Source organism: Nocardioides sp. (assembly GCF_044226765.1).
Lineage (GTDB): Bacteria > Actinomycetota > Actinomycetes > Propionibacteriales > Nocardioidaceae > Nocardioides.
On sequence record NZ_JBGAGJ010000001.1, the window covers coordinates 454924 to 512013 of the forward strand.

Genomic DNA, 57090 nt, shown 5'->3' on the forward strand with positions numbered 1-57090 from the left:
GTTACGGCGTCACCTCGAGCACCCTGCTGCTCGCCGCCGGGCTCGGTCCGGCCGCGGCCTCCGCCGCGATCCACGTCTCCGAGATCGGGACCTCGCTGGTGTCCGGCGCCGCCCACCAGGCGCTGGGCAACGTCGACTGGCGCACCGTGGGCATCCTCGCGGCACCCGGGTTCGTCGGCGCGTTCGTCGGGGCGACACTGCTGGCGAACGCCGACACCGGCACCGCCCGCATCGTCGTCGCGGTGATCCTCCTGGTGCTCGGGGCCTACGTGACGTGGCGGTTCCTCGTCCCGCAGCGGCTGCACTTCGAGGGCCGCATCTCCGCGCGCCTCCTGGCACCGCTCGGGCTGGTCGCCGGCCTCGTGGACGCGGTCGGTGGCGGTGGGTGGGGACCGGTCGGCACGACGACGATGCTCTCGTCGGGCCGGCTCGAGCCGCGCAAGGTGGTCGGGTCGGTCAACGCCGCGGAGTTCGTCGTCGCCGTCGGCGCCTCGCTCGGGTTCCTCCTCGCCCTCGGGACGCAGGGCGTGAGCTGGGCCTTCGCCGCCGCCCTGCTGGTCGGTGGGGTCCTCGCGGCTCCGGTGGCGGCCGTCGTGGTGCGCTACCTCCCGGCCCGCGTCCTCGGCGTGACCGCCGGCGGCCTGATCGTCCTCACCAACCTCACCACCCTCGCCGAGGTCGCGGGCGTCGAGCCGGTGACGACCGGTCTGCTCGCGGCGGTCACGGTGACGATGTGGGTGCTCTGGGTGTCCTGGGCCGTCAAGCTCGACCAGGCCGAGCGGTCGGGAGGAGGGCACCGGCCCGGCGACCTCGTCGCCGCCCGGCTGGACTGAGGGCCGCGCGCAGGAGCACAAGATCGACTGAACAAGTCGAGACATCTGACACACTGGACCCATGCGTGTCTCCGCCAAGTCCGACTACGCGCTGCGTGCCCTCATCGAGATGACCACGCGGGCCGACGGTCGCGCGGTGAGTGCGGAGGAGCTCGGTCGGCTCCAGGAGATCCCCCACGGGTTCCTCCAGGCGATCCTGGCCGACCTGCGCCGGGCCGGCATCGTGATGTCGCAGCGCGGTCAGTCCGGAGGCTGGCGGATGGGTCGTCCCGCCGACCAGGTGTCGGTCGCAGACGTGATCCGGGCGGTCGACGGGCCGCTGGTGTCGGTCTACGGCCTGCGCCCCGAGGCGGTCTCCTACAACGACACCGCCGACGTGCTCCAGCACGTGTGGATCGCCGCCCGGCGCTCGCTGCGCGACGTCTTCGAGAGCGTCTCGATCCAGCAGCTGGCCGACGGCCAGCTCCCCGAGGCCGTCACCTCCCGGACGGCGGACGAGGACGCCTGGCAGCCGCACTGACCGTGCTGCCCTGGGCCTGTCCGGGGCCGCCCCTAGTGCACCCGGTAGCCAGCGGAGTACTGGTGGTGTGGGTGGCTGGCGTCCGTGCAGTGCATGGACACGTCGCGCGTCCCGCGCATCGAGAAGGTGCACGTGTAGCTGTGGCGCCGGTGATGCGCCAGGTTCTCGATCAGGAGGTGCCTGGCGTGGTCGCACGAGATGGCGTGGGCACTGAGGCTGTAGACGTGGTAGCTCCCGACGTTGCCCGGTGCCGGGCACCCGGAGCGGGGGTACGGTGCGGCGGCGGGCGCCGACCAGACGCCGGTCGGTGCGACGAGTGTCGCGGCCGCGGCCGCCGCCACCAGGCCGAGGATGCGAGCTCTCATCGGTCCTCCTGGCGCTGCGACGCGGGACTCCGCCGAGGCTAACCGGCAACGGGTGCGACCGTCGCCGTGGTCTCGACCAGCAGGCCGGCGGTCACGCGGTCGGGCGCACCGCGATCGCGAGCTTGCCCACCACCCTGCCGCCGTCGAGCTCGGTCATCGCGACGCGAGACTCCTCGAGCGGGTGCACCGCGTGCACGGGTGGGCGAAGCACGCCGTCGGTGACCGCCTGCGCGAGCCGCGCCAGGTCGGCGGGCGCCTTCTCCCGGGCCGTCAGCATCACGAAGCGCTGTCGCGCGAGCAGCATCCGCAACGCCCAGCGCATCGGCCGGCCCAGGCCACCGGTCCAGTCGCCGCCGGTCTCGGCGCCGACGAAGACGATGGTGCCGCGCGGTGCGAGGACGCGGCGCAGGCGCCGCAGGTCGGTGCCGCCGGCGATGTCGACGACGACGTCGTACTGCTCGTCGCCCTCGGTGGGGTCCGTGGTCGCGTAGTCGAGGACCCGGGCCGCACCCCAACTCCGTACGGCGTCGGCCTTGGCCGCGCTGCACACGCCGGTCACAACGGCGCCGCGGGCCACGGCCAGCTGGACGACGTAGGAGCCCACGCCTCCCGAGGCGCCCGTGACGAGCACGCGGTCACCGGCACCGACGCGGGCGGCGTCGAGGGCGTGGAGGGCGGTCAGTCCCGAGATCGCCAGCACGGCGGCGGCTGTCGGCTCGGCGCCGGCGGGCTGCCGGCCGAGCTTGGCCTCGGCGGCCACGGCGTACTCCGCGAGCGAGCCCTGCGCCGAGCCGAAGACGAGGTCGCCGGGTCCGAACCGGGTGACGCCCTCGCCGACCCGGACGACCCGTCCGGCCACGTCGCGGCCCACGACGTAGTCGCCGCGCGGTCCGCGCCACCCGAGGAACAGCCGGACCAGCTGGGGGGTCCCGGTCATCAGGTGCCAGGTGCCCCGGTCGATGCCGGCGGCGTGGACCTCGAGCAGGACCTCGCCGCGGCCGGGCGAGGGGACGTCGATCCGCTCGTCGACGAGGACCTCGGGGCCGCCGTACCCGCGCTGGACGACCGCGTGCATCGTCGTCGGGAGGGTGTCGGTCGGGCGGGTCTCGGTGTGCTGGGTGGGTCGGGTCATCGGGGGCTCCTGGCCGGTGGGGACGTTAACGTACTTAGTACGATACTAAGTACGGTACTGCTAGGGTCGTCCCGTGTCCAGCCCCGGCCGCGCCCCGCGCAACTCCCTGACCCGGGACCGGGTGGTGCGGCAGGCGCTGGCCCTCGCCGACCGCGACGGCATCGCGGTGCTGACGATCCGGGCGCTGGCGGCCGAGTGCGGCGTGAAGCCCATGGCGATCTACCACCACATCGCCAGCAAGGAGGCGATCCTCGACGCGATCGTCGACGCGGTCTTCGAGGAGATCTACCTGCCACGGGCCGATCGTCCGTGGCGCGAGGAGCTCGCCCACCGCTCGCGGTCGATGCGCGAGGCCCTCGGCCGGCACCCCTGGGCGCAGTCGTTGATGGAGGCCAGGCGCAACCCCGGTCCCGCGAACCTCCAGGGCCACGAGGCGTGCCTGGAGGTGCTACGCACCCACGGTTTCTCCCTCCCCGCCACCGCGCACGCCTACGCGGTGCTCGACGCCTTCGTCTACGGGTTCTCCTTGCAGGAGGCGATGCTCGGCCAGATCGACCTCGAGAGCTCTGCCCCGGAGCTGATCGAGAGCATGGACTTGGCGCGCTACCCGCGCTTGATGGAGTTCGCGACCCAGCACGTGCTCGCGGAGGACTACTCGTTCGCCAGCTCGTTCGAGGTGGGGCTGGACCTGGTGCTCGACGCGCTGGAGCGGGTCCGGTCGGCGTACGGCGGTCCCGACGCGCCCGAGTAGAACGTGTTCTACCATGCCCGCATGATCACGTCCGACGCCATCACGTGGCACGCACCGAACGACCCGCACCCGGCCCGGGCGGCCTCGCAGCGCTCCTACTCGGCGGTCGCGAAGGGCGACCTCGCGGAGTGGCTGACCGTGTACGCCGAGGACGCGGTGCTCGAGGACCCGGTCGGCCCGTCCATGTTCGACCCGGAGGGACGCGGGCACCGCGGGCACGAGGGACTCACCGCGTTCTGGCACGCCGCGATCGAGCCGATCGCGTCGTTCGCCTTCGAGATCACCGAGTCGTTCGCGAACCCCGGGAGCAACACCTGTGCGAACCTCGGCCGGATCCGCACCACCCTGCCCGACGGGAGCCACACCACCACCGACCTGATCATGGTCTACGTCGTGCACGACGACGGCCGGGTCGCCTCGATGAAGGCCTACTGGGAGCCGGAGCGCACGATGGCGAGCTTCACCCCGGCCTGAGTCCCGGTTCAGTCGCGCACGTGCTCGGCGGCCCACTCGACCAGCGGGCGCAGGGCGCGCCAGTCGGCCCGGATCAGCTCGAGCACCGCGGGGGTGTGGATCACCGGCTCGAAGCCCAGCGACCGGCCCACCGTCAGTGACCGGTGGCGCAGCAGCTCGATCCGCGGGTGCGCGGCGTCGTACCCCCGTGGCGCGGTCTTGAGCCGGTCGCCCCCGACCTCGAACCCGGCCGCTTCCAGGGCGGAGAGGATGCCCTCCAGCTCGGGCCCGACGCGGTCGTGGGCGACCGCCTCGCGGTACGCCGCCAGCCGGGGGCCGCTCGCGTCGTAGAACCCGCCCCCGGTGCGGACGCCGCGCGGCGACAGCTCGACGTACCAGCCGGTGGCCTCGCCGGCCCGGACGAAGCCGCCCTGGTGGGTTTTGTAGGGCGTCTTGTCCGCGGCGAACCGCACGTCGCGGTAGGGACGGAAGATCTTCATCGGGCCGAACTCGGGCTCGAGCGCGGCGGCCAGCGCCTGGAACGGCGCCTTCACCGACTCCGCGTAGACCTGCTTGTGCGCCTCCCAGAACGACTTGGTGTTGTCGACCTCGAGATCGTCGTAGAAGTCGAGCGCGGCGACGGGGAAGCCGCCGAAGGGCTGCTGGGCGGAGGCGGGCACGGCGGCCACGTTAGCCACCGCGTCCCGGCTCACGACAGGGCGGCGGTCACCTGCTCGTCGCCGGCCTCGGCCATCGCCGTCACCGTGATGGCGTCACCGCCACAGCGGGGGGCGGTCAGGAACGCGTGCCCGCCCGGCGAGCGGTAGGCGACCGACAGTCCGTCGGCGGCGGACCACCGCATCAGGGCGGCGGGGTCGCCGTCGCGCTGGGGGTCGCGGACGAACCAGGCAGCGCCCGCGCACCACACCAGCGTGCCCGACGTCCCGGGGCCGAGGTCGGCGTCCTGGCCGCCGGCGCTGGCGTGGAAGTGGGCCTCGGCGACGCGGTGCTCGTCGGTGACCACCGACCACACGGCGCCGTCGTCGGTGCGCACGCCGTCCCAGGCGTGGCAGTCGGGCACGCCCGGGAAGGGTGTTGCGCTCGCGCCGTCGAGGGCGAGCAGCGTCCGGCACGACGGGTGTCCGGAGTCGAACCCCTGGACCGAGTCGCCGCCCGGGCCGACGTGCGCGCCGCTGAAGCCGTGCCGCTTCGCCGCGCACCAACCGACGGTCGAGGTGCGCGCGGCCAGGTCGACCGTGGCGACACAGTAGGCGCCCTTGCTGACGGTCGCGTGCAGGAGGTGACCCGCGCCGAGTGCCCAGGTGCCGCCGTTGGTGGTCGGTACGTCGGAGGAGCCGTCGATCGCGAAGCCCTTGCCCGTCGCGAGGTCGGTGACCTGGGCGATGCTGGGCTGCTGCTCGGTGCGGTCCTGCAGCACCACGACGGCCCAGTCGCGGTCCAGGAGCGCGTCGCTGACCCGGAAGCCGGCCCGGCCGCCGCCCGAGGAGCCGTTCGGTCCGTCCAGGGACCAGCCGGCGCCGTTGCCACGCACCCGCAGCGTCCAGCCGCCGCCGGTGGTGACGGTGTCCCGGACCGGCCCGGGGACCGGCTGCCAGTCCAGCGGTCCGCCGCCACCGGTCGTGGTCGGTGGCGACGAGACCGGTGTGCTGGCCGACGTGGCCGGCGTCGTCGACGGGCTGCTCGGGCCGGCGCTCGCGGTGTCCGTGGGAGCCGGCGTCGAGCCGGGGTCGCTGCCGCCGCAGCCGGTCAGCGTGAGAGCGAGGACCGCGACGGCGTACCGGATCCGCATCACACGCCGACGTTGTGGGCGTAGTGGGCGAGGTTGGCCCGGTAGCTGCTGTAGGCGTCGCGCCACTGGACCCGGGCGATGTAGGGCTCGGAGGGGTCGAAGCGCTGCTGGTTCCAGGGCTCGAAGTAGCTGATCTGGTTGGGCTTGCGGCCGCGCTTGGCGTAGCCACGCCCGACCTGGTAGTGCCCGGACGCGTCGTCGTCGAGGTAGGGGTAGAAGCGCTTGAGCAGGATCGGGTGGAGGACCACCGGCGCCCGGTAGTCGGCGATGTGGCGCTCCATGAGGACCATCCACTGGCCGTAGGTGTACTTGCCGACGTCGAGCACGACGTAGGGACCGGCGCGGGTGGGGCCGTCCCAGCCGGTCGCCCGGTTGACGACGCGGACCATGTCGTTGATCGAGGTGCCGCTCGTGGTCGTGCCGAGGACGTCGGCCCAGTGCTGCTGGCTGCGCGGCTTGTGGTGCCAGCCCCAGGCGATCATCTGCATGGACGTGGGCCCGCACCAGTAGGTCATGGTCTGCTCGGCGACATCCTTGGGGTCCAGGATCGTCGACCGCGACGGGTAGCGCGAGCCGTCGGCAGAGGGCGGCGCCTTGGTGGTCGGTGCGGAGGCCGTCGCGGACGGATGCCGGGTGGGGGACCTCGTCGGGCTCGGCGAGCGGGTCGGGCTGGGCGTGCGGGTGGGCACGGCGGTGTTGGGCACGCGGGCCGGGACGGCGGTGGTCGAGGCGCGCGCCTCGGGGTGGCGCTCGAGGAAGCCGGCGGGCAGCGGCACGCCCTCGATCTCGTGGCGCAGCAGCCAGACCTTGGCGATCGAGCGGGCGGCGGCGGTGAGCTCGGCGCGGTCGGCGGCGGCCCGCTCGGTGGGGCTCATCGCGGCGCGGCGCAGCAGGGCGGCGTGGGCGTCGAGGTCACCGGTGTTGATCGTGCCGGCGGTCCGGCGCGCGACCGCGACCCGGGCGGCAGTGGCGGCCCGGGCCGCCACCTCCTCCGGAGAGTCCTCGGTCCAGCCCGTGCCGAGGCAGTAGCGCTGGCCCTCGAACTCCGCGCAGCGCACGAGTGAGGCGGCGAGCTGGTCCGGCGCCGTACGGGCGCTGACCCGGCCGACGGCGCGGTCGGCAGCCACCACGCGGTCGATCTCGGCGCGGGCGGCCGCGGTGACGGGCGAGAACCCCGCGGTGCGGGCCGGACGCAGCCGGCTGGCCTCGTGGTCGCCGGACGGCTCCAGCCCACCGTGCTCCCCACCCCCTCGTGGGACCAGCGGGGTGAGGGCGAGCAGCAGCACCAGGGCGCCGAGGACGATGAGCAGCGTGCGGCGAGACATGGGTGGTCGACCTCGAGACAAGCGGGGAAGGGGTCACCCCACTGTCACCTCTGGTCACTTGAATCGTCAAGCGACACTCCCGTCACAGGTGTGGTGGGGCGGTGCTGGTCACCTCCGTCGCAGCTTCATCAGGGGATGCAGGTCAACCTGCACTTCCCATGGTGGGCAGGCCGTGGGGCGTGCAGGTTCGACAACAGACCATGATGAAGCTGCGCCAGGTGGGCGAGCGGATGACAAGGCTCGAACTCGCGACATCGACGGTGGGCAGAGCGTCGCGCTCGCGACACGTGCGAAGGCCCGCCGCGGGGGCGGGCCTTCGTGTGGAGCGGATGACGAGGCTCGAACTCGCGACATCGACCTTGGGAAGGTCGCGCTCTACCAACTGAGCTACATCCGCAGGACGCGGGCGATACTAGTCGATCGGTGCCAGGGCCGGGCGCTTCGGGTCGACCAGGTCGCCGGACGAGCGGCCGGTGAGCCGGCGGTGCACCCAGGGCACGAGGAACTCACGGGTCCAGCGGGCGTTCTCGGCGACCTTCTCCCGGCGGGTGAGCACGGGGATCGGGGCCAGCGGCGGTGGGGTGAGGTCATGCGCGACGCCGAGGGCGTCGAGCACCCGCATCGCCATCATCGTGTGGCCGGCGGTGTTGAGGTGCATCCGGTCGGTGTCCATGACGACGGGCAGCTCGACGTCGCGCATCCGCCACATGTCGACCAGGGTCGCGTCGTGCCGGTCCGCGATCTCGCGGGCCCACTCGTTGAAGAGAGCGAACCGCCCGCGCATCCCGGCGAACACCCCGGAGGTACCCGGGTCGAAGAGCGTGAACAGCACGACCCGCGCGCCGCTGGCGGTCAGCTGGCCGATCGCCTGGTCGTAGCGCGACGCGAGCGCGTCGAGGTCCACCTTCGGCCGCAGCACGTCGTTGCCGCCGCCGTGGATGGTGACGAGGTCGGGCCGGAGGGCGAGTCCGGGGGCCAGCTGCTCGTCGAGGATCGCGGGCAGCTTGCGCCCGCGGATCGCCAGGTTGGCGTACCGGAAGTCCGGGTCCAGGGTGGCCAGGTGCTCGGCGACCCGGTCCGCCCAGCCGCGCAGCCCGTTGGGCCGGGTGGGGTCGGGGTCCCCGACGCCCTCGGTGAAGGAGTCGCCCAGGGCGACGTACCGCCTGAAGGTCACGCTCCATCGTCCCGCACGGCCCCCGGCGGCCACCGGTAGGGTGCCACCGTGCTGCTCTCAGACCGCGACATCGTCGCTGAGATCGACGCCGGCCGGATCGCGATGGAGCCGTACGACGCCGGCATGCTCCAGCCCTCGTCGATCGACGTCCGGCTGGATCGCTACTTCCGGGTCTTCGAGAACCACAAGTACCCGCACATCGACCCGGCGGCCGACCAGTCCGACCTGACCCGGGTGGTCGAGCCCGACGGCGACGACCCGTTCATCCTGCACCCCGGGGAGTTCGTGCTCGGGTCCACCTACGAGGTGGTGACCCTCCCCGACGACATCGCCGCCCGGGTGGAGGGCAAGTCGTCGCTGGGCCGCCTCGGGCTGCTCACCCACGCGACCGCGGGCTTCGTGGACCCCGGGTTCAGCGGCCACGTCACCCTGGAGCTGGCCAACGTCGCCACGCTGCCCATCAAGCTCTACCCGGGGATGAAGATCGGGCAGTTCTGCTTCTTCCGGCTGTCCTCGCCCTCGGAGCACCCGTACGGCTCGGCGAAGTACGGCTCGCGCTACCAGGGCCAGCGGGGTCCGACGCCGTCGCGGTCGTTCCAGAACTTCCACCGCACCAGCATCTGAGCCCGGTCGGTACGTCGCTCAGCCGTCGATCCGGTCGGCGAAGCGGCGCAGCCGCTGCGCCAGCAGGTGTCGGTGGGCGGTGGCCGGGATCTTGGGCGCGCCGGCGCGCGCGATGCGCTCGGCGAGCTGCTGGCGGTTGGCCTCGGCCTCGAGGGTGAGGTTCATCTGGTCCATGACGTGCTCCTCCTGCGGGTGGGTGTACTGGGTGTGCTGGGGGCGGGCCGCTCAGACCTCGGTGAGGACGACGTCGCCGCTGACGACCTTCGCCCGCAGCTCCAGGTGGTCGGCCCCGTCCTCGGGCCGGCCCGCGGACTGCAGGTCGGACCGGATCCGACCCGAGACCGTGGAGATGTCGGTCCACACCGGGAGACCGGCCGGTACGCCGACCCGCACGTCGCCCGAGGCGCCCTTGGCCGTGAGCCGGCCGCGCCGGGCGGTGTGGACGACGAGGTCGCCGCTGCCCGTGCTCATGGTGAGGTCGGTCTCGGCCTCGCCGACCTTGACGTCGCCCGAACCGGTCTTGACGACCACCTGGCCCCGGGTGTGGCCCAGCGCGATCTCGCCCGATCCGGTGGAGACGACCAGCGAGGCGGCGGCGTCGGTGACGTCGACGTCACCGGAGCCGCTCTTGACGCGCGCGTCGGCGCGCACCTCGCCCAGGCGGATGTCGCCGGACCCGGTCTCGACCAGCAGGGGGCCGGCGGCGACGGCCAGGGCGACGTCGCCCGACCCGCTCTTGACCTGACCCGAGCCGACCACGCCCGAGACGGCCACGTCGGCGCTGCCGGTCTTGATCGCGAGGTCGCTGCCGGTCGGCAGGGTCACGCGGACGTCGACGCCGTGGTCGGCGCCGAAGAAGCCCCACTGCTTGGGGCCGATGACGCTGACCCGGTCGCCGTCCTGGCGGACCTCGACCTGGTCGGCGTCGCGGCCGGTCACCTCGACGGTGGTCGTGGCGGTCTCGGTCGCGGTGATGCTCACCGAGCCCTTGCCGATCTCGGTGACCAGGTGCACGGGGCGGTCGGTCTGGAAGGTGTGGTCGGTCATGTCTCTCTCCCTTGTCGAGGGTGTGGTCGTCTGCGGGGCCGGCCGGTGCCGGTCCCGTGGTGCTTCTCCGCTGGCGCGTCTCCGCTAGACCCAGCCGGTCATCCGGCGGTTCCCGCGCTTGGCGGTGAACGGGTCGGGGCCGCCGCCGAGGAAGGGGATGCTGGACAGGTCGATGTCGACGTTGACCGCACCCTCACGGGTCGCGGCGCGCACGACGTTGACCAGCCAGGTGTTCAGCGAGCTGCCGGACCTCGCGGCGAGCTCCTCGGCGCGGGTCTTGACCGACTCGGGGATGCGCAGCGTGATCCTGGCGACGGTGCCGTCGTCCTCGGTCTCCTCGTCGGCGGGCTGCGCCGGGGCGGCTGCGGCCGCCGGGACGGGTGCCTCGTGCACCACGAAGGCGAGCTCGCGACCGTCGAGGCGGACGTCGACGGCACCGTCGCGCATCTCGGCGGTGATCTCGGCGGCGGCCTGGCTGACCGCCTCCATCAGGGCCAGCCGGGCGGCCGGGTCGAGCGCGAAGCCGAGTCGCTCGGTCAGCTCGCCCGCCTCCGGCCCGACGGCGTCGGCCGCGGCGACCAGGTCGCGGCGGAGTGCGTCGACGTACGGCGTGATGTCCATGTGCACCACAGTGACACCATCGTGATGTCATGTCAAGCACCAGATGACGTCAGGCCGGTGCGAGGTGGTGGCAGGCCGGCTCCGATGTTTGCGCGCGCGCCGTGCCGGGCACGTGACCCCGCGGCCCATCCCTCGGGTGAAAGGTGCGCCGATGCCCAGCGCGATGATCAGCAGTCCTACCGTCCTGGCGAGCACGATCATCGACGCGAAGCCCGTCGACTACCTGATCGTCTTCCTCTACTTCGCCGTCGTCCTCGGCATCGGGCTCCTGGCCCGCCGCCAGATCTCCGACTCCCTCGACTTCTTCCTGTCGGGGCGGTCGCTGCCCGCGTGGGTGACCGGCCTGGCGTTCATCTCCGCCAACCTCGGCGCGGTCGAGATCATGGGCATGTCGGCGAACGGCGCGCAGTTCGGCATCCCGACCGTGCACTACTTCTGGATCGGCGCGATCCCCGCGATGCTCTTCCTCGGCGTCGTGATGATGCCGTTCTACTACGGCTCGAAGGTGCGGTCGGTCCCGGAGTTCATGCTCCGGCGGTTCGGGCCGGGGGCCCACCTGGTCAACGCGATCTCCTTCGCGGTGGCCCAGCTGCTGATCGCGGGCATCAACCTCTTCCTGCTCGCCAGCATCGTCCACGCGCTGCTCGGCTGGTCCCTGTGGGTGGCGCTCGTCGTCGCTGCCGCGATCGTGCTGTCCTACATCACCCTCGGCGGCCTCAGCGCCGCCATCTACAACGAGGTCCTGCAGTTCTTCGTCATCGTGGCCGCGCTGCTGCCGCTGACCCTGATCGGCCTGCACCGCGTCGGTGGCTGGGGCGGGCTCAAGGACGGCATCACCCAGGCCGCCGACGCCCACCCGGACGCGATCGCCCCGGCCACCGACCAGCTGAACTCCTGGCCGGGCACCGCCCTGACGGGGTTCAGCTCCGACTTCCTGTCGGTCGTCGGCATCGTCTTCGGCCTCGGGTTCGTGCTGTCCTTCGGCTACTGGACCACCAACTTCGTCGAGGTCCAGCGCGCGATGGCCTCCAACTCGCTCTCCTCCGCCCGCAAGGCACCGATCATCGGCTCGTTCCCCAAGATGTTCGTCCCGTTCATCACGATCCTGCCCGGCATGATCGCCGCGGTGCTGGTCGCCGAGGTGGCCAAGGTCAAGGCCGGCGAGTCGGTCGCCGGCGGGTCCTCGGGGGACGGCGTCACGTTCAACGACTCGCTGCTCTACCTGATGCGCGACGTGCTGCCCAACGGCCTGCTCGGCGTCGCCATCGCCGGGTTGCTGGCCGCGTTCATGGCCGGCATGGCGGCCAACGTGTCGGCGTTCAACACGGTCTTCAGCTACGACCTGTGGCAGACGTACGTCGTCAAGGAGCGCGACGACGGCTACTACCTGGTCGTCGGGCGGATCGCGACGGTGGCCGCCGTGGTGATCGCCATCTTCACCGCCGGCCTGGCGTCGAACTACTCGAACATCATGACCTACCTGCAGACGCTGTTCGGGTTCTTCAACGCGCCGCTGTTCGCCACCTTCATCGTCGGTATGTTCTGGCGGCGGATGACCGCGACGGCCGGCTGGGTCAGCCTGGTGTCCGGCACGGTGGCCGCGGTCGCCGTCGGGATCGCCAGCGAGGACGCGCTCGGGTCGCTGAGCCAGGGCTGGATCGGCATCAGCGGCCAGGGCGCGTCGTTCGTGGCCGCGGGTGCGGCGTTCGTCGTGTCGATGCTCCTCGCCGTCGTGGTCTCGATGGTCACCGAACCGAAGCCCGCCGGCTCGCTGAAGGGCCTGGTCTACTCCGAGACACCGCGCGAGGACCTGGTCGATCCGCACGAGAGGTCGCACCCCTGGTACCAGCGCACGCTGCCGCTCGCCGGGGTCTCGCTGACCCTCGTCGTCATCTTGAACGTGATCTTCTAAGGGGCTGACATGGCTACCAAGCAGACGGCGGGAGCCTTCGACATCCGCAACGTGATCGCCGGCCTGATCGGCGTCTACGGCGTCATCTTGACCCTGGTCGGACTCTTCGGCGACGAGGAGGCCGACAAGACCGGTGACGTCAACGCGAACCTGTGGGCCGGGCTGATGATGGTCGTGTTCGCGGTCGCGTTCGCCCTCTGGGCGCGGCTGCGCCCGGTCGTGGTGCCCGACGAGGAGCCGCCCGGCGACCAGGCTCAGTCCGACGCCGGGTAGAGGGCGACCGCCGCGATCGCCCCGTCCCGCCGGTAGACCTCGAGCCGGACCGGGCACCCTGCGCGGCCCGGCGTCCGCACCTGCACGGCGAACGCGTCGTCCGACCCGGCGACGGGGGTCCTCGGGACCCCGCGCCGACCCGCCCCGTCGTGGACGGTCGACACGTGGATCGCCGGGACGACGTACGACATGGGTCCGGTGCCGACCTCCTCGACCCCGGCCGACACCGTGCGCAGTGCCTCGAGCACCCCGGTGCCGCTCCACGAGCCGCGGTCACGGGCGGCCGGGCCGCTGAGCACGACCTCGGGCCCGTCGACGGGGTGCACCAGGACGCGGTCGGCGAACGGCGGCGCCGGGCCGCGCCCGGTGGCGAAGTCCAGGAGCGCCCAGGTCGTCGCACGGTCCTGGTAGTCGGTCAGGCAGGCGACGTCCGCCGGCAGCGAGGTGAACACGGTGACCGGGTCCCCGGCGCGGATCCTCGCCCCGACGGGCGGGTCGCTCCCGACCGCCCGTCCCAGGACCTCGCAGGACCGGAACGGCTCGAGCGAGACCCGCAGGCCCCTGCTCTGGAGCAGCCGGCGCGCGTCGGGGCCGTCGTACCCGAACAGCGACGGCACCTGGTCGTCGTCCAGGCGCACGGCCCTCGGGGCGTCCGGGTCGGTGGTGCCGCCGGGTCCGCCGTCGGAGCGGGTGAGCGCGACGCCGAGCCCCACGACGACCAGGGCGACCGCGAGCACCGCGGCCGGCACCCAGCGCCGAGAGCCGTCGCCGGGTGGGGGGCCGAGGACCGCGGCGTGCAGCGCGGCGCGGACCTGTGGGTCCGGGTCCTCGGCCCGCCGGATCGCGCGCCGCTGGTCGGCGAGCACGCCCGCGACGAGCGTGGGCGCGTCGTCGGCGTCGACGCCGAGCTCCTCGGCCTCGCGCAGGAGCGAGTGCCATCGGGCATGCCCCGCCATCTGGTGGGGAGCGCGTGCGGCACCCCCCCCGCCTGGTGCGCCCCCCCCCCACGACCCGGAGGCCGCCGGCCCGTCAGAGGTCGAAGAGCGACCCGGACCGGTTGATGTCGACGTCGGTCTTCGGCTGGTGGGTCGCGCCCGAACTCGGCGCCGCGGGCTTCTCCGGCTCCGGCTCCGCCTCGGGCTCGGCCTGCGGCTCGGCCTGCGCCTCGGGCTCCGCCTCGGGCTCGGCCTGCGGCTCGGGCTCCGGCTCGGGCTCCGGCTCGGCGGGCGCAGCCGCAGTGGGTGCCGGGGCCGCGATGTCGAACAGGGAGCCCCCCGCGGAGAGGTCGACCGGTGGGGCCGGCTCGGGTGCCGGGGTCGGGGCGGGCGCCGGCTCTGCGGCGGCCGCTTCCGGCGCGGTCTCCTCCTCGGCTGCGGGAGTAGCCGGGGTGGCGGGCTCGGGGGTGGCGATGTCGAAGAGCGAGCCGCCCGACCCGAGGTCGGCCGCCGGCTCCGCCGCCTTCGCCGGCTCCGGGGCCGTCTCGGCCGCCGTGGCAGCCGGGGCGGCCGGCTCGGGGGTGGCGATGTCGAACAGCGAGCCACCGGACGCCGCCGGAGCGGGCTGGGCATTCTCCGGGGCCGTCTCCGGGGCCTTCTCCTCGGCCTGCGGCGCCGCGGGGGCCGGGGCCGGCGCGGCGTCACCGCCGAGGTCGAACAGCGAGTCGCCCGACGACGCGGCGGCCGGCTCGGCAGGAGCCGCCGGCTCCGGGGCCGGGGTGTCGAAGAGCGAGCCGCCCGACGAGGCGGGCGCGGCGGGGGCGGGCTCCGCGGCCGGGGTGTCGAAGAGCGACGACCCGCCCGACGCCTTCGCGGCCGGTCCGGCGTCCTCGGTGGCCACGATCGTCTCCGCGGTGATCGTCTCGTCGCCGGCCTCCGGCTCCGCCTTGGTCTCGGTCGACCGGGCCGCCGGGGCAGCAGCGCCGCCGGAGCCGGGGGCGTAGCGGGTCGCCATCTCGCCCTTGACCGAGGCGAGCAGCATCTGGGCGACGTCGAGGACCTCGACCTCCGCGCGGGCTTCGCCCTTGTCCTGCTGGGCGGTGAGCCCGTCGGAGAGCATCACCCGGCAGAACGGGCAGCCGACGGCGATCTGGTCGGCACCGGTGCCGATGGCCTCGACGGTGCGGTTGACGTTGATCCGCTCGCCGATGTTCTCCTCCATCCACATGCGGGCACCGCCGGCGCCGCAGCAGAAGGACCGCTCGGAGTTGCGCTCCATCTCCACGAACTCCGCGCCGGGCAGCACCTGGAGCAGCTCGCGCGGCGGCGTGTAGACGCCGTTGTGGCGACCGATGTAGCAGGGGTCGTGGTAGGTGATCGAGCGCTGGTGGGCACCGGCGCCGTCGGCGACAGGGGTCAGCCGGCCCTCGCGCACCAGCCGGTTGAGCAGCTGGGTGTGGTGCACGACCTCCAGCTCGATCCCGAACTCCTTGTACTCGTTCTTGAGCGTGTTGAAGCAGTGGGCGCAGGTCGAGACGACCTTCTTGACCTTGTGCTCCTTGAACGTCTCGACGTTCTGCTGGGCGAGGCCCTGGAAGACGAACTCGTTGCCGGCGCGACGGGCGGAGTCACCCGTGCAGGTCTCGCCGGTGCCGAGGACGCCGAAGCTCACGTCGGCCATGTGCAGCAGCTCGGCGACCGCGCGGGTCGTCTTCTTCGCGCGGTCCTCGTAGGCACCGGCGCAGCCGACCCAGAAGAGCCACTCGACCTCGTCGAGGGACTCGATACCCCCCTGATCAGACGGAGCTCCGACGACGTTGACCTCGAAGTCCAGGCCCTTGGCCCAGTCCAAGCGCGCGCTGGGCGACATGTTCCACGGGTTGCCGTTGTTCTCCAGGCCGCGGAAGAGCTGGTTGAGCTCGCTGGGGAAGTTCGACTCGACGAGCACCTGGTAGCGGCGCATGTCGACGATGTGGTCGACGTGCTCGATGTCGACGGGGCACTGGTTGACGCACGCCCCGCAGGTGACGCAGGACCAGAGCACGTCGGGGTCGATGACGCCGGCGCCGTTCTCGGGCATGTAGAACCAGTCGTCACCGGTGTCGCCGACCAGCGGCCGCTCGACCTCCAGGGTGAGCGTGTCGTTGCCCTCGAGCAGCGCCTCGCGCTTGTCCTCGTGGGCCAGGAGGTACGGCGCCTTCGCGAAGGCGCCGTCACGCAGCGCCATGATCATCAGCTTCGGCGACAGCGGCTTCTCGGTGTTCCACGCCGGGCACTGCGACTGGCAGCGGCCGCACTCGGTGCAGGTCGCGAAGTCGAGCAGGCCCTTCCACGTGAAGTCCTCGACCGCCCCGACGCCGAGCTTCGCGTCCTCGTCGAGGTCGTCGATGTCGTCGAGCGTGACCGGCTTGCCGGCGGAGATGAGCGGCTTGGCCGCGCCCAGCGCGACCGGTCGGCGGGAGAAGAGCACGTTGATCGGCGCGACGAAGATGTGCAGGTGCTTGGAGTTGAGCACGAAGATCAAGAAGACCAGCATCACGCCGATGTGCAGCAGCAGGCCGATGCCGATCAGGGCGGTGCTGTCGGGGAGGACCGTGCCGAGCGCGTAGGAGACGAACGCCGCCTTGCCGTAGCCGGTCTCGCTCCCCGAGGCCTGGACCTGCGCCTCGACCGCCCCGCGGAACAGGAACATCGTCCAGATGACGTTGAAGATCATGAAGAGCGTGAAGTACGCCGGACCGAGGTGCGAGCCGAAGAAGCGGGACTTGCGGCCCATCTGCTTGGGCTGGTTGCGCAGCCGGATCGCCCAGAAGACGACCAGGCCCAGGAGGCACATCACCGCGATGAAGTCCTGGAGGAAGCCGAGCACCGCCCAGTTGCCGAAGACGAACCAGCCCCACTCCGGGTTGCGCGAGAACAGGACGGCGTAGGCCTCGACGTAGACCGTGCCGAGGATGATGAACGCCCACATCACGAAGAAGTGCGCCGTGCCCGGCACCGTCCACTTGAGCAGCTTGCGCTGACCGAAGACCTCGACCAGCTCGGTCGTGATCGCCCGGCCCACGCGCCGGGTGACCCCCTCGATCCGGTCGGGGGCGGGCTGACCGCCGCTGATGAGGCGGAACAGGAACCAGACCCGCTTCCCGGCGATCGGGAGGGCGATCGCGGTCATCACGATGCCCAGGATCAGCACTGCACTCACTTGTCGCTCCCTGTCGGGGTGGTCGGAAGGTGCGCCGGCGGCACGTCACGCGAGCCTATTCGCACAGGCGTGCGGCGTCAGTGCCGTCGGGACGTGAGAAGGATCCTACCGAGGGGTAACTTCACGAGGCCGTTGGTGGCTGGAGGACCCGACCCGCGGGTGAGAAGCGCACGGTGACCGCGACCCGCGGGTCCCGGGCGGTGCGGGCGCAGAACCGGTAGGTCGTCCCGAGCCGCTGGTAGGGCTGGCCGACGGCCGTCATCACCTGCCGGGTCGTCATCCCGGGCCGCACCAGGGACGCGACGGTCCGCCAGGGCTTGCGCAGCCCGGGGTTGCGGCAGGAGTCCGGCGCCACGCCCTCGGCCCGCTCCCACATCTGCAGGTAGGCCTCGGCGCCGCGCTCCATGTCGTCCTGGATCTTCGCGCCGTCGCCCTTCGTCTCGCTGTCCGCGACCTTCGTCAGGTCCTGGATCCAGTCGGGGTAGAGGCCGTACTGCGCGACGCCGTCGACGTTGACGTCGTAGACCCGCCGGCCGGCGTGCTGCTTCTCGACGGTGACCCCGCCGAGCCCGCGGAACGGGTAGGTCACCGGGTTCGGCACGTCCGCGCCGCGCGGGTCGCCCTGCGCGCCGAGACCGTTCATGTCCGCGCCGTAGCCGATGCCCCAGTAGTAGCGCGGATCCGCCCAGCCCACGTGCGCGCGCCACTTCGCGACGAAGCCGGTCGAGTCGCCGGCGTACGGCGTGATGAACCCGCCCTCGCGGTAGATCCGCGGGTAGGCGTCGGGGGTGGACCAGGAGTGGCTCGAGACGACACCGTGGTAGCCGAGGTCGTCGATCTCGTCGAGGGCCGAGGCCCGCGCCTTCACGCTCATGTGGTCGGGGTCGAAGATCATGTGCCGCTTGGCCAGGCCCTTGATCGTGTACTCGCCCAGCGTGGTGAGGCCGCGGGCGTTGCAGTGGTGGGGTGGGCCGTAGACCGGCAGCGCCGTGTGGAGGGTGCCGAAGAGCTCGCCGACCGCCCCGAACAGCGCGTCCTGCTGCTCCGGGGAGATCTCCGGCGCGGCGACCTGGTCGCGGTCGTGGGACTCGCCGTCGGCCGGGTCGCAGTGCCGCATGTCCCAGAAGGAGCCGGTCTCCAGGAAGTTGGCCGCGTTGACCGTGACGCCGACCTCGCCGTTGTCGCCCGCGACCCCGGACAGGGCGTTGTCGAACTTGTTGACCAGCTCCATCTGCCGCACGCCGAGCCGGCGGACCTCGTCGAGCTGGGTGTCGATGTCCTGGAGGTCGCACTGCGGCACGTCGAGCTTCATCGTGCAGCCGAACGGCACGCTGGTCTCGATCCCCATGACCACGGCCATCTTCCCGGCGTTGATCACCTGTCGGGCCTGCCAGGGGTTCGTGACGATCCGGTAGAACCCCTTGCCGGGACCGCCGAACTGGGCGTCGATGTAGTCCTGCATCGCGTACATGTCGTGCGCCTGCAGGCGGATGGAGTCCATGTCGTCGCAGGAGTTGCGCTTGATCGGGTAGATCTTGCACAGCTGGTCGTTCTCCACCAGCAGGTTGACGAAGATGCGCTGCCCGCCGCGCCACGAGCGCTCCAGCCAGCGGTAGTAGGTGCCCTCGTGGGTGAGTGACTCCGGCGCGGGCCAGTCCTTGAACGTGGGCCAGCCCACCGGGTCGTGGTGCGGCTGCCCGGAGAGGACCGACTCGAGCACGCCGCCGTACCCGCCGGTGGCGGTGTGGTCGGGGCAGTCGACCAGCGCGTAGGGCGCTCCGTAGCGGTCCCAGGGCTTGCCGCAGTGCACGTCGCCGCCGAGGAACTCGAAGGCCATGCCGTGGGTGTGCGCGTCGACGTAGCCGCGCACCTCCTGGTAGGGCGTCACGCCGGCGTGCGGCCGCCCGCGGACGTCGATCTGGGACTCCGGGTACGCCGTGCAGCCGGTCGCGCGCGTGGGCAGGAAGCTGCGCCGGTCCCCGAGCGCCAGCGTGCCGGTGGCGTTGCGGAAGGCGTAGCGGCCGTGCCCGGTGGGTGCGATGCGCCACACGGTCGCGGCCCCCGGCGCGTCGGGCCGGTCGCCTCCGGCGACCACGAAGTGCCGGGCGGTGTCGTAGAGCAGGTAGCTGCCGAGCCCGGTCGGCTTGAAGAACAGCGGCTCGCCGCCGGGGGTGAGCCGGTAGCAGCCGTTGGCCAGCGCGTAGCGGTCCTGCGGGTGCCGCAGCCGGGGCTGCATCACCGGCGCGGAGGTGAGGGTCGGGTCGGGGAGAGCGCGCTCGCGCTCGACGTAGCGGGCCGCGGCCGCCTTCTGCGCCGCGGTCGTGGGGTCGCGGGTGAGCCCGCCGAGGTCGCCGGCGCGAGAGATCGCGTTCTTGTCCACCTTCTCGGCGGCCAGTGCCTGCTGCGCGAAGGCGTAGCGCTGGCCGAGACCACCGGCGCGTTGCCCGGCGGCGCCGCCGAGCGAGATCGCGACCGCCACCACCGTGACGGCCACCAGCGCGGCCCAGACGACCCGGCGGGTCGGGTTGCTCGTGTCCACCGGGTCTCCTCCGCTCAGCATGCATCGGCCAGGTCGGCTCGCCTGGTCAACGAGCGCACCCGGCCCGGGTGATGGGCTCCTACCCCCGAGGAGGCCCGCTGATGCGTCGGGTGAGCCGGTCGGCGGTCGCGGTCACCGCCTCCGGCAGCCCGGCCGGGTCCGCGTCCTCGGGGTAGGTGACCGCGACCGCGGCCACCGGGTGCCCGTTGTGGTCGAGCACCGCCACCGCGACGCTGGCGAGCCCCGGCGTCACCTCGCCGTCCTCGACGGCGTACCCCCGCCGCCGGGTGTCGGTGAGGACCTCGCGCAGCTGGGTGGGGGTGCGCGGCCCGCGGCCGTGCCGGTCGACGAACTGGGCGGAGCCCGGGTAGAGCGCGCGCACCTGGCTGGCCGGCAGCCGGGCGAGCACCGCCCGGCCGCTCGCGGTCAGGTGCGCGGGCAGCCGCACCCCGACGTCGCTGACCAGCGGCGGGCGGCCCGGCGCGCGCTCCTCGATGACGTAGAGCACCTCGCGCCCGTGCAGGATCGCCAGGTGGGCGGACTGGCCGACCCGGTCGACCAGGTCGGCCAGCGGCCGGCGCGCGATCCGCTGCAGCGGCTCCTGCCGGGCGTAGCCGCTGCCCACCTCGAACGCCGCTGGCCCCAGCCCGAACCGGTGCTCGTCGACCAGGTGCACGACGAAGCCCTCGTCGACCATCGCCCGCAGCAGGTGGTAGGTCGTGCTGCGCGGCAGGTCGCAGGCGCGCATGATCCGGTCCAGCGGCACCGGGTCGGGCTGGCCGGCCAGGAACCGCAGCACCCGCAGCGCACGCGTCGCCGCCGGCACCTGGCTCATGCCTGGAGGCTATTGCCTGCCGCGGATGCCGGGGCGGTGCGTGGGCCCAGGGGTGGATGAATCCCCGGCTGACCGGGGAAACCTGACGTTGTCAGGCGTTGCAACCCCTGACAACGTCATGAAGAGCCTGACAACCCTGGATGAATCCCCGGCTGACCGGGGATTCATCCACTTCCCACGGACCGCCCACGCGGTGGGGCGGGCCGGGTCAGACCTGCCGGTGGGCGCCGGGGCGGGTGTCGTCGACGGGCGTCCCGTTGGGGCTGGGCGCCGCGGTGCCGGGCTCGACGGGTGCGGGCTCGACCGGTCGGTAGTCGTCGGCGCGGTGGTCGACGTCGGGGTCGAGGGCGTCGGCGGTGCGCAGGGAGTCCTCCCGCCGCGCCTCCTCCACGGCCATGCCCTGGCGGGCCTCGGCGGCCTGCTGCTCGGCCCGCTCGGCCTCCGCCCGCGCCACCTCGGCACGGGCCTCGGCGGCGGCGTCGCGGCGGGCGACGTCGATCGTGGGCGCCTGGGCGGTGGCCTCGGCGCGCAGCTCCTCGGCACGGCGACGGCGCTGCTCGTGGCGGCGTCGGCTCGACAGGTACGCCGCGACGGCGATCGCGGCGACGACGAGGATCACCACGATGATGATCACGGTGGTGGCGGTAGACATCAGACCTCCCTGGTTCGCGTCCCTCCCTGCGGCCGTACCCCGCCGCCGGTCGGTGCACGCCTTCAGGTGAGGTCCCGCTCCCCGCGCACCGGCACCAGCGGTGCGGCGAGCACCGGGAAGGCGGCGGCGAGGGCGAAGGTGGCGGCGTACCCGAGGTGCGTCACGGCCAGCCCGGCGCAGGGGGGCACCGCGGAGGCGGTGAGGAACTGGACCGTGTTCTGCACCCCGAGCGCCCGGCCGGCCCAGAAGGGCCCGGCCCGCTCGGCCACCGCGGTGAAGGCGAGCCCGTTGTCGGCGACCGTGACGCAGGTGGCGACGACCACGAGGAGGACCGCCACGGCCAGGTCCAGCGCCGCGGCCAGCCCGAGCAGCGCCATCGTCGCCGCCGCGGCGACCGCGACCCAGCGCAGGGGGCGCATCCGGCTCCCGACCACGTCGGAGAGGTGGCCGACGCCGATCCGGCCGAGCGCGCCGGTGACCTGGGCGACCGCGACCACGGCACCGGCGGCGGCCGGGGACCAGTCGCGGTCCTGCACCAGCCAGACGAGGGCGAAGGTCCAGACGAGGAACTGCGGCACGACCAGCAGCACCGAGACCCCGTGGACGCGGGCGAGGAAGGAGTCCTGCCGGTAGGGGTTGGCGGCAGCAGGGTGGTCGCGCCGCTCCGGGCGGGGCGGGTCGGCCACGACGACGGCGACCACGGCGACGGCGAGGGCGCACGCCAGGGTCGGTACGGCGAGCGCCGCGGACGTGCCCGCGGCGGCGGCCGTCGTCGCGACCGTGAGGGCGGCCAGGCCGACACCGACGGGCTGCGCCATCTGTCGGATGCCCATCGCCAGGCCGCGGCGCTCGGCCGGGAACCAGCCGACGACCAGCCGGCCGCCGGCCGCGTTGGTGCTGGCCGCCGCGGCGCCGGCGAGGAACAGTGCGGCCGTCAGGGCCGCCGTGCTGGTGGTGAGGACGGCGGCCAGCCCGGCCACGGCGGTGCCGGACAGGCCGGCGAGGAGCACGAAGCGCTCGCCCCGGCGGTCGGTGACGGCACCCCACGCGACCAGGGTCAGCATCACCCCGACGGTCGGCGCGGCGGCGACCAGCCCGGCCCGGGCCAGGCTCAGGCCCTGGGCGTGCAGGGCGGGGATGAGGAACGCGGGGCCGTGCACCATCACCGCGGTCGCGACCTGGGCGAGGGTGCTCGCGGCGAGCATCGCCCAGCGCCGCCCGGACCCGACGGCAGGTGCGGGGGCCTGGGTCGCGGTCACCCGGGGCGGGGGCGGGCGGCCCCCCCCCCCCCCCCCCCCCCCCCCACCACCCGGTCAGGTCACTTCCGGATCGTCGTCTTCGCGACGCCGAGGTCGATGACCGCGCCGCTGCCGTCGAGCAGGGTGATCCGCAGGCCGATCACCTTCAGGCCGCCGGCGACCTTGGTGACCACCGCGGGCTGGAGCTTGGCCAGCCCCGGGATCTCCAGCGTCTGGTCGAGCGGCAGGTCCTGTCGCTCGCCGTTGGCGGTGATGGAGCCGATCCGGGTGCCGGCGGTGCTGCGCGTGACCGGGCCCTTCGCCCCGCGGGTCACGGTGGCCCGGCCGACCACCGCGCTGACCACGAGGGCGCCGTCACCGAGGTTGACGCCGGAGACCGAGCCCTGCTCCCACGCCTTGCTGGCGTGCGCGCCCCGCTTGGCCCACTGCTTGGAGCTGACGGCCTCGATGTGGAGTCCGCCGCCGGCGTTCACGTCCAGGTCGTCGGCGCCCTGCAGCCTGCCGTCGGTGCCCTGGCACGGCATGTACGACGCCGGGTTGCGGCCGCTGGTCAGCAGCCCGCCCGCCACGTTGACCTCGGTGCCCGCGGAGTAGCCGGCGAACTTGCCGTTGAGGACCCCGGCCACCGCCTGGGCGGCGCCGCGGCTGACCCACAGGGTGCTGTCGGTCGGGATGATGTGGACGCGCAGCCCCACCGCGAAGGCGAGCGCGTGGCGGCGGTCGACGACCTTCTTGGAGCCACCCACCCGGATGGTCGCGAGGCCCGGGACCGTGATCGGCTGGCCGGGCGCCGGCAGCGGCAGCACCTGCGGGTCGCCGGCCGGCGGGGTGAAGACGAGCTTGGCGACGCTCGAGGTGGTCTGGGAGTGGAACCGCTTGCCGTCGTACCAGGCGTGGGCCAGCGAGGTCACGCCGCGCAGGCTCAGCCGTCCCAGGCCGGACTGGACCAGGCGGACCTCGGCGGTCGAGCTGCGGGCGTAGGAGTGCACCGAGCCGCCCTGCTTGGCCGACCAGACCTTGGTGGTGACCCCGGAGATGGTGCCGAAGCTCGGGATGTCGATGGCCGCGAGGTGGTTGCTCCGCGAGGCGCCGAGGTGGGCCGAGCAGCCCATGACCGCGAAGGCGGTCCGGCCCGACCCCGCGGGGATGTCCCCACCGGCGAGCCGGGTGCCGTAGGCGTTGGCCAGGAGGCCGATGTCGGCCAGCGGGCTGGTGGTGGCGGCACTGCGTGCGGCGGGTGCCGCGGTGGCCGCGGGCAGTGCCGTGGTCGTGGCGAGTGCTGCGCCGGCGAGCATCGCCAGCGCGGGCATCAGTCGTGCCTTGAAGGTCGTGCGTCGGTCCATGGTTCCCTCTCCCAGTTCTGGTCCCGAGACGGCGTGGCGCGCCCCCGACGCCGTTGCCTGCGTGTGACGGCGAGTTCCCCCGCCACACAGTCCCCAAACGCGCGGGGGTGCAGCGGGTTACGGGTGAGTAGCGGCGGTCTCGGATCCCAGACAGTCCCTGCCCGGCCGCTCTGGCAGCACGCCGCCCGTCGGCGCGACGATGGCGGGCATGAGCACGAGCGTGGGCGAGGTGGTGGTCGGGACCGGTCCGGTCGGCGTCGAGGAGCTGGTCGCGGTGGCCCGGCACGGTGCCCCGGTGGTGCTCGGCGAGGACGCCCTGGCCGCGGTCGCGCGGGGGCGGGCCGTGGTCGAGGAGCTCGCCGCCGCGGGCGGCCCGGCGTACGGCGTCTCCACGGGCTTCGGCGCCCTGGCGACCCGGCACATCCCCGAGGAGCTGCGGGAACGGCTGCAGCGCTCGCTGGTGCGGTCGCACGCGGCCGGGTCGGGGCCCGAGGTCGAGCGCGAGGTCGTGCGGGCGCTGATGCTGCTGCGGCTCTCGACGCTGGCCACCGGCCACACCGGCGTGCGACCGCGGACCGCCCAGCTGCTCGCCGACCTGCTCACCCACCAGATCACGCCCGTCGTGCGGGAGTACGGCTCCCTCGGCTGCTCGGGCGACCTCGCCCCCCTGGCCCACTGCGCGCTCGCGCTGATCGGCGAGGGCGAGGTGCGCGACGCCGCGGGCACGCTGATGCCGGCGGCCGACGCGCTGGCCGCGGCCGGGCTGACCCCCGTCGTGCTCGGTGCGAAGGAGGGGCTCGCGCTGATCAACGGGACCGACGGCATGCTCGGCATGCTCGTGCTGGCGCTCGAGGACCTCCGGATGCTGCTGCGCACCGCCGACGTGGCCGCCGCGATGTCGGTCGAGGCGCAGCTGGGCACCGACCGGGTCTTCGCCGCCGAGCTGCAGGCGCTGCGTCCCCACCCCGGCCAGGCCGTGTCCGCGGCCAACCTCACCCTGCTCCTGCGCGAGAGCGGAGTCGTCGCCTCGCACCGGGGACCGGACTGCAACCGGGTCCAGGACGCCTACTCCCTGCGCTGCTCGCCGCAGGTGCACGGCGCGGCCCGGGACACCATGGACCACGCCGCGCTGGTCGCCGGCCGCGAGCTGGCGTCGGCGATCGACAACCCCGTGGTCCTGGCGTCCGAGGGTCGCGTGGAGAGCAACGGCAACTTCCACGGCGCCCCGGTGGCCTACGTGCTCGACTTCCTGGCGATCGCGGCCGCGGACGTGGCGTCGATCAGCGAGCGGCGTACCGACCGCTTCCTGGACAAGGCCCGCAACCACGGGCTCCCGCCGTTCCTCGCCGACGACCCGGGCGTCGACAGCGGCCTGATGATCGCCCAGTACACCCAGGCCGCGATCGTGTCCGAGCTGAAGCGGCTCGCGGTGCCGGCGTCGGTCGACTCGATCCCCTCCAGCGCGATGCAGGAGGACCACGTCTCGATGGGCTGGTCCGGAGCGCGCAAGCTGCGCCGCGCCGTGGACGGGCTGACCCGCGTCGTGGCGATCGAGGTGATGACCGCCGCCCGCGCGCTCGACCTGCGCGCACCGCTGGCGCCGGCTCCCGGCACCGCCGCCGTCGTCGCCCTCCTGCGCTCGGCCGGCGTCGCCGGTCCGGGCCCGGACCGCCACCTCTCGCCCGACATCGAGACCACCGTGGGGCTGGTCGCGTCGGGTGCCGTCCTGTCCGCCGCCGAGTCCGTGATCGGAGCCCTCCAGTGAACAAGTCCTCTTCCGGTGGTCGAGTAGCCGGCGACGAAGGAGCCGGCGTGTCGAGACCCCCGATCCACGCAGCGCACGGCACCGCCCTGACCGCCCGGTCCTGGCAGACCGAGGCGCCGCTGCGGATGCTGATGAACAACCTCGACCCGGAGAACGCCGAGCGCCCCGAGGACCTCGTCGTCTACGGCGGCACCGGGCGCGCGGCGCGCTCGTGGGAGGCGTACGACGCGCTCGTGCGCACGCTGACCACGCTCGGCGACGACGAGACGATGCTGGTGCAGTCCGGCAAGCCCGTCGGCGTGATGCGGACCCACCCGTGGGCGCCGCGGGTGCTGATCGCCAACTCCAACCTGGTCGGCGACTGGGCCAACTGGGAGGAGTTCCGGCGCCTGGAGGACCTCGGCCTGACGATGTACGGCCAGATGACGGCCGGCTCCTGGATCTACATCGGCACCCAGGGCATCCTCCAGGGCACCTTCGAGACGTTCGCCGCTGTCGCGGACAAGCGGTTCGGGGGGACGCTGGCCGGCACGATCACGCTGACCGCCGGCCTCGGCGGCATGGGCGGCGCGCAGCCGCTGGCCGTCACGATGAACGACGGCGTCGCGATCTGCATCGAGTGCGACGAGACGCGCATCCGGCGTCGCCTCGACCACGCCTACCTCGACGTGGAGGCGTCCTCGCTCGAGGAGGCCGTGGAGATGGCGGTCGCCGCCCGCGACGAGCGCCGCGCACTCTCGATCGGCGTGCTCGGCAACGCGGCCGAGATGGTGCCCGCGCTGCTGCAGATGGGCGCCCCGATCGACATCGTCACGGACCAGACGTCCGCGCACGACCCGCTCTACTACCTGCCCGTCGGTGTCCCCTTCGAGGAGTGGGCGACCCGGCGCGAGGCCGACCCCGCCGGGCTGACCAAGGAGGCGCAGGCCTCGATGGCGGCGCACGTGCGGGCCATGGTCGAGTTCCAGGACCGCGGCGCCGAGGTCTTCGACTACGGCAACTCGATCCGCGACGAGGCGCGCAAGGGCGGCTACGACCGCGCCTTCGAGTTCCCCGGGTTCGTGCCCGCCTACATCCGCCCGCTCTTCTGCGAGGGCAAGGGCCCGTTCCGGTGGGCCGCGCTCTCCGGGGACCCGGCCGACATCGCCGCGACCGACCGCGCGATCCTCGAGCTCTTCCCTCCCGAGAAATCGAAGGAGTACGAGCGGCTGGGCAAGTGGATCCAGATGGCCGGGGAGCGCGTGCACTTCCAGGGCCTGCCGGCCCGGATCTGCTGGCTGGGGTACGGCGAGCGCCACCTCGCCGGGTTGAAGTTCAACGAGATGGTCGCCTCGGGCGAGCTCTCCGCCCCCGTCGTCATCGGGCGCGACCACCTCGACTGTGGGTCGGTCGCGTCGCCGTACCGCGAGACCGAGGGCATGCTCGACGGCTCCGACGCCATCGCCGACTGGGCGATCCTCAACGCCCTGGTCAACACCGCCTCCGGGGCGACCTGGGTGTCCTTCCACCACGGCGGCGGCGTCGGCATGGGCCGGTCGCTGCACGCCGGGCAGGTGTGCGTCGCCGACGGCACGCCGCTCGCCGCCGAGAAGATCGAGCGGGTGCTCACCAACGACCCCGGCATGGGCGTCATCCGCCACGTCGACGCCGGCTACGACCGCGCCGCTGAGGTCGCCCGCGAGCGCGGCGTGCGCATCCCGATGTCCGAGGGCTGAGTGGGGCTCACCCGCAGCTGGTTTACCCGGTCGACCGGGTAAACCGTTGCTTGTCGGCCGAAACTTTGGCCGACAAGCAACGGGATTGGCCGACAAGTCCCGGCCTGCGGCTCGAGGCCAAAGTGGGTTCGCGGCTCGTCGGCGGCGCTGCTCGCACCTCACCCACCGTGGCGCCGTGGCACAGTGACCGCGTGACGACCCAGCCGGCTCGGTCCCGCGCCACCCTCACCGACATCAGCTCCCGCGCCTGGGAGCACCCCGCCGACCGCGGCGCGCTCGTCGCGCTGCGCAAGCTCAAGGGGTTCGACACGCTGCTCAAGGCGATGTCGGGCCTCTTCAACGAGCGCGCCGTGCGCCTGGTCTACCTCGGCTCAGCGGTCCGCGCCGACGAGCGGCAGTTCAGCCGGCTGCACCGGCTGCTCGGGGAGGTCGGGCGCACCCTCGACGCCCCGGAGCTCCCGGAGCTCTACGTCATCGCCAACCCGGTGCCGGGCGCCCTGACCATCGGCATGAACAAGCCGTTCATCGTGCTCAACTCCGGCACGGTCGACCTGCTCGACGAGGAGGAGCTGCGGTTCGTGGTCGCCCACGAGCTCGGCCACGCGATGAGCGGCCACGCGGTCTACCAGACCCTGCTGCAGCGGATGATCATGCTCAGCGGCGTGCTCACCGTCGTGCCCGGCGGCAGCCTCGGCCTCCGCGCGATCATGGCCGGTCTCTACGAGTGGTCGCGCAAGGCGGAGCTGTCCGCGGACCGCGCCGGCCTGCTCGCCACCCAGGACCCCGCGGTCGTCACCCGCGTCCACATGAAGCTCGCCAGCGGCGGCCACCTCGGCGACCTCGACGCGACGTCGTTCTTCGCCCAGGGCCAGGAGTACGACGACGCCGACCTGCGCGACTCGGTGCTCAAGCTCCTGCTGATCGAGAACCGCTCGCACCCGTTCCTCGTCGTCCGCGCCGCCGAGGTGCGCCGCTGGGTCGACTCCGGCGAGTACACCCGGATCCTCTCCGGCGACTACCCGCGGCGGCAGGACGACGACTCCGCCAAGGTCTCCGAGGCCGCGGCCGCCGCAGCGCGCAGCTACACCGAGACCTTCAAGCAGAGCCAGGACGCCCTCGGCAAGATGGTGCACGACGTCGCCGGCGTCCTCGGCAGCGTCAAGCTCTGGCTCGACGAGCAGTGGCGCCGGGGGCAGGACTGAGCCTCGCCCGGCTGCTGGGCCGGTTCCCCGAGGGCTGGTCGGTCTGGACGTACGACGGCCGCCGGTACGGCGTCACGAGGACGGTCCGTGCCGGCGGCCGCGCCGTCGCGGTGTACGCCGAGGAGCTCGGTGGGACGGACGTGGTCAGTGCCAACGCCTACCTGACGAGCGCCGGCGAGGAGCTGCGGCCGTGCGAGATGCCGGCAGCGAAGGTCCTCGCCTTCCTCGAGCGTGCGACCCCGGTGAGCTAGTAGACCCTCCGCCGGGTGCCACCGATCGGCACCAGGTTGAGCACGACGCCGACGACCAGCAGGATCACACCGATCCAGGTCAGCACCGGGATGCTCGCGAGCAGTCCGATGATCAGCAGGATCAGTCCGAGAATCACCATTGCTTGTTCTTTCCTCCCTCGAGTGGCCCCCGCCGGACGATGCGTACCCGGCGCGAGGGAGTCGGCAAACCTCGGGTGGTCCTCAGGCCTCCAGCGACGCGATCGCCGCGGCGATGGCCAGCGTGCGCCGGGCGGACTCCACGTGGAGGTTCTCGACCATCCGGCCGTTGTAGGTGACCACTCCGGATCCCTGGCCGGCCTCGAACGCCGCGATCAGCCCGCGCGCGTCCTCGACCGCCTGCTCGGAGGGGGCGAAGGCGGCGTTCGCGCCCTCGACCTGGCCGGGGTGGATGAGGGTCTTGCCGTCGAACCCCATCTCGCGGCCCTGCCGGCACTCGGCGAGGAACCCGTCGGTGTCCTTGACGTCGTTGTAGACCCCGTCCAGCACCGCGATCCCGGCCGCGCGGGCGGCGAGCAGGACGGTGTGCAGGCTGGGCAGGATCGGGGCGCGGCCGGGCACGTGCTCGGCGTACAGCTCCTTGACCAGGTCGTTGGTACCGAGCACGAAGGTGCTCAGCCGCTCCGAGGCGCGGGCGATGGCGAGGGCGTCCAGGATCGCGCCGGGCGTCTCGATCATCGCCCAGAGCGTCGTGTGGTCCGGTGCTCCGTGGCGCTCCAGCGCGGCGACCAGCTGCTGGACCTCCGCGGCGCTGCCGACCTTGGGGACGACGACCGCGGCCGGGCCCGCCTGGGCGGCGGCCTCGAGGTCTGCCTCGTGCCACTCCGTGCCGATGCCGTTGACGCGGATGGTCACGGTGCGTCGGCCGTACTCGCCGCTCGCGGCCGCCCTGCACGCCGCCTCGCGGGCGGCCGGCTTGGCGTCGGGCGCGACGGCGTCCTCGAGGTCGAGGATGAGCCCGTCGCAGGGGATCGACTTGGCCTTCTCCAGCGCCCGCTCGTTGGAGCTGGGCATGTAGAGGACGCTGCGCAGCGGGACGAACTCGCTCATCGGGCGTCCACCTCGATGGCGTCGTACGCCGCCTTCAGGTCGGGGTCGACGGCCGCGAGCTGCTCGGCGAGCTCGACCATGACCAGGCACTGCTTGAGCGAGGCGTCGTCCTCCATCTTGCCGTCGAGCATCACCGCACCCGTGCCGTCGCCCATCGCGGCGACCACGCGGCGGGCGTGCGCTACGTCCTGGACGCTCGGGCTGAAGACCTTGTTGGCGATGGCGACCTGCTTGGGGTGCAGGCTCCACGCGCCGACGCAGCCGAGGAGGAAGGCGTTGCGGAACTGGTCCTCGCACGCCACCAGGTCGGAGATGTCGCCGAACGGCCCGTAGTAGGGGTAGATGCCGTGCATCGCGCAGGCGTCGACCATGCGGGCGATCGTGTAGTGCCACAGGTCCTGCTGGAACGTGGCCCGGCTCGCCTCGAGGTTGGCGACGCCGTCGGTGCGGGGCGGGTCCTCGCGGACCAGGTAGCCGGGGTGACCCCCGCCGACGCGCGTGGTCTTCATCCGCCGGTCGGCCGCGAGGTCGGCCGGGCCGAGCGAGATGCCCTGCATGCGCGGGCTGGCGCCGCAGATCTCCTCGACGTTGGCGACGCCGCGCGCGGTCTCGAGGATCGCGTGGACCAGGATCGGCCGGTCGAGCCCGGCCTTGGCCTCGAGCTGGGCGAGCAGCCGGTCGACGTAGTGGATGTCCTCGGCGCCCTGCACCTTCGGCACCATCACCACGTCGAGCTTGTCGCCGATCGCTGGGATCAAGGTGGTGAGGTCGTCGAGCGCCCAGGGGCTGTCGAGGGCGTTGATCCGCGTCCACAGCTGGGTGGGCCCGCTCTGCCCTCCCAGGCTGGCCGTCTCCTGGGCGATGGTCACCAGGCCCTCGCGGGCGGCGACCTTGTTGTCGGCCTTGATCGCGTCCTCGAGGTTGCCGAGCAGCACGTCGACGGTGCCGACCATGTCGGGCACCTTCGCCGCCATCTTGGCGTTGCTGGGGTCGAAGAAGTGGATCGCCCGGCTCGGCCGCGCCGGGATCTCGGTCAGCGGCGTGGGCGCGCCCACCGCCAGGGGTCGGAAGAAGTCCTTCGCACTGCGAGATCCGCTCATGCGGCGGAAGGCGTCCACGACACGCCGGGGGACACCGGCGTGTCGTGCACGCTTCCCCTGACGACCCCCTGACGGGCGGCCCCGGGAACGGCCGCGCTGCTCGCTCCCCGGCGGAGGAGCCGTGACTCTGGCAGAGTCGTCGTCGTGGACCTGGGTGGCGGTGGCACCGTCGGGTTGACCACGGCCGAGGTCGCCGAGCGCCAGGCGCTCGGGCAGACCAACAGAACCGAGCGGGGGTCCTCCCGGCCGCTGTGGTCGATCGTGCGCAGCAACGTCTTCACCCGCTTCAACGCGCTGCTGGGGTCGCTGTTCGTGCTGATCCTCGCCACCGGGTCCCTCGCCGACGGGCTCTTCGGGCTGGTGCTGGTGGTCAACTCCGGCATCGGGATCGTGCAGGAGTACCTCGCCAAGCGGAAGCTCGACCGGCTCGCGCTGCTCAACGCCCCGACCGCACGGGTGGTCCGCGACGGCGCCACACTCGAGGTCGCGACCGGCGAGGTGGTCCTCGACGACCTGGTCGAGCTCCGGATCGGCGACCAGGTCTGCGCCGACGGGGCTCTCGTTGCCGTGGACGGGCTCGAGGTCGACGAGTCCAACCTGACAGGTGAGTCCGACCCGGTGCCGAAGGCGGTGGGTCAGGAGGTTCGGTCCGGCACGGCCGTGGTCGCGGGCACCGGGCGCTTCGTCGCCTCCGGTGTCGGTCCCGAGTCCTACGCGCAGCGGATCGCTGCGGAGGCCCGGGTCTACAGCCGCACCCGCTCCGAGATCGAGTCCTCCATCAACCGGCTGCTGGGCTACGTCACCTGGATCATCCTGCTGGCCCTGCCGCTCCAGCTGTGGTCGCAGTCGCGGGCGGTCGGCGACCAGGGCTGGCAGGAGGTGCTCATCCGCTCCACCGGCGGCCTGGTCGGGCTGGTGCCCGAGGGCCTGGTGCTGCTCACCTCGGTCGCCTTCCTGCTCGCGGCCGTCGCGCTCACCCGCCAGCAGGTGCTGGTGCAGGAGCTGCCCGCGGTCGAGGTCCTCGCCCGCGTCGACGTCGTCTGCCTGGACAAGACCGGCACGCTGACGACCGGCGAGATCGCCTACGAGGACTGCGAGCCGACGTACGGCGCCGGTCGGGCCGACGTGCTCGCGGCGCTCGGCGCCTTCGCCGACGACCCCAACGCCAACGCGACCCTCCGGGCCGTCGGCGCGGCCGTGCGGGGGCCGGACGGCTGGACACGGGAGTCGACGGTCCCCTTCAGCTCGGCTCGCAAGTGGAGCGGGGCGACGTTCGCGGGGCGGGGGAGCTACGCACTGGGCGCCCCGGAGATCCTGCTGCCCGAGGGTGACCCGCTCCGCGACCGGGTGGCCACCCTCGCCACCACCGGACGGCGGGTGCTGGCGTTCCTGCACGGCGGGCAGGACGACGGGGAGCCGGGGCCGGCCAGTGGCCGGTGCGTGGCGCTCGTGACGCTCTCGGAGCAGGTGCGCGAGGACGCGGCCGAGACGCTGGGCTACTTCGCCGAGGAGGGGGTGACGATCAAGGTCATCTCCGGGGACAACCCGACGACGGTCGCCGCCATCGCGCGCCGGGTCGGGCTCGACGTGCCCGCCGAGGCCGTCCGTGATGCGCGCGAGCTCGGCGCCGACCCCCAGGAGCTGCGCGCGATGGCGTCCGCCACCACCGTGTTCGGTCGGGTCACCCCCGAGCAGAAGCGGGCCCTGGTGCAGGCGCTCCAGGCCGAGGGCCACGTGGTCGCGATGACGGGGGACGGGGTCAACGACGCGCTCGCGCTCAAGGACGCCGACATCGGCGTGGCGATGGGCAACGGCGCCCAGGCGACGAAGGCGGTCGCCCAGCTCGTGCTGCTCGACGGCCGGTTCGCCCACCTGCCGTCCGTGCTCGCCGAGGGCCGCCGCGTGATCGCGAACGTCGAGCGGGTCGCGAACCTGTTCGTGGTCAAGAACGTGATGAGCCTGGTCGCGATCGTGTCGGCGGCGTTCTTCCTCCTGCCGTTCCCGTTCCTGCCCCGTCACCTCACCCTCGTGTCGGCCACGACGATCGGCATCCCGGCGTTCTTCTTGGCCCTCGGCCCGAACAAGCGGCGCTACGTGCCCGGGTTCCTGGGGCGGGTCCTGCGCTTCGCCGTGCCCACCGGGGTGGTGGCCGGGCTCGTGGTGATGGCGTCCTACCTGCTCGTCCACGCGTGGCTGGAGGTCCCGCCCGCGAGCCGGTGCGCCGTCACCGGGAGCGGGGCGGACGACCATGCCTGCTGGGCGCCGTCGACCGCGGCGACGATCTCGCTGCTGGTGACGTCGTTCTGGGTGCTGGTCGTGCTCGCCCGGCCCTTCCGGCCGTGGAAGGTCGTGCTGGTGGCTGGGTGCGTGGGGCTGGCCGTGCTGGCGTTCGTGCTGCCGGCTGCCCGGGACCTCTTCCACTTCGACCTGTCCGGCCCGCTCGTGGTGGCGGCCCTGGGGGTGGGGGCGGTCGGAGCCGCTGCCGTCGAGGTGATCTACCGGACCACGCCCGGCATGCGCGGCGCCGCCGGGACGTGACGGCTCGGGGTCAGGCTCACCCCCGCCGGCGCCACCAGCGGCGCTTCGGCGCCGGTGCCGGGTCGGCCGGCGGCGTACGCCGGGCCTCGCGCCGCTCGTGCCACGCGGCGACCGTGGCGTCGACGTCACGGGGCATGGTGACCAGCGGCGGGCCGGGGGAGAGGGAGTAGCGCGCCCGGATCACCCGGGCGTTGAAGTCCTCGACGTGGGCGCGGACCTCGGACTCCGAGAACAGCCGGTCGAGCTCGTCGTCCAGGGCGGCGTCCTCGCGGCGCAGGGCGATGCTCGGCGGGAGGACGGTGATCCGCTCGCGCTCGACCAGCTTCTTCAGCCACCAGTCCGGGTCGTGGTGCTCGCCGAGCCCCTCGATCGGTTTGCCCGCGCCGGGCAGGTTGTCGAAGTCGCCGCGCTCCATCGCCTGTCGGACCTGCAGGTCCACCCAGGTCTGCTGCTGCTCGATCCGGGCCCGCGCCGCGGCCTGCTCGGCCGTGCGGCGGTCGGACCGCTCGGGCTGCTTCGGCTCCTCGGGCATCGGGCGCGCTCACCTCCGGAACCACCACGGTAGTCCCTGACGAAAGCGTGGCCGGGTGGCCGGCGGAGTCAAGTGGTCCTAGCAACACCGACTTTGTGGAGGTGTTGTGCCCAGAAGACGTGTGTCCGACGAGGTCCGTGAGCGGTTCTTCGACCGGGTTGCCGAGGGCTGGTCGCTCGCGGCTGCTGCTGGAGAGGCCGGCGTGGCGAAGCAGTCGGCGTGGGAGTGGTGGCGCGAGTCTGCTCCGGTGTCGTTGAAGCTCATGCCCGGCAAGCGCGGCGGGCTCGTGGACGTTGTGCTGTTGCTCGACCCGCCGCCGACCGCGGGGGCTGCGTCGGACCCGCCCACCCCGGACCGGCTCAGACGCCGGGTGCTGACCAGCGAGGACCGGGCGGTCATCGCCGCGTGCGTGCGGCGACGCGCGCAGGGCGACCCGATCACCCTGGAGGAGATCGGTGCGCTGATCGACCGGGACAAGTCGGTGGTCAGCCGTGAGATCAAACGCAACAGCGGCCCCGACGGCAGCTACCACGCCGGGCTGGCGCACCACAACGCTGTGCAGGCCCGCAAGCGGCCCAAGGAGTTCCGGTTGGTCGCCAACCCGGGGCTGTGTCGCCGGATCGAGGCGTGGATGGACGACGGCTGGTCACCGAAACTGATCGCCACGATCCTCAAGCGCGACTTCCCGCACATGATCATGGAGCGCGTGTCGCACGAGACGATCTACCAGGCGCTGTACGTCCAGACCCGTGGGGAGCTGCGCAAGGACCTGTACCGGCAGCTGTCGACCATCCGGCCCCGCCGCAAGCCCCAGGGCTCGCCGAAGCGTGCCAACAGCCCGTACAAGGAGGCGTTCAAGATCAGCCAGCGGCCCGCCGAGGCCAGGGACCGGGCCGTGCCCGGTCACTGGGAAGGCGACCTGGTCATGGGGGTCGCCGGCGGGGTCGCGGTCGGCACCCTGGTCGAGCGGTCCACCCGGTTCACGATCCTGCTGCACCTGCCCGGCCGCCACGACGCCGACAGCGTCGCCGCCGCGATGATCCGCGAGATGGCCGACCTGCCCGAGCACCTACGCCAGTCGCTGACCTGGGACCGCGGCACCGAGCTGGCCCGCTACGACAAGATCCAGCTCGACCTCGACATGCCGGTCTACTTCTGCGACCCCCACTCACCCTGGCAGCGCGGCACCAACGAGAACACCAACCGGCTCCTGCGGCACTGGCTGACCAAGGGCACCGACCTGTCCAGGTTCACCGCCGCCGACCTCCGCCGCATCGCCGCAACCCTCAACGCCCGACCACGCCCTACCCTGAACCTGCAGACCCCAGCCCAAGCGCTGGACGCACTGCTGACCAAACCGGCAGCAGCATGACCGTTGCTAGGACCACTTGACCTCGCCGCGGTGGTGACCACTCGATCGTCAGGGACTATCCCGGACGAGGCCTCAGACGGCGACCGGGAGGTCGGTCGGCTCCTCGGCCACGTGGCGCGGCAGCATCAGCAGGGAGGCGGCGGCGAGCAGCGCGGCGACCGCGCAGACGGCCCACACGGTGAGGTAGCCCGTCAGCGGCGCGTGGCCCTCGGTCGGGTCCTCCAGCGATCCGGTCGCCGAGAGCGCGATGGCGAAGATCGCGGAGGCGATCGCGCCACCGACCGTCTTGGTCGCGTTGGTCATGCCGGTCGCGAAGCTCGTCCGGTCCGGCGGCGCGGCCGCGGCGGCGGTGGCCGGCAGCGCGGCCACCAGGGCGCCGGAGCCGAGGCCCGCGACCGCCATGTTGATCAGCGCCTGCCAGGTGTGGTCGTGGAAGAGCAGCCACATGCCGTAGCCCACCGCGACCAGCAGGGCCGCCAGGACGAGCGCGCCCCGCGGTCCGAGGGCCCGGGTCGTCAGCGGCAGCGTGAACGCCCCGATCGCCAGGAAGATGACGTAGACCCCGATCAGGGTGGAGACGAAGCCGGCGGACGCCCCGAGGCCGTAGCCGGCGACGTCCGGGTCGGTCCGGGCGAACGTCGACAGCGGGATCTGCGCCCCGAGCACCGACATCCCGAAGAGGAACGCCGTCAGCTGCACCGGCCACTGCCCGGCCGCGCGCATCAGCCGGATGTCGACCAGCGGCTCGGTGTGGGCCAGCTCGTAGCGGGTGAACGGCACCATCGCGGCGACGCCGAGGACGACCAGGCCCCAGGCCAGCAGGCTGCCCGCGCCCTGCAGCCGGATCACGATCAGGCCGCCCATCACCAGCCCCAGCGCGAGCGTCAGGAAGGCCAGGCCGCCGAGGTCGAGCCGTCCCGACGAGGTCCCGGGGGTGTTCTCGATCCCGAACCAGATCACGAAGAAGACGATGGTCACGACGATCGCCGGCAGCGCCAGCAGCACGTTCATCGAGGTGGCGGTCACCAGCGCCCCGCTGGTGACGGCACCGATGATGACCGCGAGCTCGAGCGCGCCGACCAGGACCGCGGCACCGCGGCGGGTGAGCAGGTTCTGGCGGCCGGTGTCGGCGGTGCGCCGGTAGATGATCGCGACCTCGATCGGCAGCCACACGACGTACGCCCCCTGCAGCGCGGCGCCGACGAGGAAGACCCCGAACGACGGCGCGAGCGCGAGCACCCAGGAGCCGAGCGCGGTGACCGCGGTCGAGAGCAGCAGGATCTTCTTGTGCCCGACGATGTCGCCGAGCCGCGCGAGCGGCGCGATGACGATCGCGGAGACGATCAGCTGCGAGGCCTCGAACCAGTTCACGTCGGCGTCGGCGATGTCGAGGTGGTCGGCGATGTCGCTGAAGATCGGCGTGTAGTAGCCCTGCAGGATGCCGCTGGCGATCTCCACGCAGACCAGGAAGCCGACGATCGCGAAGAGGCTGCGCACGTGGGTGCCGGCCGTCGGGCGCGCGGGGGTGGGGGTGCTCACGAAGGGATCCTCTCGATCAGCCGCTGGTACCAACGCACGCCGTCGACGAGGGCGTCGACCCCGAGGTGCTCGTCGTAGGAGTGGAACGACTCGCGCTGCGCCTTGGTCATGCGGAACGGCGCGAACCGGTAGACCCGGGGGCAGATGGCGGTGAAGAACCGCGAGTCGGTGGCCGCCATCATCACGTACGGCGCCGGCACGGCGTCCGGGAAGACCTCGGTGATCGTCGCCTCGATGAGCTCGAAGGCGTCGTCGCGCGGCGAGACCGGGCTCGGCTCGTTCTGCTCGACGACGGTGACCTGCACCTGGTCGTCGTCGATGGTCCGCCGGACGTGCTCGAGCACCGAGGCGACGGTGTCGCCGACCATGATCCGGATGTTGACGCCGGCCCGGGCGGTGCTGGCGATGACGTTGAGCGCGGGGGAGCCGGAGAGCGTGGTGACCGCGAACGTGGTCCGCGTCATCGCCGCGGGCTCCGGGCCGGCGGCGACCAGCACGCGGGTGAGCAGCGGCCGCAGCCGCCCGGCGTTCGCGAGCACCGGCCGCAGCGCGGCCGAGGCGTGGGGGGCGAGCCGGGTGAGCAGCTCCACGGTCGGCTCGGGCACGGACGCGGACATCTGGTGCCGGTCGAGCCGGGTGATCGCACGGGCCAGGCGGGCGGTCGGACCGTTGCGGGCCGGGGTGGAGGCGTGGCCGCCGCGGCCGTCCACGCGCAGCTCGAGCGAGGTGACGCCCTTCTCCGTGACGCCGACGGCGCCGACCGGCGCCGTGACGCCGGGGAAGGCCTCGGCCGCGACCGCGCCGCCCTCGTCGATGACGAACCAGGGCCGCACGCCCCGGCGGCGCAGCTCCTCCACGGCGAGCACCGCGGCGGAGCCGGACACCTCCTCGTTGCAGCCGAAGGAGAGCCAGACGTCCTGCCCCGGGGTGACCCCGTCGCCCAGCAGCGCCTCGACCGCCGCGCAGATCGCGACCAGCGCGCCCTTGTCGTCGAGCGTCCCGCGGCCCCAGATCGCACCGTCGTGGATCTCGGCGCCGAACGGCGGGTGCTGCCAGGGTGCGTCCTCCTCGACCGGTACGACGTCGAGGTGGGCCATCAGCACCACGGGCCGGTCGCTGCTCGCTCCCGGCCAGCGGAACAGCAGGCCGTGGGTGTCGACCCGGGTCAGCTCCAGCCGCTCGTGCAGGACCGGGAACTGTCGGGCGAGCTCGGCGACGAAGTCGTCGAAGGCCGTGTGGTCGACCCGGCTCCAGTCCCGGTCCGAGACCGTCGGGATGCGCACCAGCGCCTGCAGCGTGGCCACGACCGGGTGGCTGGCGGCGTCGACGGGGCGGCTCACGCACGCACCCTAGGGCAGCGGGGCGGCTCCCGTGGCGAGTCGGGACCACTGGTCCGCAGCGCCCGGCGGACGCCGCCGGTGGGCGCCTGTCTCGGATGCGAGACCGACGCGCGGCACCGGTCGTTGACCCGGCCGGGTCACGCCGATGGACTGGACCCGTGCCCCCAGCGCTCGCCCCAGTGACCGCCGTGCACCAGCTCGGCCATCGGCCGGCGGCGCCGGCGCGACGGCGACCCGGCCGCACCGGTGTCTCCCGGGTCCTCGGGGTGGTGGCCCAGGGTGACGACCCCGACCGGGTCGAAGTCCTCCGGGATCCCGAACGCGGCGCGCACCGCCGGCTCGCGGTCCGGCGGCACACCGATGAAGCACGACGCCAGGCCGTGGTCCGTCGCGGTCTGCAGGATCAGCAGGCTGGCCATCGCGGTGTCCATGTCCCAGAAGGGCTTGGGCCAGCGCGCCTCGTCCTCGTCGGTCCACCCCTTGTCGGCCTCGGCGTAGCGGCGCAGGTAGGCGGCCTTGCTCGAGCACGGCAGGATCACCACGGGGGCGCGCATCATGCCGCGCAGCCACTCGTCGGGCTCGTCGACGTCCTCGGCCGTGGCCTCCCAGAAGCGGCGGACGTCCGCCGGGGTGTCGAGCACGAGGAACGCCCAGCCCTGGCTGAAGCCCGCGTTCGGCGCGCGCACGGCGTTGCGCAGCGCGAGGTCGACCACCGCGGGGTCGACGGGGGTGGTCGCATAGCTGCGGACCATCTTGCGGCGGCGTACGACGTCCTGGAACTCCATGGCCGACAGTATGGGGAGCACCGTGCCTGACGACTTCGAGCGGATGTGGTCCGACCTCGCGCCGGTGGGGAGGTCCTCCCGCACGGGCGGCTACTTCCGTCAGCCGTTCACCGCGGCCGAGGAGGAGCTGCGCGCCTGGTTCGTCGAACAGTGCGGCGCGCGCGGGCTGCGGGTCGAGCGCGACGGCTTCGGCAACGTGGTCGGCTGGTGGGACGTCGGGTCGGGTCCGGCCCTGCTCACCGGCTCGCACCTCGACTCGGTCCTCGACGGGGGTGCGTACGACGGCCCGCTCGGCGTCGTGTCCGCGCTGGCCGCGCTCGACCTGATGCGTGCGCGGGGCGCCGTGCCGGCGCGGCCGGTCGGGGTGTCGGTGTTCGCGGAGGAGGAGGGCTCCCGGTTCGGGCTGGCCTGCCTGGGCTCCCGGCTCGCGACCGGCGCCACGACCTGGGAGCAGGCGCGGGCGCTGACCGACCGCGACGGCGTCGCGCTGGGCGACGTGACCTCGGGCGAGGACGGCCGGCTGCTCGAGGGCGTCGGGACCTACGTGGAGCTGCACGTCGAGCAGGGCCGCGACCTCGTCGACCGGGGCGCGGCCGTCGGGGTGGGGAGCGGGATCTGGCCGCACGGCCGCTACCGGCTGGAGTTCGACGGCGAGGCCAACCACGCCGGCACCACCCGGATGGAGGACCGGGTCGACCCGATGCTGACCTACGCCTTCACCGCGCTCGCGGCCAACAAGCAGGCCCGGCTGGCCGGCCAGCGCGCCACCTTCGGACGGGTGGCGGTCGAGCCGAACGGCACCAACGCCGTGCCGTCGCGGGTCACCGCCTGGATGGACGCGCGCTGCGAGACCGAGGAGGGGCTCGCCGACCTGGTCGCCGCGATCTCCGGGCAGGCCGCCGAGCGCGCCGGGCGCGACGGCACGACCCTGGTCGTGACGGCCGAGTCGGTGTCGCCGGCGGTCGGCTTCGACCCCGACCTCGCCGCCGCGCTGGCCGCCGACCACGAGGGTGGCGACTGGCCGGTCATCGCGACGCAGGCGGGCCACGACGCCGGGATCCTGGCGGTGGCCGGCATCCCGTCGGCCATGCTCTTCGTCCGCAACCCGACCGGCGTCTCGCACTCGCCCGCGGAGCACGCCGAGGTGGCCGACTGCCTGGTCGGCGTCTCGGCGCTCGCGGACACCCTCGAACGGCTGGCTCGATGACGCAGCCCACGTCGGCGTACCTCCTCGAGCGGGCCTGGGTCGACGGTGCCGTCCGCGACGACGTGCTGGTCGAGATCAGCGACGGGCGGTTCACCCGGGTCGAGGTTGTCAGGGACTTCATGACGTTGTCGGGGGTTGCAACCCCTGACAACGTCATGAATCCCCGGCTGACCGGGGATTCATCCACCCTCCCCGGCCTCACGATCCCCGGCCTGCGCAACGACCACAGCCACGCCTTCCACCGGGCGCTGCGGGGGCGGACCCAGCGGGGGCGGGGGACGTTCTGGACCTGGCGCGAGCAGATGTACGGCGTGGCGGCCCGGCTCACCCCCGACACCTACGCCGCCCTGGCCCGGGCGACCTACCGAGAGATGGTGGCCGCGGGCTGCACGAGCGTCAGCGAGTTCCACTACGTCCACGACCCGGAGCCGGAGATGGAGGCGGCCCTGCGGTGGGCGGCGGACGAGGCCGGCATCCGCCTGACCCTGCTCGACACCTGCTACGTCAGCAGCGGCTTCGGCGCCCCTCCGCAGGGCGTGCAGGAGCGCTTCAGCGACGGCACGGCGCAGCGCTGGGCCGAGCGTGTCGGCGACGGGCCGGCCGCCATCCACTCGGTCCGCGCCGTGCCGCGCGAGCAGCTCCACGTCTTCCGCGGCCGCGCCCCCCTCCACGTCCACCTCTCCGAGCAGGTCGCGGAGAACGAGGCCTGCCTGGCGGCGTACGGCGTCACGCCCACGCGGCTGCTGCACGAGGAGGGCCTGCTCGGACCCACGACCACGGTCGTCCACGCCACGCACCTCACCGACGACGACGTCGAGCTGCTCGGCAGCACGCGCACGAACGTCTGCATCACCCCCACCACCGAACGCGACCTGGCCGACGGGATCGGCCCGGCCCGCCGGCTGCACGACGCGGGGTGCCGGATCAGCGTCGGCAGCGACAGCCACGCGGTGATCGACCCGTTCGAGGAGCTGCGCGGCCTGGAGATGGACGAGCGCCTGGCGACGCAGGTGCGTGGCCACTGGTCGGCCGCCGAGCTGCTCGCGATCGGGACCGGCAACGCGATCGCCGTCGGCGAGCCCGCCGACCTCGTCACCATCGACACGGCCAGCCCCCGCACCGCGGGCACCGGCGCCGACGAGAACACCGCCGTCTTCGCCGCGACCGCCGCGGACGTCGTGCACGTGGTGGCGCAGGGGCGGGTGGTCCATCGCCGCGGCGACGACGAGGCGGTCGGGCGCGAGCTCGACGCGGCGATCCGAGCCGTGCACGAGGGGGCGCCGTGGCCAGCATCCTGATCACGGGCATCGGTGAGCTCGTCACCAACGACCCGCACGCCCTCGACCTGCTCGGGGTCGTCGAGGACGCCGCCCTGGTCGTCGAGGGCGCCACGGTCGCGTGGACGGGCCGCGCCGCCGACGCGCCGGCCGCGGACCAGCAGGTCGACGTCGGGGGCCGGGCGGTGCTCCCGGGCTTCGTGGACAGCCACAGCCACCTGGTCTTCGCCGGTGACCGGTCCGGGGAGTTCGCGGCCCGGATGGCCGGGACGCCGTACGCCGCCGGGGGCATCCGCACCACCGTCGCCGCCACCCGCGCCGCGACCGACGAGCAGCTCACCAGCCACGTCGCCCGGCTGGTGGAGGAGATGCGCCGGCAGGGCACCACCACCGTCGAGATCAAGAGCGGCTACGGACTGACCGCCCACGACGAGGCCCGGTCGCTGGCGGTCGCGCGGCAGTTCACCGAGGAGACGACGTACCTCGGTGCCCACGTCGTGCCGCCCGAGCTCGCCGACGACCCGGAGGCGTACGTCGACCTGGTGGTCGGTCCGATGCTCGACGCGGCGGCGCCGCACGCGCGGTGGATCGACGCCTTCTGCGAGCGGGGGGCGTTCGACGCCGACCAGGCCCGACGGGTCCTCGCTGCCGGCGCCGCCGCCGGCCTGCGCGGGCGGCTGCACGCCAACCAGCTCGGCCCCGGGCCGGGCGTGCAGCTCGCGGCGGAGCTCGGGCTGGTCGCGGTCGACCACTGCACCTACCTCGACGACGATGACGTGGCCGCGCTGCGCGACGCCGGCACGGTCGCGACGCTGCTGCCGGGGGTCGAGTTCTCCACCCGGCAGCCCTACCCGTCGGCGCGGCGGCTGGTCGACGCCGGCGTGCGGGTCGCGATCGCCTCGGACTGCAACCCCGGCTCGTGCTTCACCAGCTCGATGCCCTTCTGCGTCGCGCTGGCCGTCCGGGAGATGGGGATGACCCCGGCCGAGGCGGTGCACGCGGCCACCTACCGCGGCGCCGAGGCCCTGGACCGCGACGACGTCGGCGCGCTGGTGCCGGGCCGCCGCGCCGACCTGGTGGTCCTGGACGCCCCCTCCCACGTGCACCTGGCCTACCGCCCGGGTGTCCCGCTCGTCCGGCAGACCTGGGTCGCCGGCCGGCCGCTGCCCCAGCTGTAACGCGGGGTTATGGACGCTGCACGTGCCGCATACGCCATGTCCAGCGTCCATAACCCCGCGTTACAGCGGGCGCGGAGCCCCACCTAAGGCACCCCGGCCGGCGCGGGCGGGGCGGAGATAAGGCACTCGTCCGATGTGCGGGCCTACCTCAGGGGACGAACCTCGGGTCATCAGCCGGAGGAAGAACCCAGAGGAGCACACCATGTTCGAGCACATCGTCGACCGAGACTTCGTCAAGACCGAGATGCAGTTCCGCGCCGGGCGCACCCAGGCGGACATCGTCGGGCGGCGCCGCCGCCGGCTGCTGGGCCGCCGGTCCAGCAGCGGGGCCGGCGAGACCGGGTGGACCGTCGTCCGCTGACGAGGGCACCGAAATGGTCGCGCAGGCCGCGGAGGAGCAGGAGAGACTGTCCGACGTGGCACACACCGGTCGGACCCTGGTCGGACGAGACGCCGAGCTGGCGGAGGTCGCCTCCCTGCTCGGCGTCCGTCCGTCCCCGGACGACGGGGGTGCCCCCGGCGCGGCCCCGGACACCGGGACCGCCGCCGTGCTGCTGTCCGGCGACGCCGGCGTCGGCAAGACCCGGCTGCTGACCGAGCTGTGCCAGCTCGCCACCGGGTCGGGCTGGCAGGTGTTCGCCGGCCACTGCCTCGACTTCGGTGACAGCGCGCTGCCCTACCTGCCGTTCTCGGAGGTGCTCGGCCGGATGGCCACCGACCTGCCGTCGGTCGTCGACCAGGTCGCCGGCACCCACCCCGCCCTCGGGCGGCTCCAGCCCGGCCGCCGGATGATGGGCCACCAGGAGGGCGAGGCGTCGGCGCTGGACCGCGGCGACCTCTTCGAGTCCGTGCACACCCTGCTCGAGGCGGCCGCGGAGTCCGCACCGGTGTTGCTCGTCGTCGAGGACACGCACTGGGCCGACCAGTCGACCCGCGACCTGCTCAGCTTCCTCTTCTCCCGCCCGTTCGCCGGACCCGTCGCGCTGGTCGTCTCCTACCGCTCCGACGACCTGCACCGCCGGCACCCGCTGCGCCGCCAGGTCGCCGAGTGGTCGCGCCTGCGCGGTGTCCACCGGGTCGCCCTCTCCCCGCTGCCCGAGCCCGCCGTCCGGGCGCTGATCGCCGAGCTGGTCCCCGAGGGCCTGCCCGAGCGCGAGCTCGCCGACATCGTCAGCCGGGCGGAGGGCAACGCGTTCTTCGTCGAGGAGCTCACCAGCGCCGCCGCCGGCCCGGGCCGCTGGGTGCCCGCCGACCTCGCCGACGTGCTCCTCGTCCGCCTGGACCGGCTCGACGACACCGCCCGGCAGGTGGTCCGGGCCGCGAGCGTCTCCGGACGCCGGGTCGCCCACGACATGCTCGCCGCGGTCCTCGACCTCGACGCCGGCGCGCTCGACGAGGGGCTGCGGCGGGCCGTGGAGATGAACATCCTGGTCGCCGCCGACGACCGCTACTCCTTCCGGCACGCGCTCCTCGGCGAGGCGGTGTACGACGACCTGCTGCCCGGCGAGCGGGTCCGGCTGCACGGTCGCTACGTGAGCGCGCTGCAGGAGGGGGTCGCGTCCGGCACCGCGGCCGAGCTGGCCCGGCACGCGCGTCTCGCGCTGGACCTGGACACGGCGCTGACCGCGAGCATCCAGGCCGGCGACGAGGCCGCCCGCGTCGGCGGGCCCGGCGAGGCGGCGTACCACTACCAGCAGGCGCTGGAGCTGCTCTCCGACCCCCGGCGCTGCGCCGAGGTGGACCTCGACCTGTCCAAGCTCGTCGCGCACACCGCCGAGGCCCTCTCGGCCAGCGGCGACCCCGAGCGGGCGGTCAAGGTGCTCGTCGAGCAGCTCGACCGGCTCCCGGTCGAGGCGCCGACCTCGTGGCGGGCCCGGATGCTCTCCACGCGCGCGCACCTGATGATGCTGACCGAGGGCGAGGACCCCGTCCCGGTCTCCGAGGACGCGGTCGCCCTGGTGCCGGAGGGAGACAGCGGGCTGCGCGCCCGGGTCCTGGCGACCCATGCCCGGGTGCTGGCCGGCATGGGCCACTTCGACCAGGCCGAGACCGTCGGCATGGAGGCGCTCACCCTGGCCGAGCGGCTCGACCTCAGCGAGCTCGCCTCCGACGTCATCACCACCCTCTCCGGGCTCAAGCGGGTCGGCCCCAAGGAGGGCCTCCGCGCGGCGCTCGAGGAGGCCGTCGTCCGCGCGGAGGAGACCGGCGCGCTCGACCCCGAGCTGCGGGCCCGCTACCTGCTCGGCAGGTCCTACGAGGACTGGGCGGAGTTCGACCAGACCGAGCGCTGGTTCCGCAGCGCCATCGACCGGGGCGTCGCGGCCGGCATGCCGTTCGCGCCCTACGCCTTCGAGTCGCGGTGGCAGCTCGCCTGGGTCCTCGACGTCCTCGGCCGCTGGGACGAGGCGCTCGCCCTCACCGACGTCGCCGGCGAGCACCCGCCACCGATCCCCCGCGCCCTGCTCGAGCCGATCCGGCTGCGGATCCGGCTCGCCCGCGGCGAGGACGTCGCCGCGGAGGCCCGTTCGCTGCGGATGTTCTGGGCCCGTGACGGCGGCGTCGCGATCAACGCCAGCGCCGTCGAGATCGACGCCGCCGGGCACCGCGGGGACGCCGCCGGGGCCGTCGACGTGTACGACGAGGTGGTCGCCGTCCTCTCCCGGATCTGGCACGAGTGGTTCAGCGCCCGGATCCGGCTCGGCGCGCTCACGGTCGCCGCGGTCAGCGAGTCGGTGCACGGGCTCTCCGCGGCCGAGCGGGCGGCGTACGCCGAGCGGGTCGACCGGGTCCACGCCGACGGCCACGTCGTCCTGGACCGCTACTCCGACCCGTCGGGCCACTGGGGTCCCGAGGGTCGAGCCTGGATGAAGCGCCTGGACGCCGAGACGCTGCGCTGGCGCTGGCTGGTCGGGATCGACGCACCGCCGCAGGAGGAGCTGGTGCGCACGTGGCAGGAGACGGTCACGCTCTTCGAGGACTTCGGTCACGTCCACGAGCTGGCCCGCGTGCGGACGGTGCTCGCCGGGATCCTGCGGGCGAGTGGCGACCTCGCCGGTGCCCGAGAGCTGGGCGACGCGGCCCGGGAGGCGGCGCACCGGTTGGGCGCCGTCCGCCTCCTCGACGACCTGCGAGCGCTCGGCAGCGCTCCGGTCCGCGGGGAGTCGGCGCCCGACGCGCTCACCCCGCGGGAGACCGAGATCCTCGCGCTCGTGGCCGAGGGCCGGTCGAACGGCGAGATCGGCAGGCAGCTGTTCATCAGCACCAAGACGGTCTCCGTGCACGTCTCCAACATCCTCGCGAAGCTCGACGCGGCCGGCCGCACGGAGGCCGCGGCGATCGCGCGGCGCCGGGGGCTGGTCTGAGCGTGCTGCCGGCCACCCTCCCGAGGCTCGACGGTGGGCCGGTCGTGCTGCGTCCCTTCGAGGAACGCGACGCCGCGCTCGTCGTCTCGGTCGCCGACGACCCGCACATCCCGCTCATCACGACCGTGCCGCGCAGCGGCGCGCCCGACGATGTGGCGGCCTACCTCGCGCTCCAGCACGAGCGCCTGAGCACCGGCGTCGGCTACTCCTTCGCCGTCGCGGACGCGGCGACCGACGAGGCGATCGGCCAGATCGGGCTCTGGACCCGTGAGCTCCACGCCGGGCGCGCCTCGGTCGGCTACTGGGTCGCGCCGGCCTTCCGCGGGCGGGGCCACGCGACGGCAGCGCTGCGGACGCTGACCGGCTGGGCCTCCTCCTTCGACGAGATCCACCGGCTGCAGCTGTTCGTCGAGCCGTGGAACACCGGCTCGTGGCGGGCGGCCGAGGCCTGCGGCTACCAGCGCGAGGGCCTGCTGCGCGGCTGGCAGCGCGTGGGCGAGGAGTGGAAGGACATGTACGTCTACGGGCTGGTGCCGCCGCGCCGCTGAGCCCGCCCGTGCCCGTGCCTGTGTCCGCGGTGTCCTCAGCCCGGCCAGCCGGCCGGCACGTGCACGCAGGTCGGGTCGGAGGCGAGGACGTCGCCGGTCACGGCGTACGCGTGGGACCGCGAACCGCCGCACACGTCGCGGAACTCGCAGGCCCCGCACTTGCCGTGGAACTGCGACGGCTCGCGCAGCGACCTCAGCAGGGGGTCGGTGCGGTAGATCTCGCGGAACCCGCGCTCCGTGACGTTGCCGCAGTGATGGGGCAGGAACCCGGACGGGTAGACGTCACCGACGTGGTCGATGAAGGCGAACCCTCGACCCGAGTTGACGTCGATCGGTGGGCGGGGCGGGCGGCGCCGCTGCGCGCGTCCGGCGACCAGGGGCTGCGTGGCCTCGGTCAGCTCCCGGTGGAGGTCTCCCAGCTCGGGGCGCGCGCCGCGGGCGCGCTGGATCGCGATGCGCCGGTAGTGCGGCGCCTCGGTGGCCTTGACGGCGACCAGGTCCGAGACGTCGTGCAGCCAGTGCAGCACGTCCTCGACCTCGGGAGCCGACAACGGCTCCAGCGCGGTCCCCCGCCCGGTGGGCACCAGGAAGAAGACGCTCCACAGCGCCGCGCCGAGGTCGATGACCGTGCGCAGCACGTCGGGCAGCTCGTCGACGTTGCCGCGGGTGACGGTGGTGTTGACCTGGAGGCGGAAGCCGGCGTCCTTGACCCAGCGTGCCGCGCGCAGGGTGTCGTCGTAGACCCCGGGCACGCCGCGGAACGAGTCGTGGGTTCCGGCCACCGCGCCGTCCAGGGACAGTGACAGCGCGACGGCGCCGGCCTCGCGCAGCTCGACGAGCACCTCGGGGGTGAGCCGCGGCGTCACCGACGGCGAGAGCGCGACGTGGAGGCCCACGGACGTGCCGTAGCGCACGAGCTCGGCGAGGTCGGGCCGCTCGAACGGGTCGCCGCCGGTCAGCACGACGATCGGGTAGGGCCGGCCGAAGCCGGCGATGTCGTCCAGCAGCGCCTTGCCCTGCTCGGTGGTGAGCTGGCGCGGGTGGGCCCGGGTCTGCGCGTCGGCACGGCAGTGGCGGCACACCAGGGCGCACGCCCGGGTGACCTCCCAGATGGTGATCAGCGGTCGGTCCGCCGGGTCGTGGTGCAGGTGTCGCACCGCGGGGCGGGTCGCCACCGGCGCCTGGACGGTCATGGTGCCTCCTCGGGGACGGAGAGCGCGGCGGCCGCCGCCTCTCCCGATCGGATTCCGGCCGCGAGCCCCAGCCCGTCGTACGACGCGCCGGCCAGCAGGACGCCGACCGGCAGGGTCTCCCGCGCGGCGGCCACGCGCGCCGGGTGCCCGACGGTGATCTGCGCCAGCGCCGACGGCCAGCGGCGCACGACGGTCGTGGTGGGCGTGACGGTCACCCCTGTCAGGTCGCGCAGGTCGGCGGTGAGGACGTCGACGAGCGCGTCGTCGCCGAGATCCTGCACGCGGTGCTCCCCGGCGCGGCCGGCGGACAGGCGCAGCCAGCAGGTGTCGCCGTCGGCCAGGTGGGGCCACTTGCGGCCCAGGTAGGTCGCCGCCTTGAGCACCCTGCCGGCGGCTGTCGGCACCAGCAGCCCGGTGCCCGGCAGCCCCCGGACCGTCGCGCGGGGCACGCCGGCCAGCACGGTCACCACGTCGGCGGTCTCCACCGTGGCCAGGGTCGCGCTCGCGGTGGGGGCCAGCTCGGCGAGCAGGCGCGCGGCCGGACGAGCGGGGAGGGCCAGCACCACACCGTCGACGGGGTCCGCGTCGTCGAGCCGGTAGCGACCCTCGCTCGTGCGCGTCAGCGTGGTCACCGCTGACCCGGTGCGCACCGTGACGCCGGGGTGGTCGGCGAGCCCGGACGTGAGCACGGACAGCCCCTGGGGCCAGGTCGCGAAGCCCGGGTCCGCGGCGGCGGCCCGGCGCCGCAGCACGAGCGAGCGGCCCTGGGTCGCGGCCGGGACCAGCGCGGGGGCGCAGCCGCGGAGGCTGAGCCTCGAGACGTCGCCGGAGTGGAGGGTGCCGAGCAGGGGGTCGACGAAGGCCCGGACCACGGCGCCGCCGAACCGGCGGCCCACGAAGTCGCCGACGGACATGTCGTCGCCGTCGGCGAGTGGCGGCATCCGCCGGGCGGCCGCCGGCTCGAGCCCGGCGCGGGCCAGGTCGGACCAGGTGAGCGTGTGGCTGCGGACCACCGGCCCGAGCCTGCTGGGCCCGGCGGGGCCGACACCGGCCGGCAGCGGTCGCAGGCCACGCGGGGTGACCAGGCGGGTCGCGCCGGGGCTCGACACCACCATGGTGCCGTCGAGACCGAGCTCGGCGAGCAGCCCGGCCACCCCGGGTGCCGCCAGGTGCAGACCCTCGGCCCCGAGGTCGAGACGGGTCCCGGGCACGACCTCGGCGGTGTGGACCTGGCCGCCGATCCGGTGCTCGGCCTCCCACACGGTCACCCGGGCGCCGGTCTGGGCCAGCCGGCGCGCCGCGACCAGGCCGGCGATGCCGGCTCCGACCACTGCCACGTCCCGAGCCGGCCGATCACGCACCCCTCGACCCTGACGGCTGCGGGCCGGCGGCAGGAGAGGCCTTGTGCGTCCCGTGCCGGGACCAAGGTCCTCCACGGGGCCCACCGGACTGTTCCTCCCGGGAGCGGGTACCGCTTGTCCGCCGGTCGACCGCGCAGCAGACTGGCGCCACCGCACCCCCCACGACGCAGGAGGACGCATGACCCCGGAAGAGCCCCTGAGCGACGACGACATGACCACGACCCCGGCGGGCGACCCCCTGGCCGGCGGCGGTGACGCCGACTCGACCGACAGCGACGGCACGGACGGCGACGGGACCGACGGCGACGCGACGGACGGTGACGGGACCGACGGCGACGGCACGGACGGCGACGGCACCGACAGCGACGGGACCGACAGCGACGGCACCGACAGCGACGGCACCGACGGTGACGCGTCCGACGGTGACGGCACCGACGGCGACGGCACGGACGGCGACGCGTCCTGACCGCACTCGACCTGCTCAGCGGTGACGCCCAGACCTTCCTCGCAAAGGTCTGGGCGTCCCGCGTGCACCTGCACCGCACCGACCCCGAGGCCCTGGTCGGCCTGCTGTCGCTCGACGACGCCGACCACCTGCTGACCTCGACCGCGATCCGCACGCCGTCGATCAGGTTGGCCCAGGACGGCAGCGTGCTGCCGGAGTCGTCGTACACCCGCGGCGCCACCCTCGCCGGCAAGCCGCTCACCGGCCTGGTCGACGCCCGCAAGGCGCTCGCGCTCTTCGCCGACGGGGCGACCGTCGTCTTCCAGGGCCTGCACCGCTACTGGCCGCCGCTGACCCGGCTGGTCGCCGACCTCGAGCTCGAGCTCGGGCACCCCTGCCAGGCCAACGCCTACCTCACGCCCCCGGGCGCGCAGGGCTTCGCGGTCCACTCCGACTCCCACGATGTCTTCGTCTTCCAGACGGCCGGCTCCAAGCAGTGGGAGGTGCACGGGCCGGACGGCGTCGAGGACGTGCTCCTCGAGCCCGGGGTGTCGATGTACCTGCCGACCGGCACGCCGCACGCCGCTCGCGCGCAGGAGATGGTGTCGCTGCACGTGACGATCGGCATCAACCAGCTCACCTGGCGCGGCCTGGTCGAGCGCTCCGTCGCGCCGCTGCTGGCCGGGGTGACCGACGTGCACCTGCCGGCGGGCTACCTCGACGACCCGGCCACGCTCGTCCCCGGCCTCGCCGACCGGCTGGCCGCGCTCGCCGACGCCGTGCGCACGCTCGAGGCCGAGGCGGCCGTCGAGCAGGAGGTACGCCGGTTCCTCACCTCGCGCCCGCCCCGGCTGCCCGGTGGGCTGCGCGACCTGCTGGGCGGTGTGCTGGGCGAGGTCGACGCGACCACGACGCTGCGGCGGCGACCCGGGCACCCGTGCGTGCTGCTCGACCGCGGTGAGCAGGTCGAGGTGCTCCTCGGCGACCGGAGCCTGACCGTCCCCGCCTGGGTCCGGCCGGCCCTCGACGAGGTCCGGGCCCGCCGCGAGCTGACGCCTGCCGACCTGCCGCTGGACGAGCAGAGCAACCTGGTGCTGTGTCGCCGGCTGGTCCGCGAGGGACTGCTGGAGCTCGCGTGAGCCCTCCGCCCGAGGCGTTCCGGTGCGCGGCCGGCAGCCTGCTGCGCGACGAGCCCGTCGCCGGCACCGCGACCCACGTGCGCACCTGGCTGCTGCTCGAGCACGTCGGTCCCTGGGGCAGCGACGCGCTGCTGGACGCGCGGCTGCCCGAAGGGCTCGGGGCCGCGCTGAAGCAGCGGGCCCGCACACTGCGGGCCAAGGTGCTGCTGGTGCGCCGGTTCGCCTCGGCCCCCGACGGCGACGGCATCCGGGTCTTCGCCGTGCACACCGACCCGGCCCGTCCCCGGGTCGAGTCCGGCGTCCTCGCCGACGAGCGCGAGGTGCTCGACCTCGACCTGGTCGGCTTCCGCGAGGGCGGCACGACCGGGCTGCCGGCGTACGACGGATCGCTCTTCTGCGTGTGCACCAACGGCCGTCACGACGCGTGCTGCGCCGTGCGCGGCCGCCCGGTGGCGAAGGCGCTCGACCGGGCCCATCCCGAGGAGACCTGGGAGGTCTCGCACATCGGCGGCGACCGGTTCGCGGGCAACATGGTGGTGCTCCCGCACGGGCTCTACTACGGGCGCCTCGACCCGGTGTCGGCGATCGCCGTCGCCGGCGCGCACCTCGCCGGCGAGCTCGACCTCGACCACCTGCGCGGCTCGTCCGCCCACCCGATGCCGGTGCAGGCGGCCGAGATCCACCTGCGCCGCGAGCTCGGCGCGACCCGCATCGGCGACGTCGCGCTGACCGGCCGGATGGTCGACGGTGACACCACGACCGCCACGTTCGCCGTGGCCGGCGGGAGCTACGAGGTCGTCGTCCGCACGAGCCGCGATCCGGCCTCCGCGACCCGGCTGACCTGCCAGGCCGGCCGGGACAACCCGGTGCCGGTCCACGAGGTGCTCGGCGTGCTCCGGCGCGATTGACCCTCGGCCCGCCCGGTCACGGGCCAGACTGCGGAGCGTGCCCGCCACCACCCTCGCCGCCGCCCTGGTGCTCGGCTTCGCGGCGGCCGTGCAGATGGCCAGCGGGTTCGGCTTCGCGCTCGTCTCGGTGCCGCTGCTCGCCCTCGTGGTCGGGCCGCACGACGCGGTCCTGCTGGCCCTGGTGATGGGCACGGGATTCAACGCGTGGCAGGCGGTCGAGGGCCGTGGGGTCGTCGACCGCGGCGTGGTGGGGAGGATCCTCGCGGGGGCCGCGTTCGGCCTCCCCCTGGGCTACCTGCTCTACCGCGCGCTGGGCCAGGACGCGCTGACGCTGGTCGTGGGCCTGCTCGTCCTGGCCGTGGTGGTGCTGCTGTGGCGCGGGTGGTCGCTGCCGGCCACCGGTCGCACGACCGACGTGGTCGCGGGGCTCTGGACCGGGGTGCTGACGACGTCGACCGCCACGAACGGCCCACCGGTCGTCACCCTGCTGACCGCGCGCGGGCTCGGCGCGGAGGCGTTCCGTGCCACGGCCACGACGGTGTTCCTGGTGCTCGACCTGCTCGCCGTCGGGCTGTTCGCCGCGACCGGCGAGCTCGGCCGGTCGGAGCTGGTGACCGCGCTGGTCGCCCTGCCGGCGGTCGTCGTCGGCGGGCTGCTCGGCCACCGGGCCCGGCACCTGCTCTCCCCGGCCGCCTTCCGCCGGCTCGTGCTGCTGCTCCTGGCCGCCACCGGGTGCGCCGCGGTGCTCGCCGCCCTCGTCTGACCGCACCCCCGGCGAGCATCGGGCCCCGCCGGCGCCGAGCAGGGACGTCATCCGACCTGGTCGCTGGGGCGGCCATCTCGGATGACGTCTGGCTGGTGTCCTGGGGAGGTCATCCGTCCTGGTCGCTGGGCGGCCACTTCGGATGACGTCTGGCTGGTGTTCTGGGGACGTCGTGCGTCTTGGTCGCCGGGGCGGCCATCTCGGATGACGTCTGGCTGGCGTCCTAGGGAGGTCATCCGTCCTGGTCGCTGGGGCAGCCACCTGGTATGACGTCCGGCGGCAGGCGCGTGGCGGGTGCAGACTGGGCGGGTGAGCGTCACCACGGACCGCCTCGAGTCGCTGGTCGCCGCGCTGCCCGACGGGGTCGTCGTCACCGACGCGGATCGGATGGAGAAGTACCGGCAGGACCGGGCGTTCGACCCGGCGGCCGAGCTGCCGCTGGCGGTCGTCCGGGCGCGCTGCACCGAGGACGTGCAGGTCGCGGTCCGGTGGGCCGCCGCGCACGGGGTCGGCCTCGTGCCGCGCGGCGCCGGCACCGGCCTGTCCGGCGGCGCCACCGCCCAGGCCGGCTGCCTGGTCGTCTCGACCGAGCGGATGACCGCGATCGAGGTCGACGTCGACACCCGCACCGCGGTCGTCGAGCCGGGGGCGCTCAACATCGCGGTCAAGCAGGCCGCGGCCGAGCACGGGCTCTGGTACCCGCCCGACCCGTCGTCGTACGAGATCTGCTCGATCGGCGGCAACGTGGCCACCAACGCCGGCGGCCTGTGCTGCGTGAAGTACGGCGTCACGACCGACTACGTCCTCGGCCTCACGGTCGTGCTCGCCGACGGGACCGCGGTCGAGCTCGGCGGGCCGCGGCTCAAGGACGTCGCGGGTCTCTCGCTCGTCAAGCTGTTCGTCGGCAGCGAGGGCACCCTCGGCATCGTGACCCGCGCGGTGCTGCGGCTGGTGCCGGCGCAGCGCGCGCCCGCCACGCTGGTCGCGACGTACGCCTCGCTGGACGACGCGGTGTCGACCGTCCTCGCCATCAGCCGCACGCTGCGACCCTCGATGGTCGAGCTGATGGACCGCGCCTCGATCAACGCCGTCGAGGACGTGACCCGGATGGGCCTGGACCGCAGCGCGGCCGCGCTGCTGCTGGTGCAGAGCGACGAGGCGCCGCCCCGCGCCGCGGCCGAGATCGAGGAGGTGGCCGCCATCTGCACGGCGAACGGCGCGACCGAGGTGGTCAGCACCGACGACCCGGACGAGGCGGCGGCGTTCGTCGCCGCGCGCCGGATGGTGATCACGGCGATGGAGCCGCGCGGCTCCCTGTTGCTCGAGGACGTGGGCGTGCCGCTGCCGCGGCTCGGCGAGCTGGTCCGCGGCATCGAGCGGATCGCCGCCGAGCACGCCGTCGAGATCGCCGTGGTGGCGCACGCCGGCGACGGCAACACGCACCCGCTGATCGTGCACGACCCGACCGACGCCGACCAGACGGCGCGGGCCCACCTCGCCTACGCGGCCGTCATGGACCTCGGCATCGCGCTCGGCGGCACCATCACCGGCGAGCACGGGGTCGGCCGGCTGAAGAAGGCGTGGCTCGCCGACCAGGTCGGACCCGACGTGCTCGACCTCAACCGCCGGGTCAAGCAGGCCCTCGACCCGCAGGGCATCCTCAACCCCGGCGCGGTGTTCTGATCGGCTCGTTCACCCTCGTCGCAGTTTCATCACGGTATGCAGATGAACCTGCACTTCCCACGGTGGGCTCGCCGTGGGAAGTGTCGATTCGCCTGCATACCTTGATGAAACCGTGACGGCCGCCCGCCCAACCCACACGCATCCGGCAAGCGCAGACCTCAGCCGAACGCCGCCAGCACGTGCTTGTTCAGGTCCGGGTAGCGCATCAGGTGCGCCCCGCCGTTGATGTCGAGCACCTCGCCGGTCACCCAGCCGGCGGTGGCGAGGTAGAGCGCGGCCTCGGCGATCTCCTCCGGCCGCCCCGACCGGCCCAGCGGCGTGTTCTCGAGGTAGTCGTCCTCGATCCCGGGGATGTCCATGGCCGGTGCCGTCAGCGGGGTCACGACCAGTCCCGGCGCGATCGCGTTCACCCGGATCCCGCGGGGCGCCAGCTCGAGCGCCGCGACCTCGGTCAGCATCGACAGGCCGGCCTTCGCGGCGCAGTACGCCGCCAGCCCGGCGCCCGGCTGGCGGGCGTTGAGCGAGGACAGCGAGATCACCGAGCCGCCCGGCCCGAGCCGCTGCCCGGCGTGCTTGATGACGACGAAGGCGCCGGTCAGGCAGACGTCCACGACCCGCCGCCACTCCTCGACCGCGAGGTCCACGACGTTGCCGAGCGTGGATACGCCGGCGCTGTTGACGACCACGTCCACCCGGCCGTGCTCGGCCACCACCCCGTCGAGCAGCGCCGCGACCGACTCCTCGTCGGTGACGTCGACCGGGACCGCACCGGTGCCCGGCAGGTCGGTGGCGAGGGTGCGCCACCCGGCGTCGGCGAACCCCGTCACGATCGCCGCCCCGATCCCCGACGCACCCCCGACGACCACCGCCACCCGATCCGATGCCTCGACCATGCTGCGCTCCCTCCGCTCGTTGACGCGTGTCAACTTAGGGCCTAGCCTCCGAAATTAGAACAGGTTCCACCACCGAGGAGGACGTGTGGCGCGACCACGGACCGCCGTCATCGGCGCCGGCATCAGCGGCCTGACGACCAGCAAGATGCTCGAGGACTACGGCGTACCGTGGACGACCTTCGAGTCCTCGGACCGGGTGGGCGGCAACTGGGCGTTCGGCAACCCCAATGGCCACAGCAGCTCCTACCAGTCGCTGCACATCGACACGTCCAAGCACCAGCTGTCGTTCCGCGACTTCCCGATGCCCGAGGACTACCCGGACTTCCCGCACCACACGCTGATCAAGCAGTACCTCGACGCGTACGCCGACGCGTTCGGCCTGCGCGAGGGGATCGAGTTCGAGAACGGCGTGGAGCACGCAGAGCGGCTGCCGGGAGGCGGCTGGGAGCTGACGACCCGGCACCGGCGTACGGGGCAGACCGAGACCCGCCGCTTCGACCTGCTCGTCGTGGCCAACGGCCACCACTGGGACCCGCGGACCGCCGACTTCCCCGGCGAGTTCACCGGCGAGACGATCCACTCCCACCACTACATCGACCCGTGGACGCCGCTGCACCTGATGGACAGGCGGATCCTGGTCGTCGGTCTCGGCAACAGCGCCGCCGACATCACCGTCGAGCTGTCGCAGCGCGCGCTGCGCAACGAGGTCACGCTGTCGACCCGCAGCAGCGCGTGGATCGTGCCGAAGCTCATCGGCGGCAAGGCCGCCGACATGAACTACCGGACCATCCCGCAGATCCCCCTGTCGTGGCAGCGCAAGGCGGCCCAGTGGGGCCAGCGGTTCACCTACTCCGACCCGACCCTCTACGGCCTGCCCGCCCCGAACCACAAGTTCTTCGAGGCGCACCCCACCCAGTCCGGCGAGCTCCCGCTGCGCCTGAAGAGCGGCGACGTTACCCCGAAGGGCGACGTCGCGCGGCTCGACGGCGAGACCGTGCACTTCGAGGACGGCACCTCTGCCGACTTCGACGTGATCATCTACGCCACCGGCTACAACCTGACCTTCCCGTTCTTCGACCCCGAGTTCCTCAGCGCCCCGGACAACCGGATCGACCTCTACAAGCGGATCATCAAGCCGGGTCTGGACGACCTGCTCTTCGTGGGCTTCGCCCAGGCCACGCCTACGCTGTTCCCGTTCGTGGAGTGCCAGGCGCGGCTCGTGGCGGCGTACGCGGTGGGGGAGTACGTGCCGCCGTCGGTCGACGAGATGCGCCGGGTCATCCGCGCCGACGACGAGCTCTACATGGGCCACATGCTCGACCGGCCGCGGCACACCCACCAGCTCGACTACTTCGTCTACGAGCACCAGATGCGCACCAAGGAGCTGCCCGCCGGGCGGCGGCGGGCGCAGGCCCAGGGTGTTCCGGTGCTGGCCGGGCGGTCCTCGTGAGCACGGGCGGCGACAGCCGGCGCGGCGCGCTGCTCGAGGCGCTCGATGACCGGCTGCGCGAGGCGAGCCTCGACGAGATCAACATCGCCGACATCTCCCGGCGCGCCGGGGTGACCCGGTCGGCGTTCTACTTCTACTTCGAGAACAAGGCGGCCGCCGTGGCGGCGCTGCACGACGAGATGTACGCCGAGGGCTTCGACGCCGCCGAGGTGCTCGGTGGCGACGGCACGGTCCGCGACCGCATCTCCTCGGCCATCCGCGCGATCGTGCAGGGCTGGGGCGAGCGGACGCATCTGCACCGCGCGGTCCTGGACGCGCGGGCCGCCAGCCCCGCGGTCCGCGACCAGTGGGACGCATTCCAGCAGTCGTACGTCGACCTGGTCGCCGAGCTGGTCGACGCCGAGCGGGCCGCGGGGTCGGCGCCGCCGGGCCCCGACGCGCGCGCCCTGGCCACCGTGCTGCTGGACCTCAACGACCGGGCGTTCGAGCGGGTCGTCCGGGCGCCGGAGGGTGCCGACCTCGACGAGCACGTGGAGGCCGTGGTCGAGGTGTGGCTGCGCAGCATCTACGGGAGCAGTGCCGGTGAGGGCCAGACCGAGGGGAGCGGGTCGTGAAGCGCGAGGACGTCACCTTCGAGTCGGGCTCGGGTGCTGACCGGGCCACCTGCCACGCCTGGCACTTCACCGGCTCGGGGGATGCGCTGTCCGGCGACGCCGGCCGCCCGGTGGCCGTGATGGCCCACGGGCTGGCCGGCACCAAGGACTCCGGGCTCGAGCCCTTCGCCGAGGCGCTGGCCGGGGCGGGCCTGGACGTGCTGGCCTTCGACTACCGCGGCTTCGGGGCGAGCGAG

General features: G+C 73.5%; 52 protein-coding genes, 1 tRNA gene and 1 pseudogene (2 of these 54 cut by a window edge). 27 read left to right on the forward strand and 27 right to left on the reverse strand.

Annotation, left to right across the window (positions count from 1 at the left end):
- Together ACILRH_RS02130 and ACILRH_RS02135 are read left to right on the forward strand one after the other, a co-directional pair.
- A protein-coding gene (locus tag ACILRH_RS02130; RefSeq protein WP_395690485.1) for a sulfite exporter TauE/SafE family protein crosses the window boundary here: on the forward strand, positions 1 to 833 show its 3' portion. 109 nt of this gene lie to the left of the window's left edge; only the last 833 of its 942 coding nucleotides appear in the window; its start codon lies beyond the left edge, outside the window; its stop codon occupies positions 831 to 833.
- Positions 834 to 894: 61 nt separating this feature from the next.
- Entirely contained in the window at positions 895 to 1353 is a 459-nt protein-coding gene (locus ACILRH_RS02135) for an RrF2 family transcriptional regulator (protein ID WP_395690486.1), read from the forward strand.
- Positions 1354 to 1385: 32 nt separating this feature from the next.
- On the opposite strand, the gene ACILRH_RS02140 is transcribed toward ACILRH_RS02135, so the two are convergent.
- On the reverse strand, positions 1386 to 1718 hold the full coding sequence (locus ACILRH_RS02140; protein WP_395690487.1) for a hypothetical protein: 333 nt from the start codon (positions 1716 to 1718) through the stop codon (positions 1386 to 1388).
- Between the two features lie 91 nt (positions 1719 to 1809).
- Complete coding sequence (locus tag ACILRH_RS02145; protein ID WP_395690488.1) at positions 1810 to 2850, reverse strand: NAD(P)-dependent alcohol dehydrogenase; 1041 nt, start codon at positions 2848 to 2850, stop codon at positions 1810 to 1812.
- Positions 2851 to 2923: 73 nt separating this feature from the next.
- Here ACILRH_RS02145 and ACILRH_RS02150 point away from each other — a divergent pair, with 73 nt between their 5' ends.
- Both ACILRH_RS02150 and ACILRH_RS02155 read left to right on the forward strand, forming a co-directional pair.
- Positions 2924 to 3601, forward strand: a complete 678-nt coding sequence (locus ACILRH_RS02150; protein ID WP_395690489.1) for a TetR/AcrR family transcriptional regulator — start codon at positions 2924 to 2926, stop codon at positions 3599 to 3601.
- 21 nt (positions 3602 to 3622) lie between these two features.
- On the forward strand, positions 3623 to 4075 hold the full coding sequence (locus ACILRH_RS02155) for a nuclear transport factor 2 family protein (protein WP_395690490.1): 453 nt from the start codon (positions 3623 to 3625) through the stop codon (positions 4073 to 4075).
- A gap of 8 nt (positions 4076 to 4083) precedes the next feature.
- Here ACILRH_RS02155 and ACILRH_RS02160 read toward each other — a convergent pair whose 3' ends face one another.
- The 5 genes from ACILRH_RS02160 to ACILRH_RS02180 form a co-directional block, all read right to left on the reverse strand.
- Positions 4084 to 4734 (reverse strand): DUF2461 domain-containing protein, encoded by a 651-nt coding sequence (locus ACILRH_RS02160; protein WP_395690491.1) that lies wholly within the window; start codon positions 4732 to 4734, stop codon positions 4084 to 4086.
- 29 nt (positions 4735 to 4763) lie between these two features.
- Positions 4764 to 5867 carry a hypothetical protein gene (locus tag ACILRH_RS02165; RefSeq protein WP_395690492.1) on the reverse strand — a complete coding sequence of 368 codons (1104 nt, stop codon included), beginning with the start codon at positions 5865 to 5867 and terminating at the stop codon, positions 4764 to 4766.
- Positions 5864 to 7189, reverse strand: coding sequence for a C39 family peptidase (locus ACILRH_RS02170; RefSeq protein WP_395690493.1), 1326 nt, complete (start codon positions 7187 to 7189; stop codon positions 5864 to 5866). The genes ACILRH_RS02165 and ACILRH_RS02170 overlap by 4 nt, the downstream gene beginning before the upstream one ends.
- A gap of 321 nt (positions 7190 to 7510) precedes the next feature.
- A tRNA-Gly gene (locus ACILRH_RS02175) sits at positions 7511 to 7586 on the reverse strand.
- A gap of 15 nt (positions 7587 to 7601) precedes the next feature.
- A complete protein-coding gene (locus ACILRH_RS02180) occupies positions 7602 to 8363 on the reverse strand; it encodes an SGNH/GDSL hydrolase family protein (RefSeq protein ID WP_395690494.1) in 762 nt (253 codons plus the stop codon).
- A 48-nt stretch (positions 8364 to 8411) separates the two neighbouring features.
- On the opposite strand from ACILRH_RS02180, the gene dcd reads away from it, so the two are divergent.
- Entirely contained in the window at positions 8412 to 8987 is a 576-nt protein-coding gene (gene dcd / locus ACILRH_RS02185) for a dCTP deaminase (protein ID WP_395690495.1), read from the forward strand.
- A gap of 18 nt (positions 8988 to 9005) precedes the next feature.
- Here the strand turns inward: dcd and ACILRH_RS02190 are convergent, their stop codons facing one another.
- The 3 genes from ACILRH_RS02190 to ACILRH_RS02200 all read right to left on the reverse strand — a co-directional run bounded on the left by ACILRH_RS02190 (position 9006) and on the right by ACILRH_RS02200 (position 10655).
- A complete protein-coding gene (locus tag ACILRH_RS02190; protein ID WP_395690496.1) occupies positions 9006 to 9161 on the reverse strand; it encodes a hypothetical protein in 156 nt (51 codons plus the stop codon).
- Between the two features lie 51 nt (positions 9162 to 9212).
- A complete protein-coding gene (locus tag ACILRH_RS02195) occupies positions 9213 to 10034 on the reverse strand; it encodes a DUF4097 family beta strand repeat-containing protein (RefSeq protein ID WP_395690497.1) in 822 nt (273 codons plus the stop codon).
- 84 nt (positions 10035 to 10118) lie between these two features.
- Entirely contained in the window at positions 10119 to 10655 is a 537-nt protein-coding gene (locus tag ACILRH_RS02200; protein ID WP_395690498.1) for a pilus assembly protein HicB, read from the reverse strand.
- 163 nt (positions 10656 to 10818) lie between these two features.
- On the opposite strand from ACILRH_RS02200, the gene ACILRH_RS02205 reads away from it, so the two are divergent.
- Together ACILRH_RS02205 and ACILRH_RS02210 are read left to right on the forward strand one after the other, a co-directional pair.
- The gene (locus ACILRH_RS02205; protein ID WP_407077013.1) at positions 10819 to 12567 is read left to right on the forward strand and encodes a sodium:solute symporter family protein; all 1749 of its coding nucleotides are present in this window, start codon (positions 10819 to 10821) and stop codon (positions 12565 to 12567) included.
- Between the two features lie 9 nt (positions 12568 to 12576).
- Positions 12577 to 12840, forward strand: a complete 264-nt coding sequence (locus ACILRH_RS02210) for a hypothetical protein (protein WP_395690500.1) — start codon at positions 12577 to 12579, stop codon at positions 12838 to 12840.
- On the opposite strand, the gene ACILRH_RS02215 is transcribed toward ACILRH_RS02210, so the two are convergent.
- From ACILRH_RS02215 to ACILRH_RS02245, 7 genes are all read right to left on the reverse strand, one after another.
- The gene (locus ACILRH_RS02215; RefSeq protein WP_395690501.1) at positions 12822 to 13796 is read right to left on the reverse strand and encodes a hypothetical protein; all 975 of its coding nucleotides are present in this window, start codon (positions 13794 to 13796) and stop codon (positions 12822 to 12824) included. The genes ACILRH_RS02210 and ACILRH_RS02215 overlap by 19 nt on opposite strands.
- 73 nt (positions 13797 to 13869) lie before the next feature.
- Positions 13870 to 16977: a heterodisulfide reductase-related iron-sulfur binding cluster gene (locus ACILRH_RS02220; protein ID WP_395690502.1), complete on the reverse strand. Its 3108-nt coding sequence runs from the start codon at positions 16975 to 16977 to the stop codon at positions 13870 to 13872.
- Positions 16978 to 17098: 121 nt separating this feature from the next.
- A complete protein-coding gene (locus tag ACILRH_RS02225; protein WP_395690503.1) occupies positions 17099 to 19516 on the reverse strand; it encodes a hypothetical protein in 2418 nt (805 codons plus the stop codon).
- Positions 19517 to 19595: 79 nt separating this feature from the next.
- Positions 19596 to 20351, reverse strand: a complete 756-nt coding sequence (locus ACILRH_RS02230) for an IclR family transcriptional regulator (RefSeq protein ID WP_395690504.1) — start codon at positions 20349 to 20351, stop codon at positions 19596 to 19598.
- A gap of 208 nt (positions 20352 to 20559) precedes the next feature.
- The gene (locus ACILRH_RS02235; protein WP_395690505.1) at positions 20560 to 21003 is read right to left on the reverse strand and encodes a hypothetical protein; all 444 of its coding nucleotides are present in this window, start codon (positions 21001 to 21003) and stop codon (positions 20560 to 20562) included.
- A 62-nt stretch (positions 21004 to 21065) separates the two neighbouring features.
- Positions 21066 to 22262, reverse strand: a complete 1197-nt coding sequence (locus tag ACILRH_RS02240) for an MFS transporter (RefSeq protein WP_395690506.1) — start codon at positions 22260 to 22262, stop codon at positions 21066 to 21068.
- A gap of 59 nt (positions 22263 to 22321) precedes the next feature.
- Positions 22322 to 23605, reverse strand: a complete 1284-nt coding sequence (locus tag ACILRH_RS02245) for a choice-of-anchor P family protein (protein ID WP_395690507.1) — start codon at positions 23603 to 23605, stop codon at positions 22322 to 22324.
- Between the two features lie 208 nt (positions 23606 to 23813).
- Between ACILRH_RS02245 and hutH the strand changes: the two genes are divergently transcribed.
- The 4 genes from hutH to ACILRH_RS02265 all read left to right on the forward strand — a co-directional run bounded on the left by hutH (position 23814) and on the right by ACILRH_RS02265 (position 28538).
- Entirely contained in the window at positions 23814 to 25370 is a 1557-nt protein-coding gene (gene hutH / locus ACILRH_RS02250) for a histidine ammonia-lyase (RefSeq protein WP_395690508.1), read from the forward strand.
- Between the two features lie 47 nt (positions 25371 to 25417).
- Positions 25418 to 27085 (forward strand): urocanate hydratase, encoded by a 1668-nt coding sequence (gene hutU, locus ACILRH_RS02255; RefSeq protein WP_395690509.1) that lies wholly within the window; start codon positions 25418 to 25420, stop codon positions 27083 to 27085.
- Positions 27086 to 27276: 191 nt separating this feature from the next.
- Positions 27277 to 28287: a M48 family metallopeptidase gene (locus ACILRH_RS02260; protein WP_395690510.1), complete on the forward strand. Its 1011-nt coding sequence runs from the start codon at positions 27277 to 27279 to the stop codon at positions 28285 to 28287.
- Positions 28266 to 28538 (forward strand): peptide methionine sulfoxide reductase, encoded by a 273-nt coding sequence (locus tag ACILRH_RS02265; RefSeq protein ID WP_395690511.1) that lies wholly within the window; start codon positions 28266 to 28268, stop codon positions 28536 to 28538. Before ACILRH_RS02260 ends, ACILRH_RS02265 begins: the two co-directional genes overlap by 22 nt.
- On the opposite strand, the pseudogene ACILRH_RS02270 reads toward ACILRH_RS02265, so the two are convergent.
- From ACILRH_RS02270 to ACILRH_RS02280, 3 genes and pseudogenes are all read right to left on the reverse strand, one after another.
- Positions 28535 to 28750: pseudogene (locus tag ACILRH_RS02270) on the reverse strand (hypothetical protein); the annotation flags it as partial. The gene ACILRH_RS02265 and the pseudogene ACILRH_RS02270 overlap by 4 nt on opposite strands.
- A 10-nt stretch (positions 28751 to 28760) precedes the next feature.
- Entirely contained in the window at positions 28761 to 29627 is an 867-nt protein-coding gene (locus tag ACILRH_RS02275; protein ID WP_395690512.1) for an HpcH/HpaI aldolase/citrate lyase family protein, read from the reverse strand.
- On the reverse strand, positions 29624 to 30727 hold the full coding sequence (locus ACILRH_RS02280; RefSeq protein WP_395690513.1) for an HpcH/HpaI aldolase/citrate lyase family protein: 1104 nt from the start codon (positions 30725 to 30727) through the stop codon (positions 29624 to 29626). The genes ACILRH_RS02275 and ACILRH_RS02280 overlap by 4 nt, the downstream gene beginning before the upstream one ends.
- A gap of 144 nt (positions 30728 to 30871) precedes the next feature.
- Between ACILRH_RS02280 and ACILRH_RS02285 the strand changes: the two genes are divergently transcribed.
- A complete protein-coding gene (locus ACILRH_RS02285; protein WP_395690514.1) occupies positions 30872 to 33265 on the forward strand; it encodes an HAD-IC family P-type ATPase in 2394 nt (797 codons plus the stop codon).
- Positions 33266 to 33281: 16 nt separating this feature from the next.
- Here the strand turns inward: ACILRH_RS02285 and ACILRH_RS02290 are convergent, their stop codons facing one another.
- A complete protein-coding gene (locus tag ACILRH_RS02290; protein WP_395690515.1) occupies positions 33282 to 33797 on the reverse strand; it encodes a DUF1992 domain-containing protein in 516 nt (171 codons plus the stop codon).
- 121 nt (positions 33798 to 33918) lie between these two features.
- Here ACILRH_RS02290 and ACILRH_RS02295 point away from each other — a divergent pair, with 121 nt between their 5' ends.
- Entirely contained in the window at positions 33919 to 35169 is a 1251-nt protein-coding gene (locus ACILRH_RS02295; RefSeq protein WP_395690134.1) for an IS30 family transposase, read from the forward strand.
- A gap of 72 nt (positions 35170 to 35241) precedes the next feature.
- Here the strand turns inward: ACILRH_RS02295 and ACILRH_RS02300 are convergent, their stop codons facing one another.
- From ACILRH_RS02300 to ACILRH_RS02310, 3 genes are all read right to left on the reverse strand, one after another.
- Positions 35242 to 36708: an MFS transporter gene (locus ACILRH_RS02300; protein ID WP_395690516.1), complete on the reverse strand. Its 1467-nt coding sequence runs from the start codon at positions 36706 to 36708 to the stop codon at positions 35242 to 35244.
- Entirely contained in the window at positions 36705 to 38048 is a 1344-nt protein-coding gene (locus tag ACILRH_RS02305; RefSeq protein ID WP_395690517.1) for a M20 family peptidase, read from the reverse strand. Before ACILRH_RS02305 ends, ACILRH_RS02300 begins: the two co-directional genes overlap by 4 nt.
- A gap of 137 nt (positions 38049 to 38185) precedes the next feature.
- Complete coding sequence (locus tag ACILRH_RS02310; RefSeq protein ID WP_395690518.1) at positions 38186 to 38833, reverse strand: nitroreductase family protein; 648 nt, start codon at positions 38831 to 38833, stop codon at positions 38186 to 38188.
- A 22-nt stretch (positions 38834 to 38855) separates the two neighbouring features.
- Between ACILRH_RS02310 and ACILRH_RS02315 the strand changes: the two genes are divergently transcribed.
- From ACILRH_RS02315 to ACILRH_RS02340, 6 genes are all read left to right on the forward strand, one after another.
- Positions 38856 to 40040, forward strand: coding sequence for an allantoate amidohydrolase (locus ACILRH_RS02315; protein ID WP_395690519.1), 1185 nt, complete (start codon positions 38856 to 38858; stop codon positions 40038 to 40040).
- Positions 40037 to 41338, forward strand: coding sequence for a formimidoylglutamate deiminase (locus tag ACILRH_RS02320; protein ID WP_395690520.1), 1302 nt, complete (start codon positions 40037 to 40039; stop codon positions 41336 to 41338). Before ACILRH_RS02315 ends, ACILRH_RS02320 begins: the two co-directional genes overlap by 4 nt.
- Positions 41323 to 42495, forward strand: a complete 1173-nt coding sequence (gene hutI, locus ACILRH_RS02325; RefSeq protein ID WP_395690521.1) for an imidazolonepropionase — start codon at positions 41323 to 41325, stop codon at positions 42493 to 42495. The genes ACILRH_RS02320 and hutI overlap by 16 nt, the downstream gene beginning before the upstream one ends.
- A 202-nt stretch (positions 42496 to 42697) precedes the next feature.
- Positions 42698 to 42856 carry a hypothetical protein gene (locus ACILRH_RS02330; RefSeq protein ID WP_395690522.1) on the forward strand — a complete coding sequence of 53 codons (159 nt, stop codon included), beginning with the start codon at positions 42698 to 42700 and terminating at the stop codon, positions 42854 to 42856.
- A gap of 55 nt (positions 42857 to 42911) precedes the next feature.
- Positions 42912 to 45857 carry an AAA family ATPase gene (locus ACILRH_RS02335; protein WP_395690523.1) on the forward strand — a complete coding sequence of 982 codons (2946 nt, stop codon included), beginning with the start codon at positions 42912 to 42914 and terminating at the stop codon, positions 45855 to 45857.
- Positions 45858 to 45859: 2 nt separating this feature from the next.
- Entirely contained in the window at positions 45860 to 46405 is a 546-nt protein-coding gene (locus ACILRH_RS02340) for a GNAT family N-acetyltransferase (protein ID WP_395690524.1), read from the forward strand.
- A gap of 35 nt (positions 46406 to 46440) precedes the next feature.
- Here the strand turns inward: ACILRH_RS02340 and ACILRH_RS02345 are convergent, their stop codons facing one another.
- Positions 46441 to 47598 (reverse strand): TIGR04053 family radical SAM/SPASM domain-containing protein, encoded by a 1158-nt coding sequence (locus ACILRH_RS02345; RefSeq protein ID WP_395690525.1) that lies wholly within the window; start codon positions 47596 to 47598, stop codon positions 46441 to 46443.
- On the reverse strand, positions 47595 to 48935 hold the full coding sequence (hemG, locus tag ACILRH_RS02350; protein WP_395690526.1) for a protoporphyrinogen oxidase: 1341 nt from the start codon (positions 48933 to 48935) through the stop codon (positions 47595 to 47597). The genes ACILRH_RS02345 and hemG overlap by 4 nt, the downstream gene beginning before the upstream one ends.
- Before the next feature lie 202 nt (positions 48936 to 49137).
- Between hemG and ACILRH_RS02355 the strand changes: the two genes are divergently transcribed.
- The 5 genes from ACILRH_RS02355 (at position 49138) to ACILRH_RS02375 (ending at position 53897) form a co-directional block, all read left to right on the forward strand.
- Positions 49138 to 49425, forward strand: coding sequence for a hypothetical protein (locus ACILRH_RS02355; RefSeq protein WP_395690527.1), 288 nt, complete (start codon positions 49138 to 49140; stop codon positions 49423 to 49425).
- 62 nt (positions 49426 to 49487) lie between these two features.
- Entirely contained in the window at positions 49488 to 50543 is a 1056-nt protein-coding gene (locus tag ACILRH_RS02360; protein ID WP_395690528.1) for a cupin domain-containing protein, read from the forward strand.
- Positions 50540 to 51451 carry a sucrase ferredoxin gene (locus ACILRH_RS02365; protein ID WP_395690529.1) on the forward strand — a complete coding sequence of 304 codons (912 nt, stop codon included), beginning with the start codon at positions 50540 to 50542 and terminating at the stop codon, positions 51449 to 51451. The genes ACILRH_RS02360 and ACILRH_RS02365 overlap by 4 nt, the downstream gene beginning before the upstream one ends.
- A 37-nt stretch (positions 51452 to 51488) precedes the next feature.
- A complete protein-coding gene (locus ACILRH_RS02370) occupies positions 51489 to 52214 on the forward strand; it encodes a sulfite exporter TauE/SafE family protein (RefSeq protein WP_395690530.1) in 726 nt (241 codons plus the stop codon).
- A 309-nt stretch (positions 52215 to 52523) separates the two neighbouring features.
- Complete coding sequence (locus ACILRH_RS02375) at positions 52524 to 53897, forward strand: FAD-binding oxidoreductase (protein ID WP_395690531.1); 1374 nt, start codon at positions 52524 to 52526, stop codon at positions 53895 to 53897.
- A gap of 158 nt (positions 53898 to 54055) precedes the next feature.
- Here the strand turns inward: ACILRH_RS02375 and ACILRH_RS02380 are convergent, their stop codons facing one another.
- Positions 54056 to 54790, reverse strand: coding sequence for an SDR family NAD(P)-dependent oxidoreductase (locus ACILRH_RS02380; RefSeq protein ID WP_395690532.1), 735 nt, complete (start codon positions 54788 to 54790; stop codon positions 54056 to 54058).
- Between the two features lie 85 nt (positions 54791 to 54875).
- Here ACILRH_RS02380 and ACILRH_RS02385 point away from each other — a divergent pair, with 85 nt between their 5' ends.
- The 3 genes in view from ACILRH_RS02385 to ACILRH_RS02395 are tightly spaced (each overlapping or abutting the next) and all read left to right on the forward strand, a layout consistent with a single transcriptional unit that may run on beyond the window.
- Positions 54876 to 56240, forward strand: coding sequence for a flavin-containing monooxygenase (locus ACILRH_RS02385; protein ID WP_395690533.1), 1365 nt, complete (start codon positions 54876 to 54878; stop codon positions 56238 to 56240).
- Positions 56237 to 56854, forward strand: coding sequence for a TetR/AcrR family transcriptional regulator (locus ACILRH_RS02390; RefSeq protein WP_395690534.1), 618 nt, complete (start codon positions 56237 to 56239; stop codon positions 56852 to 56854). The genes ACILRH_RS02385 and ACILRH_RS02390 overlap by 4 nt, the downstream gene beginning before the upstream one ends.
- On the forward strand, positions 56851 to 57090 hold the 5' end (the start) of the coding sequence (locus ACILRH_RS02395) for an alpha/beta hydrolase (RefSeq protein ID WP_395690535.1). Its footprint extends 669 nt past the window's final position; 240 of the gene's 909 nt are visible here — the first part of the coding sequence; its start codon is at positions 56851 to 56853; its stop codon lies beyond the right edge, outside the window. Before ACILRH_RS02390 ends, ACILRH_RS02395 begins: the two co-directional genes overlap by 4 nt.

Excerpts from the sequence above, each read along its gene's own strand:
- ACILRH_RS02135 (WP_395690486.1), top strand. The coding sequence starts at position 895 with ATGCGTGTCTCCGCCAAGTCCGACTACGCGCTGCGTGCCCTCATCGAG.
- ACILRH_RS02140 (WP_395690487.1), bottom strand. The coding sequence starts at position 1,718 with ATGAGAGCTCGCATCCTCGGCCTGGTGGCGGCGGCCGCGGCCGCGACA.
- ACILRH_RS02145 (WP_395690488.1), bottom strand. The coding sequence starts at position 2,850 with ATGACCCGACCCACCCAGCACACCGAGACCCGCCCGACCGACACCCTC.
- ACILRH_RS02155 (WP_395690490.1), top strand. The coding sequence starts at position 3,623 with ATGATCACGTCCGACGCCATCACGTGGCACGCACCGAACGACCCGCAC.
- ACILRH_RS02170 (WP_395690493.1), bottom strand. The coding sequence starts at position 7,189 with ATGTCTCGCCGCACGCTGCTCATCGTCCTCGGCGCCCTGGTGCTGCTG.
- ACILRH_RS02190 (WP_395690496.1), bottom strand. The coding sequence starts at position 9,161 with ATGGACCAGATGAACCTCACCCTCGAGGCCGAGGCCAACCGCCAGCAG.
- ACILRH_RS02195 (WP_395690497.1), bottom strand. The coding sequence starts at position 10,034 with ATGACCGACCACACCTTCCAGACCGACCGCCCCGTGCACCTGGTCACC.
- ACILRH_RS02200 (WP_395690498.1), bottom strand. The coding sequence starts at position 10,655 with ATGGACATCACGCCGTACGTCGACGCACTCCGCCGCGACCTGGTCGCC.
- ACILRH_RS02205 (WP_407077013.1), top strand. The coding sequence starts at position 10,819 with ATGATCAGCAGTCCTACCGTCCTGGCGAGCACGATCATCGACGCGAAG.
- ACILRH_RS02210 (WP_395690500.1), top strand. The coding sequence starts at position 12,577 with ATGGCTACCAAGCAGACGGCGGGAGCCTTCGACATCCGCAACGTGATC.
- ACILRH_RS02215 (WP_395690501.1), bottom strand. The coding sequence starts at position 13,796 with ATGGCGGGGCATGCCCGATGGCACTCGCTCCTGCGCGAGGCCGAGGAG.
- ACILRH_RS02230 (WP_395690504.1), bottom strand. The coding sequence starts at position 20,351 with ATGAGCCAGGTGCCGGCGGCGACGCGTGCGCTGCGGGTGCTGCGGTTC.
- ACILRH_RS02235 (WP_395690505.1), bottom strand. The coding sequence starts at position 21,003 with ATGTCTACCGCCACCACCGTGATCATCATCGTGGTGATCCTCGTCGTC.
- ACILRH_RS02245 (WP_395690507.1), bottom strand. The coding sequence starts at position 23,605 with ATGGACCGACGCACGACCTTCAAGGCACGACTGATGCCCGCGCTGGCG.
- hutH (WP_395690508.1), top strand. The coding sequence starts at position 23,814 with ATGAGCACGAGCGTGGGCGAGGTGGTGGTCGGGACCGGTCCGGTCGGC.
- ACILRH_RS02275 (WP_395690512.1), bottom strand. The coding sequence starts at position 29,627 with ATGAGCGAGTTCGTCCCGCTGCGCAGCGTCCTCTACATGCCCAGCTCC.
- ACILRH_RS02280 (WP_395690513.1), bottom strand. The coding sequence starts at position 30,727 with ATGAGCGGATCTCGCAGTGCGAAGGACTTCTTCCGACCCCTGGCGGTG.
- ACILRH_RS02290 (WP_395690515.1), bottom strand. The coding sequence starts at position 33,797 with ATGCCCGAGGAGCCGAAGCAGCCCGAGCGGTCCGACCGCCGCACGGCC.
- ACILRH_RS02310 (WP_395690518.1), bottom strand. The coding sequence starts at position 38,833 with ATGGAGTTCCAGGACGTCGTACGCCGCCGCAAGATGGTCCGCAGCTAT.
- ACILRH_RS02320 (WP_395690520.1), top strand. The coding sequence starts at position 40,037 with ATGACGCAGCCCACGTCGGCGTACCTCCTCGAGCGGGCCTGGGTCGAC.
- ACILRH_RS02330 (WP_395690522.1), top strand. The coding sequence starts at position 42,698 with ATGTTCGAGCACATCGTCGACCGAGACTTCGTCAAGACCGAGATGCAG.
- ACILRH_RS02345 (WP_395690525.1), bottom strand. The coding sequence starts at position 47,598 with ATGACCGTCCAGGCGCCGGTGGCGACCCGCCCCGCGGTGCGACACCTG.
- ACILRH_RS02355 (WP_395690527.1), top strand. The coding sequence starts at position 49,138 with ATGACCCCGGAAGAGCCCCTGAGCGACGACGACATGACCACGACCCCG.
- ACILRH_RS02380 (WP_395690532.1), bottom strand. The coding sequence starts at position 54,790 with ATGGTCGAGGCATCGGATCGGGTGGCGGTGGTCGTCGGGGGTGCGTCG.